Below are 47424 nucleotides of genomic sequence, written 5' to 3'. Positions count from 1 at the left end.
CTAGAGATAGGGTAGGCCTTCGGGACAGGGGAGACAGGTGGTGCATGGTTGTCGTCAGCTCGTGTCGTGAGATGTTGGGTTAAGTCCCGCAACGAGCGCAACCCTTGATTTTAGTTGCCAGCACTTCGGGTGGGCACTCTAGAATGACTGCCGGTGACAAACCGGAGGAAGGCGGGGATGACGTCAAATCATCATGCCCCTTATGACCTGGGCTACACACGTACTACAATGGCCGGTACAACGGGCCGCGAAGCCGCGAGGTGGAGCCAATCCTAAAAAGCCGGTCTCAGTTCGGATTGCAGGCTGCAACTCGCCTGCATGAAGTCGGAATTGCTAGTAATCGCGGATCAGCATGCCGCGGTGAATACGTTCCCGGGTCTTGTACACACCGCCCGTCACACCACGAGAGTTTACAACACCCGAAGTCGGTGAGGTAACCGCAAGGAGCCAGCCGCCGAAGGTGGGGTAGATGATTGGGGTGAAGTCGTAACAAGGTAGCCGTATCGGAAGGTGCGGCTGGATCACCTCCTTTCTATGGAGTACTTCGAACCTGTCACGGTTCGGTACAAGAAGCGCAAGCTTCACAATCACTTGCAGCGCTCGTTGCTCAGTTTTGAAGGAGTAAGAGGGGAAACCCGATTATTTCTTTCAATTCAATCCGTTTGGTGATGACGGCGGAGGGGATCCACGCGTTCCCATCCCGAACACGACCGTTAAGCCCTCCAGCGCCGATGGTACTTGGACCGCAGGGTCCTGGGAGAGTAGGACGTTGCCAAGCGACATAACCGCCCTTTTCGCAGAAATGCGAGAAGGGCTTTTTTAGAATTTATAAGTTTCGGGGCTCCCCACAAAGTATTTGGAATAATCGATTCCCCCGAAAGTGACGTGAGCCTCTGTAGAATAATCCTATTACTTTCGGGGGAGCCCCCAGCTTCGAAGCTGGGGGCTCCACTTTGTGGGGTTGTTTGGAACGGTCACCGGTAAAATCGGTCTGCAGACGGTTCCGCTGACAAGCCAAAATGGGTACGCTATGAAAGTACGGAAGCAGAAAGGGGTTTGCAGATGAACGGGCATCCGATCGAGCAATTCAAGCTGATCCGGAACGAAATTACGCGGTTTATGATGATGTACAAGTTCGCCTTGCAGGAATTGGAGACGAAGATCGATATTTTGCAGGAGGAATTTCACCTGCTGCACGAATACAATCCGATCGAGCATACGAAATCGCGGCTGAAATCGCCGGAGAGCATTATGAATAAAATGATGCGCAAGGGCTGCGATTTCTCGTTCCCGAGCATGAGGGAGCATATTAAGGATATAGCGGGTATCCGCATTACGTGTTCGTTTATCTCCGACATTTATCGGATTCGCGATATGTTGTGCAGCCAGAGCGACCTGACTTTGACCGACGAAAAAGATTATATCAGCCACCCGAAGCCGAACGGGTACCGAAGCCTTCATCTGCTTGTACAGGTGCCGGTGTTTATGTCCGACAGGCAGGAGACCGTATGCGTCGAAGTGCAGATTCGCACAATTGCGATGGACTTTTGGGCAAGCCTGGAGCACAAAATTTACTATAAGTACAAGCAGGCGGTGCCGGCGCATTTGCTCAAGGAGCTTAAGGAAGCTGCCGATTCGGCTACCGCTCTCGATCGCAAAATGGAGAGGCTGCATAAAGAAATCGAGCAAATCAAAGAGGAACAGTCGGCGGACGAATGGAATCTGTCGGATATTATCATCAATAACCAGCAGTTCAAGCTGCCTGCCGCCTTGCTGGATCTGATCGGCGACAGGAATAAGGTCGGGGCTGGAGAGTAAGGTTATAATAACGTAGGCGGATGTTAACCTAAAAAATGAGATCGTTGATGGAGGTGATCGCATGGCCGTTCATCCCGTTTCTTTTTTCTCGGGGGCGCTGTTTGCGAGAATGTCTTGCTTCGTTTATTTGCCCCCTTCGTATGAGCAGTCCGAGCGGGCGTATCCGGTCATTTATTTGCTTCACGGCATGTATGGCTGCGAGAGCAGCTGGCTGACGAAAGGCGGCGCGGAGCAAACGATCGAGCGGATGATCGCTGCGGGCGAGCTGCGCGAAAGTATTGTCGTTTTGCCGAGCGATGGCGGTTACGGTCACGGAACGTTTTATATCGACTGGTATGACGGTACCGGCAATTACGAGCAGTACATGATGTACGATCTGGTGCCGTACATCGACGCCAATTACCGGACGATGGCGGACAAATCGTACCGCTGCATCGGCGGATTGTCGATGGGCGGCTTCGGCGCCTTCATGCTGGCTCTGCGCCATCCGGATACGTTCGGTGCAGCGGTCAGCTTGTCCGGTGCGTTAGGCTCCGTTGGACAGCTGCCGTATACTGAGTTTACCCGATCCGGCTGGGCCCGGATGACCGGACCGCAGCAAGGCGACCATGCGAAAAAGTACGACTTGGCGCTATTGAGCCAAGCGCGTGCAAGCGTAGAGGGCCGGCCGGCGCTTTATTTCGATTGCGGCAAGGACGATTCATTGTTCCCGCTAAACATCGCGTTTAAACGGCATTTGGACGAGACGGGTTACGCTCACGAATTTGCCGAGTTCGAAGGCACGCATAATTGGGAATACTGGACGCAGCATTTAGCCGATGCGCTGCTTTTTTTCGAACGCGAGATGTCCGGAAAAGAAGGTACATAACAAGGTTAGTATGGAAAGCCGCGCCGCTGCGGCTTTTTCTTTTTTCCTGAAGTTCCACACAAAACGCTTCAACAAAACGCAAACGAACCGATTATATCCGTCGAATAAAAGCGAACAGCGCCCGCTATCAGGGCGCTTGTCGGCGTTATGAGGGAACCTGAGGTTTAGATCAACAACCGGTTGGCAAGCGCCAAGCCGGATTCGCGGATGCCTTCGGCGACAAGGCGGGCGATCTCGCGGGCGCCGGTCTCGTTGAAATGCGTATTGTCCTGCGTGCCGCTCGGGTAATTGGGACTCTCGCCGGGCTCCAGCCAGGTGAACAGCTTCTTCGAGGCTTCGTCACCGAGCGATTCAAGCAGGCTGCGGCTTTTTTGCCGCAGATCGATCACCGTCACGTTTTCCTCATCCGCGAGCTTCAACACCGCGGCGGGGTAAGCGCCGTGCGAATCTTTCAGCCGCCCGTCCTCGCCGAACAGTCTGCGCTCGACAGGAGTGAACAGCACAGGCGTCGCTCCCTTCGTCCGCGCGGCTTCGATATATTGCCGTAAATAGTGCGGATAAGTCTCGTTCGGAGACGTATAGCGGGCTTCGTCGTTTTTTTGGTCGTTATGCCCGAACTGGATGAACAAATAATCGCCCGGGGTTATCGCCTCCGCGATCGGAGCCAGCCTTCCTTCGCCGATGAAGCTTTTGGAGCTGCGTCCCCCGCGCGCCTCGTTGCGGACCTGGACACCGTCCTGGAACAGCTCCCCAATCATCTGCCCCCAACCAGCCATCGGCGCCGCACTCGCGCCATAGCTGGACACAGTGGAATCCCCAGCCAAATAAACCGTGGTCATGCTCGTTCTCCTCTCCGAAACTTCCATAACTTGTAACAATTCACTCGTATTCATGGATGAATATAACAATCGTGTGTTCAAAGTTCAATACTGTATTTTTGAATCGAACACGAAGAATGTTCGAAACAAACGGAACTGCTCTCTGGAGTGCTTCGGCAGACGTTATTCTTATTTTCGGCGATTGACGGCTCGGGGTGCAGCGATTATGATGTTACTAAGCAAATAAAAACATGTATGAGACAGGTGATTTTTCGATGATCCATGTGATATGGAACGAGAAGCAGGCCGTGCATAGATGGAACCAGGGCCGGGACGAATACACACCGTATTTATTTGAAATATTGAAGCAATCGGGTTTCGCTTATACCGTATGGTCGCCGGAGGCTTGGCTGAACAGCAGGCCGCAGGGCGTTTCGATCGTCGCCGGATTGGATCCAAGAGCGGATTGGTCGGGCATATTCGAGGACTACTGCCGAAGCGGCAACGCACTGCTGACGATCGGGGACACGCATTCGCTCGATGCCGCGCTTGGCGTCAAGCGGGTACGGTCGATAAAGGAAGGCTGGATCGATTGGAGCGGCTCGGCGCTTGCAGACGGATTGCGAAGCTCGTTCCATTTTTTCGGCGGAACGCTCGTCAAGGCGGAGGAAGGCGTAGAAACGGAAGGCGCCGTCACCCTAAGTAACGGTTCGCCAACGTCGCATCCGGCAGTGACGTTCAAAGCTTATCCCGGAGGAGCGGCGGCGCTGCTGTCCGTCGATCTTGCCCGTACGTTCTGCCTCATCCAGCAAGGAATCTCGGTCGTAAAGGACGGCGTACCGTCCCCGGACGGTTCCGGTCTTATAAACGATGATATATGGAAGGCGGACGACGGCAGCGTTCTGGACTGGGTACGGGACCGAAACGCCTTGGAGGCGGGCGGCATTCCGTTTTATATGCATCCGATCGTGGACGAATTCCGCCTGCTGTTCATCCGGCTGCTGCACCGTTTGAGTAAAACGGTTTCCCGGACGATGGCGCAGGTGTGGTTTTGGCCCGAGGGGCTCGAAGCGGTCGGGCATATTTCGCACGACACGGACGGCAATGCGCCGGAAGCGGCGGAGGTCATGCTCGACCGGCTGAAGGAAGCCGGGATCAAGTCGAGCTGGTGCATCATTATGCCGGGTTATCCGGAAGCCCTATACAAACGTATTGTTGCCGAAGGCCATGAAATGGCGCTTCATTACAACGCGCTGGAATCCGAAGGCTGTTACTGGGACGAGGAGCTGTTTAACGAGCAGCTTGCCGCGCTTCAGAGTCAAATGGCGGCGATCGGCGGGCCGGCGCATATAAAGACGAATAAAAACCATTATTTGCGCTGGGAAGGCGACGTACAGTTTTACAAATGGTGCGAGCGGGCCGGCATCGTCTTCGAGCAAAGCAAGGGCGGGACGAAGCAAGGCAATAAAGGCTTCCTCGCCGGTACTTGCCATCCGTATTTGCCGATGTCGGACAGCGCGGACCGCAACCGGATCATGAAGGTGTACAGCAATCCGACGCTAGCCTGGGACCCTCCGGTCCCGATTCGCTGCACAATGCCGGAAGCGAAGGTGCTGCTGGACCGCAGCAAAGAAGTGTACGGCGTCGCCCATTTCCTTTACCATCCGGCTACGATGGCGGCGCACGACAATGTGGGCAGCGGTTTTCTGGAATTGCTGCGGTACGGGGAGGAACAAGGCCTCGTCTGGTGGACGGCGCTCGAGCTGTATAACTGGCTGGAGCTGCGCAGAACGGTGCAGGCCACTGTCGAAGACGGGTATTTGCGCATTACCGCGGAACGCGTATGCAAAGGGCTGACCGTGCTGCTGCCGCCCGATGCCGCACTGCCGGAGGGCGGCGGAGCGGCCGTCATCCGAAGCGAACGGATGGTGAACCGCTGCGGTATGCCGCTTCGGCAGCTCATCCTGGACGTACCGCAGGGAGTAACGAGCATTCCGCTGCGCGAGGCGTCCGCCGCGGCCGTATAATACCGGGCCGGAGGCTTGAATAGGCAATCATCCATAACGGACCGTCTCTTCTTGAGGGAAGAGGCGGTTTATTTTTGTTTTGCGAAGCTCGGATTGTTCGGCACGCGAATGTTCCGGAATTGAATGCGTTTGCAGTTCGGAAATAACGCTCTGTGCAGCCTTTTTTAAGCTTCGTTAGGGCGAACAGAGGGCCGATAACCGTTCATTCGACAAAACCCGATCGATATTACGCGCGAAATACGAACTTTTGAACAAAATGGACACAATAATGTTCGCCTTTTTAAGTTGACACGGCTATGTTAACATTGATAAACTAAACATGCAGCAAATCAATCGGATCATACTTTGTGTTTTCTCGTATAACGCCGGGAATATGGCCCGGAAGTATCTACCCAAGAACCTTAAATTTTTGGACTACGAGCTAACCTGTTGGTGGAATGGGACGCCGTAAACGGCGGTCTGGCATTCCCCTTTTTCGCTTTCGCGAAAGCAGGTGCGTTTAGAGGAGCTTACGTCCATCGGGCAGGCGCGAACTTAGCGTTTTGCCGCTGGACTTTTTCTTTTGTTAGCGGCCGGGTTTGCCGGTTATCCTACAGGCGAAGGATGGTTGAATATGGCGGTGCAGGTAGGCGTTATTATGGGAAGCAATTCCGACTGGCCGACGATGAAGCATGCGTGCGACATTCTGGACGAGCTGGGCGTATCTTACGAGAAGAAGGTCGTATCGGCCCACCGGACTCCGGATCTGATGTTCGAATATGCAGCATCGGCGCACGGGCGCGGGCTTAAGGTCATTATCGCGGGAGCGGGCGGCGCTGCGCATTTGCCGGGCATGGTCGCTTCGAAGACCGAACTTCCGGTCATCGGCGTGCCGGTCAAGTCCTCGAACTTGAACGGACTCGATTCGCTGCTGTCGATCGTACAGATGCCGGGCGGTATTCCGGTCGCAACCGTAGCGATCGGCAACGCGGGCGCAACGAATGCGGGACTGCTGGCTGCGCAAATACTCGGCACGAGCGATCCCGAGCTGACGGAGAAGCTTCGCGACAGACGCGAGAAGCTGCGCGAGCACGTCATGCAGATGAGCGAAACGTTGGGGGCGGAACAGTGATGGTTCATCCGGACAAAACGATATTGCCCGGCAGCACGATCGGCGTGCTGGGCGGAGGCCAGCTCGGGCGGATGCTGGCGCTGGCGGGACGGGCGATGGGCTACCGGTTCACGACGCTCGATCCGACGCCGGATTCGCCGCTTGGGCAGGTCGCCGACGAGCAGATCGTCGCGGCGTACCACGATGCCGAGGCGGCGAGGAAGCTGGCTGCGGGATCGGACGTCATCACGTACGAGTTCGAGAACGTGGACGCGGCCGTTGCCGGCATGCTCATGAGCGAGTCGTATGTGCCTCAGGGCAGCGAGCTGCTGTATACGACGCAGCACCGGCTGCGTGAGAAGCGGGCGATCGAGGCGGCGGGCGTCAAGGTGGCGCCGTACCGGGAAATCCGCAGCGCGGAGGAGCTCGCCGAAGCGGTTCGCGAGTTCGGCATCCCGAGCGTGCTCAAGACGGCAACCGGCGGCTACGACGGCAAAGGACAATGGGTGATCCGCTCGGAGGGCGAGATTCAGGAAGCGTACGACACGCTGGCTCGCGCCAAGACGGAGCTCGTTCTCGAGAAGTTTATACCGTTTGAGAAAGAAATATCCGTGATCGCAGCGAGAAGCCCGCGGGGCGAAGTAAGGGCATTCCCGGTGGCGGAAAATGTGCACGTGGACAATATTTTGCATCTGTCGATCGTGCCGGCCCGGGCGCCGGCCGAGGTGCTGGCGGAAGCGGAGCGGATGGCGATTCGCATCGCCGAATCGATGCAGGCGATCGGGCTGCTGGCGGTGGAAATGTTTCTTACCCGGGACGGCGAGCTGTTCGTTAACGAGCTGGCGCCGCGGCCGCATAACTCCGGCCATTACACGATGGAAGCGTGCCGGACGTCCCAGTTCGAGCAGCATGTACGGGCGATCTGCAATTTGCCGCTTGGTCCGGTCGAGCTGCTCACCCCGGTCGTCATGGTTAACATTTTGGGCGAGCATGTAGCGCCCCTGCTGGAATGGATGGGCGAGGAAGCGGGGCTGCCCGAAGGCGTTGCCGCCAAGGTGCATCTGTACGGCAAGCACGAGGCGAAGACGAAGCGCAAGATGGGCCATGTCAATCTGCTGACGGACGATGTGGACAAAGCGATCCGCTGGACCGAAAGCTCCGCGATCTGGCAAGCTAACTAAGCGGAAGATTCACCTTACACACGATACGATAACGTTAACTATACAAACGGAGGTACGAACATGCTGCAGCGTTACAGCCGGCCCGAGATGGCCGCCATCTGGACCGAAGAAAATAAATTCAAAGCCTGGCTCGAGGTGGAAATTCTTTCCTGCGAAGCTTGGTCGGAGCTTGGCGTCATTCCTAAGGAAGACGTCAAGGCCATCCGCGACAATGCCAGCTTTAACATCGACCGCATTTACGAGATCGAGGAAGAAACCCGCCACGACGTCATCGCCTTCACGCGGGCCGTATCCGAAACGCTGGGCGGCGAGCGCAAATGGGTTCATTACGGACTGACCTCCACTGACGTCGTCGACACGGCGCTCGGCTATTTGCTGCGTCAGGCGAACGAGATTATCGAGAAAGATTTGCTCCGGTTCATCGATATTTTGCGGGAGAAAGCGATCCAGTACAAAAACACGCCGATGATGGGACGCACGCACGGCGTTCACGCCGAGCCGACTACGTTCGGCCTGAAAATGGCGCTGTGGCACGAAGAAATGAAACGGAATCTAGAACGTTTCCGCACAGCTGCGGACGGTGTGCAGTTCGGTAAAATTTCCGGCGCCGTCGGCACGTACGCGAACGCCGATCCGTTCCTGGAGCAGTACGTATGCGAGAAGCTCGGCACGAAGCCGGCTCCGATCTCGACGCAAACGCTGCAGCGCGACCGCCATGCCGATTACCTCAGCACGCTGGCGCTCATCGCGACTTCGCTCGACAAGTTCGCCACCGAAATTCGCGCCCTGCAAAAGAGCGAATTCCGCGAAGTCGAAGAGCCGTTCGCGAAAGGGCAAAAAGGCTCGTCGGCAATGCCGCACAAGCGCAACCCGATCGGCTGCGAGAGCATCTCCGGCCTTGCGCGCGTCATCCGCGGCCATATGATCTCAGCGTACGAGAACGTGCCGCTGTGGCACGAGCGCGACATTTCTCACTCGTCCGTGGAGCGCATCATCCTGCCGGACTCGACGATCCTGATCAACTACATGCTGAACCGTCTCGGCAACATTATCAAAAACTTGACCGTGTTCCCGAACAACATGCTGCGCAACATGAGAAGCACGTACGACGTGCCGTTCTCCGGCCGCGTCATGACGAAGCTGATCGACAAAGGCTTCAGCCGCGAGCAGGCGTATGATACGGTGCAGCCGAAGGCGATGCAAGCTTGGGAGGAGCAGCGCTCGTTCCGCGACATCGTCGAGAACGATCCGGTCATCCGCGAGCAGCTGTCGGCCGAGGAGATCGCCGATTGCTTCAATCCGAGCTGGCATTTGAAGCATGTGGATACGATTTTCGCCCGTCTTGGCTTGAACGAGTAGGTAAGCCATAACGGAACTAAAGTACGTTAATAGTTGAAAATACGCGGAGCAAGCGGGCGGTAACGGAACTGAGTTCCGTTATACGAGCGAGAAACGGCTTATAGGCTTGGAAAAAACGCGGATAGCGGAAAACCGTTCCTTTATCCAGGGGAAATATTCGGGAAATACATCATTAACGGAACGAATTTCTGCTAATCCGCCAGCCGAGATGAACGAACCTCCGCCAGCGTCCTTTCTTCCGCTTTCATACCATACAAACGGAATGATACTTACCCGAATCCATCCGAATAAATCGAAGGAGGTTTTTGCCTTGAGTGCAACGACGGCGATTTCAAGCGCTGCAGAGTATGTGAACGCACCGCTCTTTTATAAAGGGAAAGTGCGCGAAATGTACGATCTGGGGGAGCATTTTCTGATGGTCACGACCGACCGCATCTCCGCCTTCGACTACGTGCTGAGCCCGGCCGTGCCGGACAAAGGCAACGTGCTTAACCAATTGAGCGCGTTCTGGTTCAAGCAAACGGCGTCGTTGATGCCGAACCACGTCGTCCATACCGATCTGGAGAAGCTTCCGGCCGGCCTGATCAAGGACGCGGATGTGATGAAACACCGCTTCACGGTGTCGAAGAAGGCGCAGCGCATCGATATCGAGTGCGTCGTTCGTGGCTATATAACCGGGGGCGGGTGGAGACAATACCAGAAAACGGGCGAGATTAACGGCATTAAGCTTCCCGAAGGCATGCGCAAAAACGAGAAGTTCCCGCAGCCGCTGTTCACCCCGGCGGCGAAAAACGACGCCGGCCACGACGAGGATATTTCGTACGAGCGGATGGAAGAGCTGGTCGGCAAGGAGCTGGCCGCCGAGCTTCGCGAGAAAAGCTTCAGGCTGTATGAGTTCGCGCATCAGTTTTGCGCCGAACGCGGCATCATTTTAGCCGATACAAAGTTCGAGTTCGGACTCATTGATGGCAAGGTTATATTGATTGACGAAATTTTCACCCCGGATTCCTCGCGCTTCTGGGCGAAAGAAAACTATGCCTACGACATCGAAATCGATGGCATGGACAAGGAACCGGTACGCACGTACCTCTCCGGCACCGGCTGGGACAAAAACAGCGAGCCCGATCCGCTGCCGGCCGCGGTCGTGGAGGAAACGTCGCGCCGGTACCGCGACATTTTGCATCGTTTGACCGGCGGTTGAACGATTCCGATTACAGCTTGACCCGATAGAGACATCGATCTACCGATAATGAGGAGGAACTTCCCATGTTGAAAGCAACCGTCTACGTAACGATCAAGCAAAACGTACTCGACCCGCAAGGAAGCGCCGTGCAAGGCGCCCTGCACTCGATGGGCTTCGCGGAAGTGGGCAAAGTGCGCATCGGCAAATATATGGAGCTGGAGCTGGATACGAGCGACGCTGCAGAGGCGGAAGCCCGCGTCAAAGCGATGTGCGAAAAGCTGCTGGCCAATACGGTTATCGAGGATTACCGGTTCGAGCTTTCCTCCAAGTGAGCGAAGCGGGCTACGGCCTGCTATCCGATTTTTTAAGTTTTCGAACGGCGACGATAGGTTACAGAATATGAAGGAGGGCTTCGACCCATGAAATTTGCGGTTCTCGTGTTTCCCGGATCGAACTGCGACATCGACTGCTTCAAGGCGGTCGAGCAAACGATCGGCCAGCCGGTCGAATACGTATGGCATACCGCTACCGATCTGTCCCAATATGACGGCATTCTTGTCCCAGGCGGCTTCTCGTACGGCGACTACTTGCGCTGCGGCGCGATTTCCCGTTTTGCTCCGGTTATGAACGAGGTTGTAAAGGCGGCGGAGCAAGGGAAGTTCGTGCTCGGCATTTGCAACGGATTCCAAATTTTGCTCGAATCGGGACTGCTTCCGGGCGCCATGCTGCGCAACCGGTCGCTCAAGTTCCGCTGCCATCCGGCGACGCTGCGCGTGGACAACAATGAGAATCCGTTCACGACGCAATATGCGGCCGGAGAACTGATCAATATTCCGATCGCGCACGGCGAAGGCAACTACTACTGCGACGACGCGACACTCGCGGAGCTGAAGGCGAACAACCAGATCGTATTCCGTTATCACGGCGAAAATCCGAACGGCTCGGTGGACGATATCGCCGGCATCAGCAACAAGGCGGGCAATGTGGTCGGCATGATGCCGCACCCGGAGCGGGCTGTCGATCAGCTGCTCGGCTCGGAGGACGGCAAACGGATGTTTACGTCGATTTTGAACGCATGGAGGGAAAAACATGGCGCAGCAGCTCACGCTTAAGGAACCAACGGCGGAACAAATCGCGGAGCAAAAAATTTACAAGCAAATGGGCGTAACCGACAGCGAGTACGACCTCATCTGCGGATTTCTCGGACGGCAGCCGAATTATGTGGAAATCGGCGTATTCAGCGTTATGTGGTCGGAGCACTGCTCGTACAAAAACTCCAAGCCGATTCTGAAGCGATTCCCGATTACCGGACCGCGCGTCCTGATGGGACCGGGCGAAGGCGCTGGCATCGTCGACATCGGCGACAAGCAAGCGGTCGTGTTCAAAATCGAAAGCCACAACCACCCGTCCGCTATCGAGCCTTACCAAGGCGCGGCGACAGGCGTCGGCGGCATTATCCGCGACATTTTCTCGATGGGTGCGCGTCCGGTTGCGCTGCTCAACTCGCTCCGGTTCGGCTCGCTGACGAACGACCGGGTTAAATATTTGTTCGAACACGTCGTATCGGGCATCGCCGGCTACGGCAACTGTATCGGCATTCCGACGGTTGCGGGCGAAGTCATGTTCGACGAAAGCTACGAAGGCAATCCGCTCGTAAATGCGATGTGCGTAGGCCTCATCGATCACGATAAAATTCAGAAGGGCGTCGCGCAAGGCGTCGGCAACCCGGTCTTCTACGTAGGCCCGGCAACCGGCCGCGACGGCATTCACGGCGCGACATTCGCCTCCGAGGAGCTGACGGCAGAATCGGAAGCGAAGCGTCCTGCGGTACAAGTAGGCGATCCGTTCATGGAGAAGCTCGTACTCGAAGCGACTCTTGAGCTGATCAACTCCGGCATCGTCGTCGGCATTCAGGATATGGGCGCCGCAGGTCTTACGTGCTCCAGCTCCGAAATGGCGAGCAAGGCGGGCAACGGCATGGAGCTTTACCTCGACGAGGTACCGCAGCGCGAGGAAGGCATGACGCCTTACGAGATGATGCTGTCCGAGTCGCAAGAACGGATGCTGTTCGTTGTGAAGCCGGAGCACGAGGCGCAGGCGAAGGAGATTTTCGAGCGCTGGGGCCTGATCTGTGCAAAGGTCGGCAAAGTAACCGACGACGGCAACTTGAAGCTGTTCCACAAGGGCGAGATCGTGGGCGTGCTGCCGGTCAAGGCGCTTGTCGACGAGTGTCCGGTATACAACAAACCGTCCAAAGTTCCGGCTTATTACGAGCAGCAGGCATCGGTCGACACGACCCGTTATGCGGAAGTGACCGATTTGACGGACGCGCTGAAGCAAGTGCTCGCCTCCCCGACGGTTGCCAGCAAGGAATGGGTCTACAATCAATACGATCACATGGTACGGACGAGCACTTACGTACGTCCGGGCTCGGACGCTGCGGTAGTAGGCGTTGACGGCACGCGCAAGGCGCTGGCGATGACGACCGACTGCAACGGGCGTTATGTGTACCTCGATCCGGAAGTCGGCGGCGCGATTGCGGTTGCCGAAGCGGCGCGCAATATCGTCTGTACGGGCGCGGAGCCGCTGGCGATTACGGATAACCTCAACTTCGGCAATCCGGAGAAGCCGGAAATTTTCTGGCAGCTCGAAAAAGCGGCGGACGGCATGTCCGAAGCGTGCCGGAAGCTGAATGCGCCGGTTATCGGCGGCAACGTCAGCTTGTACAACGAGAATTCGAAGGGCGCGATTTACCCGACGCCGGTTATCGGCATGGTCGGACTCGTGCACGATCTGGATCATATTACGACGCAAGGCTTCAAGAAGGAAGGCGACGTCATCTTCCTGCTCGGTGAAACGAAAGCGGAGCTCGGCGGCAGCGAATTCCAGAAAGTGCTGCACGGCGTTACCGAAGGCCGTCCGCCGCAAATCGATCTCGACACCGAGAAGAAGCTGCTGGATAGCGTGCTCGGCGCGATTCAAAAAGGTCTCGTCGCTTCCGCGCACGACTTGTCGGAAGGCGGCATTGCGGCGGCTCTGGCCGAATCGTGCATCAGCGGCCGTCTCGGCGCCAGCGTAAACATCTCCACCGAGCTGCGTCCAGACTTCGCCCTGTTCAGCGAAAGCCAGTCCCGCATCCTGCTTAGCGCTTCGCCGGAACAAGCGGCCGAGCTCGAAGCGTGGCTCTCCCAAAACGGCGTACCGGCCGTAAACATCGGTACCGTGCAAGGCCAAACTTTAACAATCCAAGTTAACGCGAAACCAGCCATCCAGTCGCCTGTCACTCAGCTAGAAAAGGTTTGGAAGGATGCGATCCCATGCCTCATGAAGTAAAGCTTCCCGCGGTTAAGCTTTGGGGCGGGGACTTCTACAACGAAGGCGTTACCGGTGAAATCTTGTTCGATAAATTGAAGGAAGAATGCGGGGTGTTCGGGGTGTTCGGTCACCCCGAGGCTTCGCATCTCTGTTACTACGGGTTGCACGCGCTCCAGCATCGCGGCCAGGAGAGCGGCGGCATCTGCACGACCGACGGCAGCCAGTTCCATTATCACCGCGGCATGGGGCTCGTCAAGGAAGTGTTCGATAACGACAAGCTCGCTTCGCTCAAAGGCTCCATCGCCATTGCGCACGTTCGCTATTCGACTGCTGGAGAGAGCAAGCTGGCGAACGCCCAGCCGCTCGTGTTCAAATACCGCGAAGGCGATCTGGCCGTAGCGACGAACGGCAATATCGTCAACGCGCCGGAAATCCGCAAAGATTTGGAGCGGCAGGGCTCGATTTTCCAAACGTCCAGCGATACCGAGGTCGTTGCCCATCTGATCGCCCGCTCTAAGCATGACGACATCGTGGAGGCGGCGCGCGAAGCGCTCGTGAAGCTGAACGGGGCGTACGCGTTCCTGTTTATGACCAACGGCAAGCTGATCGCGGCGCGCGATCCGCACGGACTGCGCCCGTTCGTCCTCGGCAAGCTGGGCGATGCGTATGTATTCGCGTCCGAGACGTGCGCCTTCGACGCGGTCGGCGCCGAATATGTCCGCGATATCGAACCGGGCGAGCTGCTTATTTTGGACGGCAGCGGCTTGAAGGAAGATCGGTTTACCGAGAAGACGAAACGCGCGGTTTGCGCGATGGAATACATTTATTTTTCCCGCCCCGATAGCGATATCGATGCGGTCAACGTGCACAGCGCGCGCAAGCGCATGGGCAGGCGGCTCGCTATCGAGTCGTTCGTCGATGCGGACATCGTTACCGGCGTGCCGGATTCGAGCATATCGGCGGCGATCGGTTATGCCGAGCAGACGGGCATTCCGTATGAGCTTGGCTTAATCAAAAACCGCTACACGGGCCGGACGTTTATCCAGCCGAGCCAGGAGCTGCGCGAACAGGGCGTCAAGATGAAGCTGAGCGCCGTCCGCGGCGTCGTCGAAGGCAAACGCGTCGTCATGATCGACGATTCGATCGTGCGCGGCACGACCTCGCTTCGAATCGTCAACCTACTGCGCGAAGCGGGGGCGAAGGAAGTGCATGTGCGCATCAGTTCGCCGCCGTTCAAAAATCCTTGCTTCTACGGCATCGATACGCCGAGCCGCAAAGAGCTGATCGGCGCGCAAAAAACGATTGAGGAAATCCGCAAGGCGATTAACGCCGACTCGCTGCATTTTTTGTCCAAGGAAGGCCTGGTCGAATCGATCGGCCATCTGCATGGCGAAACGCAGGGCGGACATTGCACCGCCTGCTTCGACAACATGTATCCGACGCAGGTGCCGGATGAGGAAACGGCGGCTTGCGGCTGCGACTGAATCGACTGAAATACATCTCGCCGCCAATCGGCGGGATTCGGATCTATACGGGCGATTCGTGTAATCGCCCCCTACCATTTTTCAAGGAGTGAACGAGTTTGTCGGAAGCTTATAAGCAAGCGGGAGTGGACATCGCGGCGGGCAACGAAGCGGTCGTCCGGATGAAGAAGCATGTGCAGAAGACGTTTCGACCGGAGGTGCTCACCGAGCTCGGCGGTTTCGGCGCTTTGTTCGGATTGAATAAAGACAAATACGAGGAACCGGTGCTCGTGTCCGGAACGGACGGAGTCGGCACGAAGCTGAAGATCGCTTTCGCGATGGACAAGCACGATACGATCGGCATCGACGCGGTCGCCATGTGCGTCAACGATGTCGTCGTGCAAGGAGCAGAACCGCTCTTCTTCCTCGATTACTTGGCTTGCGACAAGGTCGTCCCGGAAAAAATCGAAGCGATCGTAAAAGGAATCGCCGACGGCTGCTTGCAGTCCGGCTGCTCCCTGATCGGCGGCGAAACGGCGGAAATGCCGGGCATGTACGGCGAAGGCGAGTACGATATCGCCGGATTTACGGTCGGTATCGTCGACAAGAAAAAAATAATCGACGGCCGCTCGATCGCCCCGGGCGATGCGGTCATCGGTCTTGCCTCCAGCGGCGTGCACTCGAACGGCTTCTCGCTCGTCCGCAAGCTGCTGCTTCAGGACAAAGGCTACAGCCTGCACGATGAAGTCGCCGAGCTCGGCGGCAAGCTGGGAGATACGCTGCTCGCGCCGACGAAGATCTATGTGAAGTCGATTTTGGCCATGCTGGAACAAGTGAATATTAAAGGAATGGCACATATTACGGGCGGCGGTTTCTTGGAAAATATTCCGCGCGTGCTGCCGCAAAACGTAAACGTTCAGATCGAATACGGCTCGTGGCCGATTTTGCCGATCTTCAAGCTGCTTCAGGAAGCCGGCTCCGTTTCCAATAACGATATGTTCCGCACGTTCAACATGGGGATCGGCATGGTGCTGGTCGTACCTGCCGAGCAAGCGGAGCATGCGCTTCGCCTCGCCGAAGAGAACGGGGAGCAGGCATACCTGCTTGGAACGGTTACCGAAGGCGAGCAGATCGTAACGTTTACCGGAGCGGATGTGTAATGAAGCCATTTCGCATTGCGGTGTTCGCCTCGGGAAGCGGCTCTAACTTCCAGGCGATCGTGGACGCGGTGCAAGCCGGGAAGCTCGATGTCGAAGTCGGGCTTCTCGTTTGCGATAAGCCTTCCGCCAAAGTCGTGGAGCGGGCGGAGGCGGCGGGCGTCGAAACGTTCGCGTTCCGGCCGAAGGAGTTTGTTTCGAAGGCGGCGTACGAAGCGGAGATCGTGGAACGTCTGGAGCGGAAGCAGATCGACCTCGTCGTGCTGGCCGGCTACATGCGGATCGTCTCCGATACGCTGCTGAAGCCGTACGAGGGACGGATCATCAATATTCACCCGTCGCTGCTTCCTTCGTTTCCGGGGCTCGACGCCATCGGCCAAGCTTTGGCGCATGGCGTGAAGATGACCGGTGTGACGGTCCACTTCGTCGACGGCGGCATGGATACGGGCCCGATTATCGCCCAGCGCGCCGTAGAAGTGGCGGAAGGCGATACGGCCGATTCGCTGGCGGCGAGCATACACCATGTCGAGCACGTGCTGTACCCGTACGTGATCGGCGCCATCGCGAGCGGGAAAGCGGCTCTTGGCGACGACGGCCGGCGCGTGCTATGGAGCTGAGCGAGGCAGCGGTTCGCAATCGCGCCATGTGTGCCGAATTTATAATTACGGAACAAATTTCCGTTATTGCGGAAGAAACGCCGGGTAAGCAGTAAATAGAGGAACGTATTTCCGCTATATAGGCGGATTCGACCGGATTTGCGATAAAATGCTGCCAATAACGGAACTGAGTTCCGCTATTGCTGGATAATCGCCGATAAGTGGGTAAATAACGGAACTTAGTTCCGTTACATGATAGAAGCTCGAAGGTAAGCCACGGCGGCGACACCGATCTGCGGTCGGACTGTCACTAGGAGGAACCCGGTTTGCCGAAATCTAATGAAGGAAGGTCCATCATGCCAAACGAAATTTCTTTGCGTTACGGGATGAACCCGCACCAGAAAGAAGCGAAGCTGTTCCTGGAAGGTGAGGGCGAGCTGCCGATCCGCGTGCTGAACGGCGATCCCGGCTTCATTAATCTGCTGGACGCGCTGAACGCGTTCCAGCTCGTGCGCGAGCTGCGCCAAGCGACAGGCCTGCCGGCCGCCGCTTCGTTCAAGCACGTGAGCCCGGCCGGAGCGGCCGTATACGCCCCTTTGAACGACACGCTGAAAAAGGCTTACTTCGTGGAAGGTCTGGAGCTGTCCGAGCTTGCGACCGCCTACGCCCGCGCCCGCGGCGCGGACCGGATGTCGTCGTTCGGCGATGCGGCGGCGCTCAGCGACGTCGTGGACGCATCGACGGCGAAGCTCTTGAAGCGCGAGGTGTCGGACTTGATCGTAGCTCCGGGCTATGACGAGGAAGCGCTGGACATTTTGAAGGCGAAGAAGGGCGGCAAGTTCCTCATTCTGCAAATCGATCCGGACTACGTTCCGGAGACGATCGAAACCCGCACGCTGTTCGGCCTGAAGATGCAGCAGGAGCGCAACAATGGCGTCATCGACGCCTCCGTATTCGATCATATCGTAACGAACAACAAGGAACTGACCGAAGGCGCAAAGCGCGACATGCTCGTCTCGCTGATCACGCTCAAATATACGCAATCGAACTCGATCTGCTACGCGCTTGACGGTCAAACGATCGGTATCGGCGCCGGCCAGCAGTCGCGCATTCACTGTACGCGGCTTGCCGGAGACAAGGCGGACCGCTGGTATCTGCGTCAGCATCCGACCGCACTTAGCATGAAGTTCCGCGAAGGGCTTACCCGTCCGGAGCAAAACAACGCGATCGACCTGTGGCTCGAAGACGAGCTGACGCCGGTCGAGCAGGCGAGCTGGGAAGCGTGCTTCGCGGAAGTGCCGAAGCGCCTGACCCCGGCCGAGAAGCGCGAATGGCTGAAAGGTTTGACCGGCGTTTCGTACGGTTCCGACGCGTTCCTCCCGTTCCGCGACAATATCGACCGTGCAAGCCGCAGCGGCGTACGTTACGTGATTCAAGCAGGCAGCTCGATGCGCGACGAGGAAGTCGTGCAAGCCGCGAACGACTATGGCATGGTTATGGCGTATTCCGGCGTTAGATTGTTCCATCATTAATGATTAAGGAGCTTAAAAGCTCCTGACGGCAAAGGAGACCTGCCCTAGTGACAGCAAAATGGAGCCAAACGGCGGAGCTGAACGTCAGCCGCCTTCAATCGAATCCGTATCCCGGCCGCGGCATCGTAATCGGGTTGACGCCGGACGGCACGCGGTATGCGCAGGTATACTGGATTATGGGACGCAGCGAGAACAGCCGCAACCGCGTTTTTATCGAAGAAGCGAACGGCTTCCTCCGTACGGAGGCGAAAGATCCGGCTAAGCTGACCGATCCTTCACTCGTGATCTATTACCCGGTTCGTCACATCGGCGCCGCTCATATCGTGACGAACGGCGATCAGACGGACACGATCTATGAAGCGCTGCAAAACGGCCGCACGTTCGAGCAGGCGCTCGCAACGCGGACGTGGGAGCCGGACCAGCCGAACTGCACGCCGCGCATTTCCGGTCTTGTCGATCTGTCCGACGAAACGTGCGCCTACAAGTTGTCGATTCTGAAGACGAATCAGAACGACGAGTCGCAGACAATGCGCCACTATTTCCATTACGAGCAAGCCATCGCAGGATTCGGTCACTTCATCTCGACCTATGCCGGCGACGGCAACCCGCTGCCTTCATTCCAGGGCGAGCCGCAGCTTATGCCCCTGTTCGACGACATCAAGCAAACAGCCGCTTTTTACTGGGATCGGCTGAATGCGGACAACCGCATCTCGCTGCTGGTCAAAACGATCGACAAAGTATCCGGCCAGGCGGAGATGCACGTAATAAACAAGCTGTAAACTATTTCACATTCCGGGAGGGCTGACGTTTGCGTATTTTGGTCATTGGCAAAGGCGGAAGAGAACACGCGATCATCTGGGCGCTGAAAAAAAGCGCCAGCATTGCACACATCTATTGCGCGCCGGGAAATGCAGGCATCGCCGAGCTGGCGGAGTGTGTGCCGATTAAGGAAAGCGAATTTCAGCAGATCGCCCAGTTCGCGCTCGACTATGCGATCGATCTGGTCGTCGTCGGTCCGGACGATCCGCTCGCGGACGGTATCGTTGACGTGCTGGAGGAGCGGGGCGTACCCGTCTTCGGACCGCGGAAAAACGCGGCGATTATCGAAGGCTCCAAAGTGTTCACGAAAGATTTGCTGAAAAAATACAACATTCCGACCGCAGCCTACGAATCGTTCGAGGACTATGACGCGGCTATCGCTTATGTTCGCCGTCAGGGCGCTCCGATCGTCATTAAAGCGGACGGTCTGGCCGCGGGCAAAGGCGTGATCGTCGCCCAGACGCTCGAAGAGGCGGAGCAGGCGCTGAAGGAAATTATGGTCGACAAGGTGTTCGGCAAATCGGGCAGTCAGGTCGTTATCGAGGAATTTTTACAAGGACAGGAAATGTCGATTTTGTCATTCGTCGACGGCGACGTCGTCCGTCCGATGGTCCCGTCCCAAGACCACAAGCAGGTGTTCGACGGCGACAAAGGACCGAATACGGGCGGAATGGGCACGTACAGCCCGCTGCCGCATATCGCACAGTCCGTTATCGACGAAGCGATCGAGACGATCATTAAGCCGACGGCCGAAGCGATGGTCAAGGAAGGCCGCCCGTTCCGCGGCGTCCTGTTCGCGGGACTGATGATCACGAAGGATGGACCGAAGACGATCGAATTCAACGCCCGCTTCGGCGATCCGGAGACGCAGGTCGTCCTGTCGCTGCTCGAAACCGATCTGATCGACATTTTCCTGGCCACGATCAACGGCCGTCTGAAAGACATGGATATTCGGTGGAGCGACGAATCGGCCGTGTGCGTCATTCTCGCCTCCGGGGGATATCCGGGCAGCTACCCGAAAGGCATTCCGATCCACGGCCTTGATGAGGTTCAAGAATCGGTTGTGTTCCACGCCGGAACGGCGCTGAAGGACGGCCAGGTCGTTACCGACGGCGGCCGCGTGCTCGGCGTGACCGCGAGAGGCGCCACCATCGAGGAAGCCCGGGCCAAGGCGTATGCCGACGCGGAGCGGATTCGCTTCGAAGGAATGCAGTACCGCAAAGATATCGCGCTAAAGGCTTTGCTTTAAGATCCATAAGCTATCATCCCGGACGTCCGCCCAATGGCGGGCGTTTTTGCTGTATGCCGTTTTTTTACGTTGACAATATATGGGGGGACATGCTCCAATAGGAGCAGTTCAAGTTCACTCCATTGTAGGCAGGGGTAAGGGAGATGGGAATAGGATGATTCAACAAACGATACCGGGAACCGATTTACATGCATCGACGATCTGCTTTGGGGCGGCCTCGATCGGCAGCTCGATTAACGAAAGCGACTCGTTCCGGCTCATGGATGCGTTTATCGACCAGGGAGGCAACTTTTTCGACACCGCTTTGAACTATGCGAACTGGAGCTGCCCGATCCCGTCGATCAGCGAGAAAACGATTGGCAAGTGGCTGCGTACGAGGCCGGACCGCGACCGGATCATTGTCGCGACGAAGGGGGCTTGTCCGAAGCCGGAGCGTTTCTTCCGGCTGTCCGCCGAGGAGATCGCCGCAGATCTGCAGGAAAGCTTGACGAATCTACAAACCGACTGCATCGGCTTGTACTGGCTGCATCGCGACGATCCGACCCGTCCCGTGGAGGAAATAGTGGAAACGCTTAACGAGCTGGTTCGGGCAGGGCATATCCGTTTTTTTGGCTGCTCGAACTGGACGCTGGAGCGTTTACAGGAGGCGAAACGTTACGCGGAATCGAAGGGCTTGCAGTCGTTCTGCGCCAATCAGATGATGTGGAGCTTATCGAGCATTGCCAAGGAGAACATTTCCGATGAGACGATCGTGCTCATGGATGAGGCGCTGGGGGCGTATCACGAGGCGGAGCAGCTCGCGGCTATTCCGTTCTCTTCACAGGCCGGCGGTTTCTTCAGCGGGCGTTACCGCCGCGAACAGCCCGCTCCTGAGCGCAAGCGGGAGTTTGTGAAGCAGCACTGGCACGAAACGAATTTCGGCCGGCTGGACCGTGTGCTGGAGCTTGCCGAGCAAACCGGCAAAACGCCGGCTGCGCTTGCGCTGGCCTACTTGATCGCGCATCCGTTCCCCGTCTTTCCGATTATCGGGGCGCGTAATGCCGAGCAGCTCATCGAAAGCTGCGACGCCGGAACGTTTCGCCTGGACGCGGAAGCGGTGCGTTTTCTGAAAGGGGAACGGCAGGAGTCGCCCAAGACGTGAGCTACTCAAACTCGTTGTTTTCGTATTTCTTCCAATGCTTGAGCGCAAACCAGACAGCGACAAGTGCTCCGAGCAGAAGCAGAAGCGACAGCCAGTGAGTCGTTACCAGCCAGACAAACCATTGCATCGCGGTATCACCTCGCGGATTGCGATTTATCGAATCATTTCCCCTAGGATGTCCAACATGGATGGTATGAATTCGGAATCCTATGATATACTAATACCAAATATAGGTACAACCGTAATAGGGAGGTTTTTTCATGGATATGGAACGACAGCAATCCTATACCGGTGAACACCAATCGACGTACAATGCGCCGTTTCACAAGCTGCTGCGCATGTTTACGCTGTCGATACTGGTCTCGTTCATCGGCTCGTTCATCGGCATGTTCATTCCGCCGGCGCTGTTTATTCCGCTAATTATTTTGGAGCTGGTCATGCTCGTAGCCGCCTTCTTCATCCGGCGCAAGGGCAAGGGGATCGGATACGGCTTCGTATACGCGTTTTGTTTAATCAGCGGGATCACCATATTTCCGAGCATTGCCTACTACACATCGGTCGGCGGCCCTTCGCTCGTAACAACGGCGTTTCTGATGACGGGCATCATTTTCAGCGGCTTGACGGCTTATGCGTACTACTCCAAGCGGGATTTCAGCTTTTTGGGTGGATTTTTGACCGTTGGCATTCTCGTATTGATCGGATTTAGTCTGATTGGACTGTTCACGGGCGGTCTTGGCGGGACACTGGGGCTTATTATCGCGGCCTTCGGCGTGCTTGTTTTCTCAGGCTTCATCCTGTACGATATATCCCAGTACAAGGACGGCTTGGCCGATGCAGACATCCCGCTCGCCGTGCTTAATCTGTATTTGAGCTTCATCAACCTGTTCCTTTATTTGCTTCGGCTGCTCGGGATTTTCTCATCCGACGACTGATGGCGATAGGCGTTGAAAGAACCCCTGTACGGCCTAATCGGCCGACGGGGGTTTTGTTTTTGTTCCTTTTTTCGAATCTTGGAGGTAGGGCCGGGGATCGACGGCGGCGCCGTTTTTAAAGATCCCGTAATGCAGATGCGGGCCTGTACTTCGGCCGGTGGAGCCCATTTTGCCGATTAACTCGCCTTTTTTCACGCGATCCCCCTTTGCCACTACCAGTTCGTTCAGGTGCATATATAACGTGCGCAGCCCATTCCCGTGATCGATCAGTACGGAATTGCCTTCGGATTTGTTCCAGCCCGAAGAGAGGACGACTCCATCGGCGGCAGCATAAATCGGGTCGTTCGTACGTCCGGCTATATCCAAGCCGCTGTGAAAGCTGGCCGTCTTCGTAAACGGATCGATTCGCACGCCGAAGTTCGAGGAAACGGTCCGCGAGTCAACCGGCCATATGCTCGGGGTAACCGTTAGTGTATGCTGCAGCTCCTGAGCCTGCTTGTTCGTCTCGGCGAGTGCGCCGGACAAGCTGTCGATCTCGGTGCCGAGCGCAGCGAATTGCTGGCCGGTGCTGGCGACTAGCTTGCGGATGTCGCCCCCGGTTACAGGACTGGAATCCCCGCCCATGCTGGAGCTGGTCGTATCGCTCCCCGCTGCCGAAGATGCCGGCACCGATTGGCCGCCCGTTATGCTGGCGGTTAGCGACTTCATTTCGTTTTCGAGCTTTTTTAGCTCGTCCATTTTGAATTGGATTTCATCGGCCTGCCGGGATAAACGAACCAGATCGTTTTGAAGCTGCCCGATCGTCGTATTTTTCTCATGCACGGTTTGCTCGAACCGGGATGTAATGCCGAGCAGCAATTGGCCGATGCAGAAGGTGATCGCCAGTGATGCCAGCAGGGCGGCGCCGAACGTCATAAGCGACAACGCCCAGCCCGACAGTTTAAATCGGACGACACGGCTGGCCGCGTCAGGGATGACCAGGAATGTAATCCGCTTCTGTAACCATTTCAACTTCATAGATACGCTCCGAATACAAATTTTGTACTGCTACATGCTGTATGTACTTAGCGACCAGATCGATCGTCCTGCGGTTCACCTAAGTACTGTGTGCTGCCAAATGGATGCAAAGCTTAAAAGCTCGTCACCTGCGGCGGCGGGCTTTTTGGCGTTCCGGCGGACAAACGGGGGCGCTGGTCCATAGACTATTCTGGCACCAAAAAGGACATAATAACCAGCATATTCGAAAAAGGAAGGAGCACACCGGATGCATCCCATTATCGGCGCTGCGATCGGCGGAGGTTTATCGGCCTTGATCGATCTTCTGCAATGGCTGCTTTAATCTGTAACCAAGCAATTATCTGAGGGCGGCTGTCCGACCGGAAAGTCATCCCCTCTATTCAATCGAATGTATATAGGCTCCTTGTGGGGCTTTTCTTTTTTTTCGTCGCCCGTCACTCTATGGTAAAATGAGGGAAACGGGCGAAGGACGGTGAGAGGCCGGGTGAAAATCGCGGTATGCGGGGGAACCGGGTTCATCGGAAGCAAACTGATCCGGTATTTGCAATCGTGCGGCGACGAGCTGATACTCGTATCCCGGAAGTCATCCGGCGGTACACTTGATCGGGTGCGGACCGTGAGCTGGGATCAGCTCATGGAGAAGAAGGGATCGTTCGAGGGATTGGACGGCATCGTCAACTTGACGGGGGAGACCATCAACCAGCGCTGGAGCGCGGCGGCAAAACGGCGCGTGCTCGAATCGCGGCTGGAGGCGGCAGCGCGTCTGGCCGAACTTACGGAAGCGCTGGACGAACCGCCGAAGGCGGTCGTGAACGGGTCCGCGGTGGGCGTCTACGCCCCGTCCGAGACGGCCGTATATGACGAGACGACAGGCCAGTTAAGCGCCGTCGATTTTTTGTCCGGTATCGTGCTGGAATGGGAGCGGGCGGCACAAAGCATAAGGTGTGGGCGTCTGGTGCTGCTTCGAACCGGTGTTGTGCTGGCGGGTGACGGCGGCGCGCTTCCGCTTATGGCGCTTCCGTTCAAGCTGGGCGCTGGAGGCAAGGTAGGCAGCGGACGGCAGTGGATGAGCTGGATTCATGCGGACGATATCGTGCGTCTGATCCGCCACTGTATCGAAAACGCGGAGGTGCAAGGGCCGGTCAATGCGACCGCGCCGAATCCGGTTACGAACGAGACGTTTGGGAGAGCGCTTGCCCAGACGCTCCGCAGACCTTTTCTAATCCCGGCACCGGCATTTGCGCTGCGTCTCGTGCTGGGAGAGATGGCGGATATGCTGCTGACCGGGCAAAACGCCGTGCCTGTCAAAGCGCTGGAGAGCGGCTTCGCATTCCGCTATCCGACCGTGGATAAAGCGCTGCAAGCTATTTATACCCGGAACTTGTCCTAAATTGGCGGTTTATGCACCTTGACACCCCGTGTAAGGTATTGTTAACTGGAGTAAGGTCTAGCGGAAATACAGGTTGCATACATTAACTGGAAGCCAGGTGAAGCAGATGAGTGGGAACAAACGGATTTTGGTGGGGGCGGGAACGGCTCCTTTAAGCGAGGGCGTGCTGGCCTCGACCCAGAAGGTCATACATGAAGCGCTCGAGCGTCTCGGCTACGGCGAAAGCTACTTCGAACTGTTGAAGGAGCCGCTGCGGCTGCTGACGGTTCGTATTCCGGTACGGATGGACGACGGCCAAGTGAAGGTGTTTACCGGATACCGCGCCCAGCATACGGATGCCGTAGGACCGACGAAGGGCGGCATTCGTTTTCACCCGAGCGTTACGGCGGAGGAAGTATCGGCGCTGTCGCTCTGGATGACGCTGAAATGCGGCATTTTCGATCTGCCGTACGGCGGGGGCAAAGGCGGTATCATCTGCGATCCGCGGACGATGTCGCTCGGCGAGGTGGAGCGTCTCGCGCGCGGTTATGTGCGGGCGATCAGCCAGATCGTCGGCCCGAACAAAGACATCCCGGCTCCCGATGTGTATACAAACGCTCAAATTATGGCCTGGATGCTCGACGAATACAGCCGTATCCGCGAGTACGATTCGCCCGGCTTCATTACGGGCAAGCCGCTTGTGATCGGCGGCTCGCAAGGACGCGACAAGGCGACCTCGCTCGGCGTGGCGATCGCGCTTCGCGAAACGGCGGCTCAGCAGGGCATGGCGCTCAAGGGGCTGAAGGTGTGCATCCAGGGTTTTGGCAACGTAGGCAGCCATTTGGCGGAAATTCTCGATCAATGGGGCGCGATCGTCGTCGGCATCAGCGACGTGCACGGCGGCATCTACGACGAGAAGGGGCTTGACGTTCAGTATTTGCTCGATCGCCGGGACTCGTTCGGCAGCGTAACGAACCTGTTCAGCAAACGGCTGACGACCGCCGAATTCCTCGCGCTTCCTTGCGATGTGCTCGTACCGGCTGCGCTGGAGAACCAGATCACGATGGACAATGTCGATTCGGTGCAAGCGAAGCTGGTCATCGAGGCGGCCAACGGTCCGACGTCGCTCGAAGCGTCAGACAAGCTGCACGAGCGCGGCGTGCTAGTGCTGCCGGACGTGCTTGCCAATGCCGGAGGCGTTACGGTGTCGTACTTCGAATGGGTGCAGAACAACCAGGGCTATTACTGGACGGAAGAGGAAGTCAATAGCCGTCTGGAAACGAAAATGGTCGATTCGGTGCAAAAGGTGCTCGGACTGGCGAAAAGCCGCGGAGTTACGCCGCGCCTTGCCGCTTACATGGTCGGCGTGCAAAAATATGCCGAGGCCAGCAGGCTGAGAGGCTGGGTTTAATAAATAAGTTTGTCGGTAGACAGTCATCGGGAGCATCGCATCAGCAGATTGCCTGCTTGCGATGCTCTTTTTGCGACAGCGGGGCAGGCTTCATCTGCGGCTGCACGGAGCGGAATCGAGGGGGCGGGGATATGGGAGAGATGCACGTTCCAACTTGGTATTACCAGCAGTACGATGCGGACTTTGCGCTTGACGTGCCGGCGGAAGGATTCGGGGGATGGAGGACGAGTGTGCTTCCGATGTCTCTGGATACAACGGCACTGATCGTTATGCATGCGTGGGATTGCGGTACAAGGGAGCAGTATGCCGGGTGGCATCGGGTTGTGGAATACATTCCGCGCTCGTACGACATATGCGATCGGGTGATGCCCGGGCTGCTTACCGCCGCCAGGTCGGCCGGAATGACGGTTTACCATGTGGTTCGGCCGGGGAGCGGCTATTTCCGCGACTATCCGGGCTATGAGCGAGCCGTGCGTCTGGCCGGTCCGGAGCAGCCGAAGACACGCCGGGTCGAGTATGACGAGACGTTCCGCCGGTTGTCGGCGTTTCGCGCGGCGTCCGTATTCCCGGGCGACCACAACCGCGCGGATATCGCCGCCGGCCAAAGCCGGATGGATTTTCCCGCTGCGGCCCGGCCTGCCAAGGATGAGGGCATCGCCGAATCTTCGGCGCAGCTCCATGCTTTGTGTAGAGCGGATGGGATTAACCATCTCGTCTACGCCGGATTCGCGATTAACGGTTGTCTGCAGACGTCGCCGGGAGGTATGGTCGATATGCAGCGCGAAGGCTATATGTGCTCGGCGATCCGCCAGGCGGTGACGGCGATCGAGAACAAGGAGACGGCCCGTGCGGAGACCGCCAAAGAAATTGCCCTGTGGCAGGTTGCACTGCTGTACGGCTTCGTTTACGATGCGGGCGATCTGGCGGCCGCGCTGAACGCCCATACCGGCCCTGCTGCGGCTCCATGACAAAACGGCCCGCCTCTCTGTGAGGCGGGCTTACTGCTTGTGTGGCGATCGGAACGATTACCAGTAAGGGTCTCGGCGTTTCGCTTTTTGGGGCTGGTGGATATAGATCGTAGAACGGGTCCGGGCCTTTCTCCGGGCCTTGCCTCTACGCCGCCGTCTCCGCCTGCGTCTGCGCGGGCGGCTCCACTTCTCTTCGTCTGCTTCGTCGTCCGCGGCTTTTTTGCCGGGCAGCATCGTCATCAGCAGTTTGATCATCGGCTGCATCTGCTGGATGTTGCTGACGATTTTCTGCACCTTGCCGACGGCGGACACAATGCCGTCAATGCCGCCCATCCGGTCGACGAACGACTTGATATCCTTCAGGTTGAAGTTGCTGAGCAGTCCGCCGGCGCCACCGCCACTACTGCCGCCACCCGCCGCCCCACCGCCGCCAAACAGCGAAGTGGAGGGAGCGCTGGGCAAATTTTGTCCGTATTGCGGGGGGATGTAGGAGTATTCCGCAGGAAATCCGCTTTGTCCGGCCCCGGGCTGTGCGCCGAATTCCCGGTAATCCGAAGCGTTCCGAGCATATGGATAGTGCGGACTCCGCTGGTTTTGTCCATCCCGCCGAGCTGGCCATTGATAGGGATTCACGAGGGCTCACATTCCTTCTTTTTGGGAATATACGATACTGTATGTGGTAGGCGAATGATTGGATTGGACGAATGCCCGGTATACCCGCGTCCAGTTCGGGGATTCGCCCTGCCAGGCTGCAAAATGGGCGCCGGCAAAAGCGGAAGGAAACCTTTTAGTCCTGTAATGCATAGAAATTTTAACGTTTCGCAATTGTAAAGGAAGGAATGCGGCTTCTTATGTCGAAACAGGTAAGTAAGTATGCTTAACGAAATAATCACCTGGCTTCCAGAAAAAGAAGTTACTTTATTTCGATAAGCATCCTAAGTCAGTGAAATAGGGGTTGAGTTTACGTGCAATTAAAGAAGTTAAACGATAAATCGATTGACCAGCTTTTCGAGGCGGTTTTGACGCTGAAATCGGTGGAAGAGTGTTATATTTTTTTCGACGATCTGTGCACGGTCAACGAAATTCAGTCTTTGTCCCAGCGGCTTGAAGTAGCCCGCATGCTCGGCAAAGGCAGCACCTACAACCAGATCGAGGCGGAAACGGGAGCCAGCACGGCGACGATCTCCCGCGTGAAGCGCTGTTTGAACTACGGCAACGACGGTTATAAAATGGCATTGGACCGGCTCGGGCGCTAGGCAGCGTCGTATTCTGGCCGCCCGGCGAGAGGCGGCTTACGGGAATCCTGCTCCTGCATGGGAGCGGGATTTTTGTGCTTGTCCACGCGGGCTTAATGGACCGAATTGACTTTCGGGAGCGGTTTCGATAGCATGAGAATGAATGTTGGCAGAAAGGGTGTCCCGGATGAGCAAAGCAGGCGTGCTGATCATTAGCCATGGCTCCCGCAGCGCGGAGTGGATTCGTCTGATCGACCGGGCTGTCGCCGCTGTCGCCGTTCCGCCGGCCTGGGACGGGCCGGTTCCTGTCGTCTCTTCGTTTCTGGAGCTTGTGGAGGGACGGCTGATTCAGGACGGGATTGATGCTCTGGAGGCGCAGGGAGTCACGGACATCGTTGTAGTGCCGCTGTTCGTCTCGTACGGGAGTACGCATGTGGACGAAATCCGCTACGCGTTGGGCGATTTACCGGAGCCGTCGTTCGACTCGGATCTGAAGCCGTTTCGTCTGCAGGGGGCCGTGCATATGTGCCCGCCGCTGGATGACGACCCTGTCGTGGCGGATATGGTGTACGATCATTTGTGCGGCGTAACCGGCAGTCCACAGCGGCAAAACGTAGTGCTTATCGGTCACGGCAGCGAGCTTCCGCAGTTTTATGCCAGATGGAAAAGCGGCATGGGACGCGTTGCCGAACGCCTTCAGCGGCTGGGCGGGTATGCCGGGGTACGAACGGCGCTGCTGCTCCCGGACGAAGCGCGAAACGTTGTCGCCCTATGGCAGGAGGAAGAACCGGATCGCGATATTGTGATCGCGCCGCTTTTTTTGAGCTCGGGCTATTTTACGAATACGGTCATTCCGCAGCGGCTGGCCGGACTTCGCTACCTATATAACGGCAAAGCGCTGCTGCCCCATCCGTCCGTCTCCCGGTGGATCGAGCGGCAGGCGGCGGAAAAGCTGAGGAACCTGGAGAAGATGGAGCAAAAGCCATACCGCAGAGAAACGATGCCAGATGGGGGAGTAGGGCGATGGCGAAACGCGCCAGATTGATCTACAATCCGACCTCAGGTCGGGAAGAGATGAAGCGGAGATTGCCGGAAATATTGCAGCGGCTGGAGCATGGGGGCTTCGAGACATCAACCCACGCGACGATTGGGGAGGGAGATGCCGCCCTAGCTGCCGCGGATGCGGTGGACCGGGGTTTCGACGCCATTATCGCGGCAGGCGGCGACGGCACGCTGTACGAAGTCATCAACGGCATGGCGGAGAAGCCGGACCGTCCTCCGCTCGGCATCCTGCCGCTCGGGACGACGAACGATTTTGCCCGGGCGCTTGGCATTCCGAAGCATTGGGAGTACGCAATCGACCTTATCTTGCAGAAGCATACGCGGTATATCGACGTTGGCAAAGTCAACCAGCGTTACTTCATTAATATTGCCGGCGGCGGCTCGATGACGGAGCTTACATACGAGGTGCCGAGTAAGCTCAAGACGGTGCTGGGGCAGCTGGCTTATTATATGAAAGGGCTGGAGAAACTGCCGAGGCTGCGGCCGACGGAGCTCGTTTTCCAGTCGGAGGAAATGCTCGTCCATGAGGAAGTGATGATGTTCCTCATCTGCAACAGCAACTCGGTAGGCGGCTTCGAGAGGCTGGCGCCGGATGCGAGTCTGAGCGACGGACTGCTCGATGTGTTTATTTTGCGCAAATGCAATTTGCCCGAATTTATCCGCATCGTCTCCTCGGCGCTGCGCGGCGAGCATATGAACGACCCGCATGTGATCCATTTCAAAACGCGGCATATTCAAGTGACGTCTCCGGATTACGTGCAGCTCAATTTGGACGGCGAATTCGGCGGTACGCTGCCGTGTACGATATCCGTGCTGCCGGATCATTTGCGTATTTTTGTGGACGAGTCGGGAACGTCGACTTATAAATAAAGAGCTTTTATGGATGGGATTTACCGTCTTAACCGACGACCAAGGCCTGTGGAATTTGGGGAGTGGTCGTTAACAAGGCTGTAAGTTAACCTCGTAAAGCTCCTAGGTAACGGAGTGTGTAATTCGTGGCAAACCGATACGGCCGCAGCGGCCGAACGAAACAAAAAGGCTCGTCTGGCGGCGCTTCCCGTGGAGGACGTACGGGCGGTATGGGCGGTACGACGGCAGCAGCGATTTCCGCGCCTGTAGCGCGGGAGGAGTTGGTAGTTGCCGATGTGGTCGGCATTGGGCATGAGGGCGAAGGGGTAGGCCGGGTTAACGGCTTTACCCTTTTTATTCGCGGCGCCTTGCCGGGCGAACGGGTGCGGGCAAGAGTGACCGGCCTCAAGAAGCAGTACGGCTTTGCCGAGCTGCTCGAGGTGCTGGAGCCGAGTCCGGATCGCGTGGAGCCGCCATGCCCGGTGTACGACGAATGCGGCGGCTGCCAGCTTCAGCATCTCGGCTACGAGGCGCAGCTGCGGCTGAAGCGGCAACTGGTGGCGGACAACATGGAGCGGATCGGGAAGCTCCGGGTAGCCGCAGGGACGCAAACCGGCGAAGGGGAAGCAGAAGGCGTAATCGTGCATCCGACCATCGGGATGCCGGACCCGTGGCGGTACCGCAACAAAGTGCAGGTACCGATAGGGGAGCAGGAGGGCGGCCTCGCCTTCGGGTTTTATGCGACGGGCAGCCACCGTATTGTGGACAGCGAACAATGTCTGATCCGCAGCGAAACGGCAGACGAGCTCGTTAGCCTCATTAAACAAATGGCCGCCGAAGCAGGCATTCCCGCCTACGATGCGGAGAAGCGGCAAAATGGCCTGCGGCATGTCATCATCAAAACCGGATTTCACACCGGCGAGACGATGGTCGTGCTCGTCACCGATAATGCACGGCTGCCGGGAGCGGAGCAGCTCGCGAAGCGCATCGCGGAAGCCGTCCCTGGCGTGAAGAGCATCTGCCATAACGTGAACGACGGCCCGCCCGGAACGGTTATGGGACCGCGAACGTCCGTGCTGTGGGGAAGCGACCGGATTTACGATACGATCGGCGATGTGCGGTTTGCCATCTCCGCGAATTCGTTTTACCAGGTGAATCCAGTTCAGACCGAAGCGCTGTACGGCAAAGCGCTGGAGTATGCCGGACTAACCGGCGGCGAAACGGTCATCGACGCCTATTGCGGCGTCGGCACGATCTCGCTTTTCCTCGCGCAGCGAGCGAAGCGCGTCTACGGCGTCGAGCTCGTCCCCGAAGCGATCGAGGACGCCCGCCGCAACGCGGAGCTGAACGGCATCGCGAACGCCACGTTCGAGGCGGGGCCGGCGGAGACCGTCATCCCGCGCTGGCGGGAGGAGGGCATCCGCGCCGACGTTATCGTCGTCGACCCGCCGCGCAAAGGCTGCGACGCCACCCTGCTCGAGACGATCGTCGCGATGCGTCCGCAGCGCGTCGTCTACGTCTCGTGCAACCCGTCGACGCTGGCCCGCGATCTGCGCGTGCTCGAGGACGGTGGCTTCCGCACCGTAGAGGTGCAGCCGGTGGATATGTTTCCTTGGACTGGGCATGTAGAGTGCTGTGTGTTGCTCGTGAGAACGAAGTGATGTAGAGCCACATTTACCAATTCGATAAACACAAGCGCTTTGTCGCTTGTGTTTTTATTTTTTTAGCGTACAAATTTTTTTTATAGCTCTTCATACGTGAAGATGGGTATTTATTACTACTCTGGAAGGAGGGAACAGGTCATATTTTGGCGAATATTTACATGAATGTCCCATTTGGAGGTGTCCAACGTGAAATTAAAGAGAGTCATTATAAAAAATTTTAGATCATATAAAGAGGAAATTCAAATTCCTTTTGATAATTTTACAACGTTTATAGGAAGAAATGATGTAGGTAAATCAACAATTTTAGAAGCCCTAGAAATATTCTTTAACAACAGCACTGTCAAGATTGAGCAATCTGATGCATGTGTCTACAGCACTACTAAAGAGGTTGTTATAGGTTGCATCTTTTCAGATTTGCCTAGTCAGGTTGTCTTGGATTCGCAGACCCCAACTGATTTTGCTCAGGAAAACTTGCTTAATCAAAATGGAGAGCTTGAAATCCATAAGGTGTACAATTGTAATTTGAAAACTCCTAAAGAAATGGTGTTTTCTTTCGCTTTTCACCCTTCATCGAATGAAACAAAAGATCTGATAAAGTTAAAAAATGCTGAACTCAAAAGCCGTGCACAAGCGCTTGGAATAGATCTAGGGAATATTGATCAGCGTTCTAACCCAACACTTCGTCAAGCAATTAGAAATCATGTGGGTAATTTGCAGTTAGAAGAACAGATGGTTCCCTTAAATGAAGAGAATGCTAAAGCTGTATGGGAAAGTATTGTGAAGTTCCTGCCACAATATGCACTATTTCAGGCTGATCGTCCGAGTAATGATGAAGATTCTGAAGTCCAGGATCCTATGAAATATGCAATAAGTGAGGCCATTAAGACAGTTGAAGCAGACCTACTGCGGATAAAAGAAACTGTACATAGTCAGGTGCTTGCCGTCGCATCAAGAACACTTGATAAGTTGAGACAAATGGATCCAGCTTTGGCGAATGAGCTAGCCCCTCGTTTTAAATCAGAACCGAAATGGGAAGGATTATTCAAATTGTCGTTGACAAGTGATGATCAGATACCCATAAATAAACGGGGGAGTGGTGTTCGAAGACTTATCTTACTAAACTTTTTTCGTGCTGAAGTCGAACGCAAGCAGCTAGGGTTAAGTTCTTCTGGGATCATATACGCCATTGAGGAACCTGAAACAGCTCAACACCCGAATAATCAAAAAATGTTGGTAGAGGCGCTGACTCAACTTTCGCAAACTGATAATTGTCAAGTCATTGTTACAACTCATGTACCTGGTCTTGCTGGATTACTTAATGTAGAACAACTACGATTCATAGAAGCTCTTACAGATGGAAATAGAAAAATCACATATGAAGATGTCGGTGTATATAAAAGGATTGCTGATCAATTAGGAGTTTTGCCGGATAGCCGGATTAAAGTATTTATTTGTGTTGAAGGGCCACACGATGTTCGGTTTTTAAATATTATTAGTAAAATTCTGCACAAAGTTAATCCACTTTTTCCGGATATTGAGAATGATCCTAGAATAGCGATGTTTCATTTGGGCGGCAGCACACTAAAGGATTGGGTATCATCAAATTATTTAAGTGGGCTTGGGATACCAGAGATCCACATTTATGATCGGGATGAGGGTACACAGCCAAAATATTTAGAACAATGTAATATTGTCAATCGTAGGCGTAATCGTTCGAAAGCTTTTATTACCGAAAAAAGAGAGATGGAGAATTACCTTCATCCTGCCGCTATAAAGGAAGTGTATGAATTAGATATTTCTTTCTCCGAAATGGACGATGTTCCTACTTTAATAGCAAGAGCCCTGCAAGATCGAGGTTCAGAGCAGCCATGGGAAGAACTTTCTGAAGAGAAAAGGAAAAAGAAAGTTTCAAGAGCAAAAGCCAGACTAAATACAGAAGTCGCTTCAAGGATGACCTATGAAAGGCTATGCGAGATGGATGCATGTAAGGAAGTTGAAACTTGGCTTGGGGCAATTAGTGTGCTTCTAACGCTCCAAGATGCCCACGACATGGCGGCACCTGCGGGAGAGTAAAGAGGTATAAGTGTACCATTTTTTTGTTCTAATTTTGGAGTTATATTTGAGCTTTTTTTGAACCGCTTTAAGAACACCGAATATCAGAACAAATTTTAAAGCCTGTGAAATTGTCATTTAAATGAGGGATAATTTATGGGGAAAAAGAAAACGTCAAAAAAGAAAAAAGAAGTCATAAAACCAATTAGAGCTTCTATCGAGCAATTAGAACAATCTCGTACTGGTGGACAAATTGCTCTTTCAGGTTTTAGCTATCAATTTTTGTATTCTTGCTACTTAATTTTGTCGGAATCTAATGAAAACACAACTTTTCACCTTGAAGGAATAGAGGATATCGATCACTACAAATGTGAGGTTTCTTCTAAAGGTAGCACTCATATTCAACTAAAATATTCCACCCAAAAGCAAGATGCGAGTTTCCTAAAAGATGTTTTGAAAAATTTTTTAGAAGCTTATTTGTTTGATGCCAGTCATAATTTTAAGCTAGTTTATGATTTTTCTATAGCTAAAGGAAACTTAAGTAAAATCTTTGACAACAGTTTAGATGAAAGTTCTACTAAGTACTGGAAAGGAATAGTCCAAGATATTAAAACTGAAAACTCCAATTGGAATTGGATGGGATATTCCTTTGATAGCTTTATAAAAAAACTTAGTTTTGAAAAACAAAATAAAAATGATCTCTCTGAAAAAATTGAGAAGTTGTTAATTGAAAAATACGATATTACAACTGGAAATATTGCTTTGTTTGCTAATGGTATAAAATTATGCTGCCTCGAGAAAATGGAACGAAGAGAAAGTATCAATCAACAACAATTAAATACAATAATTCAGAGCATTAAAGATGATATAAGTAAAGGCTCTGAGAATCGTGCTCATAGCTGGATTAAGAAGTTAGATTTTAATATTTCGAGCTGTGAAAATGATTTCAGCTACTATGAAGGAAAGAAGGCTACACCACAAGATATCGTAATGCAATTGCCTGTTAGACGCATAAATACAGAAAAGGAAATTGAAGAATCTATTCAAAATAATAGAGTTACAGTTATTAAAGCATCTAGCGGACAAGGTAAAACTACCATGGCTCTACAAGTTGCTTTTAATTTGTGTAGTGAGTATGCAATTTATCAGCTTGTGTGGTGTAATGATTCAAAAGAATTAGACAATATCGTCCAGTATTTTAAATCAAGAGTGAAACTAGGGGAAAAACCATTAATTGTTATTGACAATTTAGATTCACAAACAGGTGAGTGGAATAGATTAGCCCAACTTTTACAGGAAGAAGTTTCATATCACTACAAACTTCTGCTTACTACACGAGAAGATGATTGGTATAACTACAGTGGCAATTTAAGTAATGTAAGATCTTTGCAAATTGTTAAACTGGTACTTAACGAGCAAGAAGCAAAAAGTATTTTTGAGGTGCTGCAAAAATCCCAAAAACTTCATCAAGCTATAACAGACTGGAGAAGTTCCTGGACAAAAGTTTCCGATAAAAAACTTTTAATTGAATATGTGTATCTTCTTACACATGGTGAAATGATTTCGGAGAGGATTGCTCATCAAATCTCTCAAATTAACAAAACGGATTACGGAAGAATAAAATGCGAAATTCTTCGAAAAGTTTGCTTTGCAGATATTTGCGGAATAAAAGTTCCTGTTAGTAAGCTAGTCGGAAGTATACTAGAAACAACAAATCGCGATTATGGTGATCTATTAAAAAGTGTTGAAAATGAATTTTTAATCCGCGTTAATACAACAGAAAAATATGTAGAAGGATTACACCCCGTACGTTCCCAACACATTGTTGATAAGTTGCACGAATATGCAGAAATAAGTGATACAGCTCTTCAAGTAGTTAAAATAACAGATGTTACATACTTACCAAAGCTATTTTCAAACCTCCCTCACCTAATTACAAACAAGAAGAATTTTTACTCTAATATTATTGAGATTCTTTGGGATGCAAATAATATGTCACCATATGTATTGGCACTAAAAGGCTTGCTTTCTGGAGGTGTCACGCAATACTATGTGCAAAATCAATCCGCATTTGATGATGCTAATAACCATGGTGGACTTTACCTTTTGTCTACGGATCTAAATCCATTTACACAATTTGAAGAGTTTGAATTCTCAGTGCAAACCCTGAGCGAATTAATAAAAATAACTCCTGATAACGCAAACATTAAATATTTATGTGACCTTAGGGATTCCGTTCCGAAAATCGTATTGTCGGAAACAGATCTTTACTATTTTTGCGAGGAATTATTTACTAAGCTAAAAACTATAAATCTTAATGAACTTATTGATGACATTCCTTCTTATGCAAGTATTGCGTACTGGTTACTTAATATTGATCGGAAATTTAATCTATCAAAAAACATTTCATTGGAAGCTATATGGGCAGCTAAAGAGAACTACACAATCAACGATATATCTAGCATTATGTATACTTGCTTTTGCGGCGACAAGGAGACGTATACTTCATTTGTGAAAGACAATTTGCAGAAGATAATGACTTACCTGAAGAAGGTTACTACATCTTTGAACCTGTTTTTAAGTGAAGATGGGAATAAAATCCATGTTGAATATATACTTTTGCCGAGTGAAACTCGAAAAGGGAACGAGGAAAGCGTTTCTAGATTAATGGTAATCTGCAAAACCCTTCCTATATTTGAAGTATACTGTGCTGATGCAATCAAGCCTACACTTGATATTATTTCTGGATATAATATCCCTGATGATGCACATAAGGCTATGCCACTTCGAAACATAATAATAGTGTTTCATCAAGAATTCGCATCATTATGGGATAAAACAATAATGAGCAATTATGAGTGCGACAGTATATTGGAATGGCTAAATCGTTGGTTTACTGTTCGAAGGAATATTGCAACATTATCTGAAGAGTGTACAGCGAGTATCTGTAAACTACTTGAAGGTAAACCATTGGGTAATCTCGCAACTGAAATAGATAACCTACGAACAGAAATAAACAAAGAACTCATTAGAGAGTATAGTTACCCTCATCAAGACAGACCTTTTGAAGAAAAAGCTGTTCTCCCTAAGGGGTTCAGTAAAGTCAAAGCGGATTATTTTGGAGGTATACAAAATTTTTGTAATCAGCTAGTCAAATTCTTACTACGCGATCCAGAGCAAAGTAGGTTAGCTATGATCAATTTGACAATAGCACACAGTTCATTGCATAGCATGCAAAAATACTTTGGAGCCATTGTTGATGAGCATGGAATGTTATTACATGAACATAACGAATTATGTGTGATCGAAGAACGAAGTCTGCAGTTCCTTATCATTACATGTGAATACTTTAAAGAGCACATGCCCAGCAAATATTTCAATAAATATGCGATAAAGTCTTGGTATAGCAAAAAATATAACGATTTGATGATTGATTCTAAAACAGCACTGAATGGTTTGTCAGAGGACTTTTTGCTTACTTACCCAGTAAAATATTATAATGATGGCATATTAAAATTTTACCCTATAATTGTTGACAATCTAGATATAACAAATCCTGAAGTGCTTATGAATTTTTTATACCTATGCACCCCCATTGCTTCTATGGACTACAGTTATTTAGTTATAGCTAACAAAAATAAACAAAGCCAAATTATTCACAACGGATTCAGGGTTCCAATTCAGTTTTTGAAAGACCTTAAAGTTGCTGTTGACACAGAAGACGAAGAATTGATACAGAGTTTATCACCGCCATTTCCTGAAGAAATAGCAAAACAATTTTTAGACTGCTTTGAACAGAAATATGAATTATTCATTCCCGCTCGCTCTGAGTACGAAGGAGTGGACAGCATCTTAGAATTACTATGGGCATATTCTAGATCTAGAAAAGAATTGACTGCTGACTCCGATTCAAAATATCTGTCATCTATTGAGAGTGATTTAAAGGAAAAGATAATTAGCTTGCTAAAAAAAATCGAAAATCAAATGCCGTATAATGACTTTTGTGAGTTAACACAAATTTGTGATGATACATTTAAGGGCAGTACATTTGACGATAATAAGTTAAACGCATTCAATAAAAAATTAATCACAAGAGTTCTTGAGCAAGTTAACTAGAAGAGCTCATCGTATGAGACGAAGAGGTCAGGGGTTCATTGACCTAAGCTTCATATCCAATGCCGAACAACACTTACGTAGTTAGAGTTGTCTAAAAATTTGACAAAACACAACAAAGGGCTTAGGTATCCCATTATTATGTTTAACTCTATGTGTTGACTCTGTTTATTTCGACTCATGGAAGCGGTATGTTCCTTGATTTATAAGGGTGTAACCCCCCAATAAACCCGTGCTAAAAATCCAAGCCGTGATAAAATCGGGGAAGGGACGAATGGAGAACGGTGAAAACCGAGATCCATCAAGCCTTTCCCCTGTTTTTCTATCAAGATTATTCAGATTATATTAAAGTCGCGACAAAAAAAGTTGAAGAAAAATTGGGGAAATGGCTGTTTTGTAGCAGGATTTTATTTATACGGGCAACGGTGGAATACGGGTTGAAGTTCCACATAAATGAGGGAATTGGTAATTTGAAACAGCCTCTCCTATGTTATAATGAGTTATCAAGTGACAATGGAGGGATAATGATGATCTCCAAAAAAATGGATCCGCAAGCCGCGAGTGCGATAAAATCCATCCTTCAAAAACTCAACATAAATAACCCTCGTGTATTCATTGACCTTGAAAAGCAAACGGTGGAAGCTCAAGAAGACGACTATTCCGTTGATGATCTTTTGGAAGCGGCCGGTACTTTAACGCCTGAACGAGGGAAAGAGCTTCTTGAAGAAGTCAACAAATCACGTAGGGAATGGAATGCATGAGTAAAGGGTATCTCCTGGACACGAATATTGCGATTGCGATTCTTACTAATGAGAGTAACGTTAATTGGATATCCCACGATTAAATATAGATTCAAATTAAGCTTTCGTCTCCTATCATCTGGACGGCATAATGAGACGATAAAAGTGCAGCCCGGGAAAGTATCCATTGACCCCAGAGGCTGCTCTTTGTTCATTCATGGCAATGATAAGGATGACAAGATACTTGCTCTGTAGCCGAGAAGCCGCTATCAAAGCAAGGATATTGCAAGGGACCCGATACTCAAGTCCTATAGAGAGCGTTTGTTGATTTATAAGGGTTTTAAGTGAGTGGTTAGGGGAGTTGAGGACGAAATGGGGATGCGAGCGATTCGCGTCCCCATCGTTATTAGATGAGCCGGATAAGGAGCATTTAGTTCGTCATTTGGGTAGGAATCATAATTCCTTATATACGGACTGAATGGATAAAATTTAAAAAGATCAAAAACACAATAACAAGGAGGAGCACATGTCCTGGAGCAAATTGAAACAAAATCTGCATAGCTTTCTTTGTCCTGCGTTAGAGGGAAGGGTCGAATACAGTGCAACCAGCTACCGTTATGTACCTGATAAAGCGGGGATTTGTTATATTACAGTAGATAAAAAGAACGTACTCCAGATGAGTGATACAGCTAACTTCATCAGATGGTATCAGACGGAGCTGGAAATTAAGAATGATCCGGATATTCAAATCCCTATCAGCCATGAAGAGATTGAAGCAGTCAGAAAAGAGACCAAGGGGAACGTTCCCGAGGATCGTCTAAAAGTAATTGTGAGAAATAGAAAAATAACGGTGCACGCAAAGGAGCTTTTGGCGGCACAGTCAGCATTAAGTAAATCCAATTTTACCGTTGTGGCTGCTAAGTTTTTAACTATTTCTATAGAGGAAAGCTTGGAGAGCGATGATATCTTATTGAATATTTTGGCATTGGTGGACAGACGAATCGGAAAAAAGCGGATTCTAACCATATCCGAGAAGATGAAGGTAAAGCATCCGGCTGTGCAGTATTTTTATGAACTGCGGCGCAGCACGTTATGACAGGGCGAAACAGCCATTCTTCTAATAAAAAACAAATAGAATAATGGTCAACTGCTTATGTAAACTTCCGATAAAGTATGCTTAGGCTAAGATATGAATATAGCAGGAGGATTTATTTCATGGAGTTGAGGCGGCTAACAGACCGTGTTTTTTATACGATGTTCAGTAAAGAGTCCGATCGGCCAGTTCTTGGGTATATACAGGGGCAAAAGCGTTCTATAATGGTGGATTCGGGCAATTCTAAAAATCATGTTGAAATGTTTAACGAAGCTGTGCGCAAGGAAGGATTCCGAAAGCCGGACGTCATTGCGATTACGCATTGGCACTGGGATCATACTTTTGGGATGCATGCAGTGGAAGGAGTAACCGTAACCCACAAAAAAACGAATGACAAGTTAGCGGAAATCGCTAAGTGGGAATGGACAGATTCTGAAATGAAAAAGAGACTGGCAGAAGAGGTTGAGATTGAATTTGCAGATACTTGTATTCGTCAAGAGTATCCTTTGCTATCGGAAATACGAGTAGTGACATCCGATATCTCCTTCAGCGGCTCTATGGAAATCGATTTAGGAGGCCTTGTTGCCGAATTGCATCACGTAGCCTCGCCGCATAGTGACGATTCGGTTTGCATATTCGTACCTCAAGAAAGGGTATTATTTATTAGCGATGCGGTTGGGGTGGATTATTATAATAATTGCTACTTGGATAAAGATCAATTGCGTTCTTTACTTACGGCGATCGAAGGATTTGATTTTGATACTTGCGTAGTAGGACATGCCGAACCAGTCAGTAAACAAAAAAAGTTACCATCATGAATTCTCTTCTGGAACGTTAAGTCACGTTTTACTTGTAGAACCCTAGACTTTGTCGGCTAGGGTTCTACGTTTATATTGCGATTAAGTCTTCGGTGATGGCTCTGTAAAGGTGTACTGACCGTACCACTCGGCTAGCTCTGCCGAAGGTTGAATATGGAGTTCTTGCTTCAACAGTGCTTCATATTGCTTATATTGCAAGTGGAGGGCCCGCCAGTCTTTCAAAGCGGCAAACCCGTGCATAAGCAGCCTATTCGCTTCTTCATCCAATTCATTGCGCCGCACCAGCTTTTTGGCAATTTGAACGGCCTGATGAATCCGATTATTTTCGAACAGCCACTTTACCAGACGTTTGGCAAACGACTCGTACAAATCGCTGAGCCGCTCGCGCTCGGCAAGCGACCACCCGTAAGGTTTGTCTTCGAACAAATCGCCTGTATACATGCTCTCGGCGGCAAGCGCGGCCTCTTCATTGCTTTCATCAATGGTGGGGAAACCGGACAATCGCTCTTCGAATTGTATAAAATCGACCTGGATTTGCTCCAGGCTCATCTGATATTGTTCACGATCGGAGACAAGTATCGCCTTCATTCCGTGTGTAGACAACGTCTTACGCAGCTGGTATAGCGCAGTATTGAGATACAGCTCGGAATTTTTCCCTTCTCTGTCATGGAAGATATCTTCCAGAATACGGGTCTTGGCCGCACGATTCCCGCGACAGAGCAATAAATATGCGAACAACTCCTGACTTTTGCGGGACATCCATTTCAAGGAGTCTCCTTGCTCGCTGCTAATTTGCAATCCTCCCAAGCTTGCAACCGACAATCGTTTTGGACTGTCCACGATACTGGAACTGAGCTTTTCCGCTCGCCCTCTCACCGCTCTTGCAACGGTTTCTTCCAAACGCTTCATAGAAATAGGCTTTACAATATAGTCCAATGGATAAGCACCAAAAGCATCAAGCGCAAACTCCTTATGGGAAGTCACGAACACAATATCCAAATCGGCATGATTCTTCCGCAGTTCAAGGGCTAATGTCAACCCGCTGTCTTCCGCGATCTTGATATCGATAAAGGCAAGATCCACGTCATGCTGTGCGACAAACGCAACCGCCTCTGCACTGCTGCGTACCATCCCAACGACGACCACGCCCTCTATTCGCGACAGCAGCTGGCTGAGTGCCGTCAACATCGCCCGTTCGTCATCAATTAGCAATACTTTCATCGTTGTCCCTTTCCGAGCTTGCAGTGCCAAGCGTAAAGTAAAAAACAGTTTTCTGGCGCGGCACACTCTCCACCCAAATCTGTCCGCCGCTCATCCGTACGAATTGTTGGCAGACTTGCAGTCCCAGTCCGGTGCCTCTCTCTCCGGCAGTCCCTGTTGTGGATACGAGTCTCAGCGGATCGAACAATTCCCGCACCCGATCTTCTCCCATACCCACACCATGGTCGCAAACCGATACGATCACCTGCCCGGCCTTCGTTTCAGCGCTAACCAGAACGGTCCCGCCTCGCTCGGAAAATTTGACCGCATTCGTCATCAGATTCCGAACGATCAAATTGACCGCTTCTCTATCCGCGTATACTGCAATGCCGCTGTCGATTTCTATATGTATAGCGATTTGCTTCGCTTCGCTTTTAATCCGCAGTGTGTAGCAAACTTCCTCAACCACATCTACCAGTCTTAACCGCTGGGGCTGCAGCAGCATGCCTTCCTTTTGGCTGCGAAACCATTCCAGCAAATTTTCGATCATCCCGAACGTATTTTGAATTTGCCCGCTTAAGGCATCGATCACTTCCTGATGATTGCTTTTAAACATCGTTTTATCCGCTTCGAGCACTTCAATCAAGCTAGCCTGGACGGCTAACGGATTCCGGATATCATGGGAAACGATCGCAAACAAATGGTCTTTTAGCTGATTGAGCTTCACGATCTGCTCCATCTGCTTTTGCTTTTCTGTAATGTCGAACAATACGGATACGGTTCCTTGTCCAACCCTTTCCCGGGAAGCCAGCGGATACACTTTAACCGAATAAACTCGGGTTTCCCCGTTCACTCGTGCATCGATCTCCATATCGCACGCTTCCATTCGCTCGCAGGCGCGTTGCCATCCCGGCCACTTGGCCAACAATTTGCCGATTGGCTGCCCGGCAATCGGACCTGCTTCTGACCGCGCAAATAAGGGGTCAACATAAGCATTGCTATCGATAACGCTTCCTCTGTGATTGACAATGAGTATCCCTTCCTCCATCGTCTCCACCACAATATTTCTGGCAAGCGGCACGACCGAGAACATCCGGTAACGGATCACAACCCACAGCATGGTCATTCCCAGAAATCCGCAATACACCGAGATAGGGAGCAGCCACGGCGTGAAGCCGGAATAGAAGGACTTGGCCACTTCCGTCGCTGCGGGGATACAGCCGCACAGCACCAACCAGATGCCGGGCTTGCGAAGCTCGGGACGAACGCGCCGCAGATAAACGAACAAATAAAAAACGCAGACCGCAATCATCAGATAACAGATAATATTGAACGCGATCGAATAGACCGTTTTGCTTACTTCCAAATGTCCTTGGTCCAGCTCTATATTCCAGAACAGCAGATGGTGATACGGATTCGTCCATAGAAGCAAGGACCAAAGCGCGAAGACCGAAAGGATCTGCATCATCCGAAGCGGACGCAAGTATTCGTCTTTCCCGAACAGGGCCAGTACAAAGAAAATGACCGTAGGTACGACAAACAACAAGCTGGTTTGTTCCATATTTCGAAACAGCATTTTAGACGATAAACTTTCGCTGTTGATTTCCATAATGACACTTCCGGCGTAAATCACACGGCAAACCATCACCCAGGCAAAATATCGGATGCCCCGTTCCTGCCTATACAGAAAGGCGTAGTATAAAAACGCGACCATTAAAAAAATGGAAACCAGCATGACCACATTGGATAACGTTACACTCATAGCTGCGAAATTCTCCTTCAGCAATCTCCCCTCTACTACTGATCATATCCTATATGTAAAAATCTTTCACTATAACTGGCCGACATTGGTTCTTTCATAGTTCTTTTATAGTTCTTTCGCAGTTCTTTTATAGCCGTTTGTTATACTGGTTTTTGCCAAAAAGCTGGGATGATTTTGCATTGGGCTATAGGGAAGGAAGGGAGAACAAGATGAGAGAATCAACTTTAATCGTAAAAAAATTAATGCTTGGTCTACTAGCGGTTATCCTTATCGCAAGTCCGTTATTTATTCCGGGGAACGCTCGTGCCGCACCAGATGACCCCGTATTTGTTTCTGTTACTTCCGAAGATCCGACTTCATTTGCGTTGGATCAGGAGGGTCAGATTTGGGCATGGGGGGAGTATAGCAACCAATTTGGCCAATATGGTGACGGAACAACAGTACCTTCCGTACTCCCCAAACAAGTTCAAGTGATGAACGGCAGTACCCTGGTTAAATTTAAAAAAGTAAAGCCGGGGACTAATCACTCCGTTGCATTGGACGTAAACGGGAATATCTGGACGACTGGAGACGATGAACACGGACAATTAGGCAACGGGCCTTCAGGCAGTTCTCTTACATGGGGAAGAATATCTGTCCCAGGTAAAACCTTTATAGATATAGCAGTAAAAAGCGATGCTTCTTACGCTTTGGACAGCAATGGTTTCCTATGGGCATGGGGGGCTAATACAACATCAACGCCCCAAGTACCAACCCTACAGAATGTGGAGAAGGATGGAACTACTTATACATTCAAATCCATTTATGGGCATATTCAAATCATTATGGCGATTGATTCAGAGGATCAGTTATGGTACATCAATGAAACAGAATTTGATCCTAAAAGATATCCGCCGATAGCAGGCGTCGGTTACAAATCTGTTTCTATTGGCTCCGGATCAAGTGAAGGGGGGCCTTTTGGTTTGGTTCTCGATATATACGGTAACGTATGGGGCTTTGGAGCCAATGACAAAGGGCAACTTGGACACGGGCTTTCTCCAGATTTCAAATATAATCAAGTCCCGATTCCGATTAAGGACGGCAGCAATCCGATTAAATTTGCTCAAATTTCCGCAGGGTATACTCACTCGCTGGGGATAGATGTTAACGGGAAAATGTGGGTTTGGGGAGTAAATGACAAGGGACAACTGGGCGACGGTTCAACCACGAGTACGTCTTATGCAAAGACATATAGTGTCTCTTCTTTCGAGGGAGGTATTCTTCGTTTGATAGCCTTCACATTTTTGGAGGGGGGATTTGGCAAATCGTATGCCCTGGATCAAGATGGAAAGCTGTGGCACTGGGGAGACGGAATATTAAAGCCCGTAAAGCTCGGTTTGGCAGTAAGTGCGGCGAAGGAAATTACCGGCTTCAGCTTCACGGCGCCGTCTGCTGCTGGAACAATAAACGAAGCAGCCGGTACAATCACGGTTAATGTGCCTTACGGAACAGACGTTACTGCATTAACACCAACGATTACGCATACGGGGGCAAGTATTTCGCCGAACAGCGGCGTGGCGCGGAATTTTACCAACCCGGTGATGTACACGGTGAGCGCAGCGGATGGAAGCACGAAGAGCTACACGGTAACGGTGAATGTGGCCGCTAGCTCGACGAAGGAAATCACCGGCTTCAGCTTCGCTAGCCCGGCAGTGACGGGAACGGTGAACGAGGCGAGTCGTACGATAAGCGTCACGGTTCCCTATGGAACGGACGTCACGTCGCTGACGCCGACGATTGCGCACACGGGAGCGAGCATTTCGCCGAACAGCGGCGTGTCGCGCAATTTCACCAACCCGGTGATGTATACGGTGAGTGCGGCGGATGGAAGCACGAAGAGCTACGCCGTAACAGTGAATGTGGCAGCTAGCCCGATGAAGGAAATCACGGGATTCAGCTTCGTAAGCCCGGCAGTAACGGGAACAGTGAACGAGGCGAGTCGTACGATAAGCGTCACGGTTCCCTATGGAACGGACGTCACGTCGCTGACGCCAACAATTACGCATACGGGTGCGAGCATCTCGCCGAACAGTGGAGTGTCGCGGAATTTTACCAACCCGGTGATGTATACGGTGAGTGCGGCGGATGGAAGCACGAAGAGCTACACCGTAACGGTGAACGTGGCCGCAAGCCCGACGAAGGAAATCACCGGCTTCAGCTTCGCAAACCCGGCAGTGACGGGAACGGTGAACGAGGCGAGTCGTACGATAAGCGTCACGGTTCCCTATGGAACGGACGTCACGTCGCTGACGCCGACGATTGCGCACACGGGAGCGAGCATTTGGCCGAACAGCGGCGTGTCGCGCAATTTCACCAACCCGGTGATGTATACGGTGAGTGCGGCGGATGGAAGCACGAAGAGCTACACCGTAACAGTGAATGTGGCAGCTAGCCCGATGAAGGAAATCACGGGATTCAGCTTCGTAAGCCCGGCAGTGACGGGAACAGTGAACGAGGCGAGTCGTACGATAAGCGTCACGGTTCCCTATGGAACGGACGTCACGTCGCTGACGCCAACAATTACGCATACGGGTGCGAGCATCTCGCCGAACAGTGGAGTGTCGCGGAATTTTACCAACCCGGTGATGTATACGGTGAGTGCGGCGGATGGAAGCACGAAGAGCTACACCGTAACGGTGAACGTGGCCGCAAGCCCGACGAAGGAAATCACAGCATTCAGCTTTGCTACACCGGCTGTTGTCGGTACGGTGGACGAGGGAAGCGGTACGATTACTGTCAACGTACCGTATGGCACGAATGTCACGTCGCTGACGCCGACGATTACGCATACAGGAGCAAGTATTTCGCCGAACAGCGGAGTGGCGCGGGACTTCACCAATCCGGTGACCTACACGGTGACCGCAGCGGATAACTCTACGAAGAGTTACAGTGTAACCGTGAATGTGGCAGCGAACCCGGCGAAGGCGATCACAGCATTCAGCTTTGCTACACCGGCTGTTGTCGGTATGGTGAACGAGGGAAGCGGTACGATCACCGTAAACGTACCGTATGGCACGAATGTCACCTCGTTGACGCCGACAATTACGCATACAGGTGCTAGCATCTCGCCGAACAGTGGAGTTGCACGGGATTTCACCAATCCGGTGACGTATACGGTAACCGCAGCGGATAACTCCACGAAGAGTTACAGCGTAACGGTAAATGTGGCAGCAAACCCGGCGAAGGCGATCACGGCGTTCAGCTTCGCTACACCGGCTGCTACGGGTACGGTGGACGAGGGAAGCGGTACGATCACCGTAAACGTACCGTATGGCACGAATGTCACCTCGTTGACGCCGACCATTACGCATACAGGTGCTAGCGTCTCGCCAGGAAGCGGAGTGGCGAGGGACTTTACCAATCCGGTGACCTACACGGTGACCGCAGCGGATAACTCTACGAAGAGTTACAGTGTAACCGTGAATGTAGCAGCGAACCCGGCGAAGGCGATCACAGCATTCAGCTTTGCTACACCGGCTGTTGT

At 52.6% G+C, this 47424-nt stretch carries 36 protein-coding genes, 2 rRNA genes, 1 pseudogene and 1 riboswitch; of the genes and pseudogenes, 33 read left to right on the top strand and 6 right to left on the bottom strand.

Annotation, left to right across the window (positions count from 1 at the left end):
* The 4 genes from D7M11_RS15980 to D7M11_RS15965 form a co-directional block, all read left to right on the top strand.
* Positions 1-532: ribosomal RNA gene (locus D7M11_RS15980) — 16S ribosomal RNA — on the top strand; the annotation flags it as partial.
* 129 nt (positions 533-661) lie between these two features.
* A 5S ribosomal RNA gene (gene rrf, locus D7M11_RS15975) occupies positions 662-778 on the top strand.
* 284 nt (positions 779-1062) lie between these two features.
* Positions 1063-1818 (top strand): GTP pyrophosphokinase, encoded by a 756-nt coding sequence (locus D7M11_RS15970; protein ID WP_120748230.1) that lies wholly within the window; start codon positions 1063-1065, stop codon positions 1816-1818.
* Positions 1819-1879: 61 nt separating this feature from the next.
* Complete coding sequence (locus D7M11_RS15965; protein WP_120748229.1) at positions 1880-2686, top strand: alpha/beta hydrolase; 807 nt, start codon at positions 1880-1882, stop codon at positions 2684-2686.
* Between the two features lie 164 nt (positions 2687-2850).
* On the opposite strand, the gene D7M11_RS15960 is transcribed toward D7M11_RS15965, so the two are convergent.
* Positions 2851-3525, bottom strand: a complete 675-nt coding sequence (locus D7M11_RS15960) for a rhamnogalacturonan acetylesterase (protein WP_120748228.1) — start codon at positions 3523-3525, stop codon at positions 2851-2853.
* Between the two features lie 254 nt (positions 3526-3779).
* Here D7M11_RS15960 and D7M11_RS15955 point away from each other — a divergent pair, with 254 nt between their 5' ends.
* The 15 genes from D7M11_RS15955 (at position 3780) to D7M11_RS15885 (ending at position 21616) form a co-directional block, all read left to right on the top strand.
* Positions 3780-5531 carry a polysaccharide deacetylase family protein gene (locus D7M11_RS15955; RefSeq protein WP_120748227.1) on the top strand — a complete coding sequence of 584 codons (1752 nt, stop codon included), beginning with the start codon at positions 3780-3782 and terminating at the stop codon, positions 5529-5531.
* A gap of 335 nt (positions 5532-5866) precedes the next feature.
* A riboswitch (purine riboswitch) is annotated at positions 5867-5968 on the top strand.
* Between the two features lie 176 nt (positions 5969-6144).
* Positions 6145-6642 carry a 5-(carboxyamino)imidazole ribonucleotide mutase gene (gene purE / locus D7M11_RS15950; protein ID WP_120748226.1) on the top strand — a complete coding sequence of 166 codons (498 nt, stop codon included), beginning with the start codon at positions 6145-6147 and terminating at the stop codon, positions 6640-6642.
* Positions 6642-7802, top strand: a complete 1161-nt coding sequence (gene purK / locus D7M11_RS15945; protein WP_120748225.1) for a 5-(carboxyamino)imidazole ribonucleotide synthase — start codon at positions 6642-6644, stop codon at positions 7800-7802. The genes purE and purK overlap by 1 nt, the downstream gene beginning before the upstream one ends.
* 60 nt (positions 7803-7862) lie before the next feature.
* Positions 7863-9161 carry an adenylosuccinate lyase gene (gene purB, locus D7M11_RS15940; protein ID WP_120748224.1) on the top strand — a complete coding sequence of 433 codons (1299 nt, stop codon included), beginning with the start codon at positions 7863-7865 and terminating at the stop codon, positions 9159-9161.
* Between the two features lie 262 nt (positions 9162-9423).
* Positions 9424-10362 (top strand): phosphoribosylaminoimidazolesuccinocarboxamide synthase, encoded by a 939-nt coding sequence (locus tag D7M11_RS15935; RefSeq protein WP_120748248.1) that lies wholly within the window; start codon positions 9424-9426, stop codon positions 10360-10362.
* A 65-nt stretch (positions 10363-10427) separates the two neighbouring features.
* Entirely contained in the window at positions 10428-10676 is a 249-nt protein-coding gene (gene purS / locus D7M11_RS15930; RefSeq protein WP_120748223.1) for a phosphoribosylformylglycinamidine synthase subunit PurS, read from the top strand.
* An 87-nt stretch (positions 10677-10763) separates the two neighbouring features.
* Complete coding sequence (gene purQ / locus D7M11_RS15925) at positions 10764-11456, top strand: phosphoribosylformylglycinamidine synthase subunit PurQ (protein WP_120748222.1); 693 nt, start codon at positions 10764-10766, stop codon at positions 11454-11456.
* Entirely contained in the window at positions 11434-13677 is a 2244-nt protein-coding gene (gene purL / locus D7M11_RS15920; RefSeq protein WP_120748221.1) for a phosphoribosylformylglycinamidine synthase subunit PurL, read from the top strand. Before purQ ends, purL begins: the two co-directional genes overlap by 23 nt.
* Positions 13662-15143: an amidophosphoribosyltransferase gene (purF, locus tag D7M11_RS15915; protein WP_120748220.1), complete on the top strand. Its 1482-nt coding sequence runs from the start codon at positions 13662-13664 to the stop codon at positions 15141-15143. The genes purL and purF overlap by 16 nt, the downstream gene beginning before the upstream one ends.
* A 98-nt stretch (positions 15144-15241) precedes the next feature.
* Entirely contained in the window at positions 15242-16282 is a 1041-nt protein-coding gene (purM, locus tag D7M11_RS15910; protein ID WP_120748219.1) for a phosphoribosylformylglycinamidine cyclo-ligase, read from the top strand.
* Entirely contained in the window at positions 16282-16896 is a 615-nt protein-coding gene (gene purN, locus D7M11_RS15905) for a phosphoribosylglycinamide formyltransferase (RefSeq protein WP_120748218.1), read from the top strand. Before purM ends, purN begins: the two co-directional genes overlap by 1 nt.
* 335 nt (positions 16897-17231) lie before the next feature.
* Positions 17232-18407: a phosphoribosylaminoimidazolecarboxamide formyltransferase gene (locus tag D7M11_RS15900; RefSeq protein WP_120748217.1), complete on the top strand. Its 1176-nt coding sequence runs from the start codon at positions 17232-17234 to the stop codon at positions 18405-18407.
* 47 nt (positions 18408-18454) lie between these two features.
* A complete protein-coding gene (locus D7M11_RS15895) occupies positions 18455-19186 on the top strand; it encodes an IMP cyclohydrolase (RefSeq protein ID WP_120748216.1) in 732 nt (243 codons plus the stop codon).
* 29 nt (positions 19187-19215) lie between these two features.
* On the top strand, positions 19216-20475 hold the full coding sequence (purD, locus tag D7M11_RS15890) for a phosphoribosylamine--glycine ligase (RefSeq protein ID WP_120748215.1): 1260 nt from the start codon (positions 19216-19218) through the stop codon (positions 20473-20475).
* A 154-nt stretch (positions 20476-20629) separates the two neighbouring features.
* Entirely contained in the window at positions 20630-21616 is a 987-nt protein-coding gene (locus D7M11_RS15885; protein WP_158606646.1) for an aldo/keto reductase, read from the top strand.
* A 1-nt stretch (position 21617) separates the two neighbouring features.
* Here D7M11_RS15885 and D7M11_RS37750 read toward each other — a convergent pair whose 3' ends face one another.
* On the bottom strand, positions 21618-21743 hold the full coding sequence (locus tag D7M11_RS37750) for a hypothetical protein (protein WP_275671705.1): 126 nt from the start codon (positions 21741-21743) through the stop codon (positions 21618-21620).
* Between the two features lie 133 nt (positions 21744-21876).
* Between D7M11_RS37750 and D7M11_RS15880 the strand changes: the two genes are divergently transcribed.
* On the top strand, positions 21877-22548 hold the full coding sequence (locus D7M11_RS15880) for a Bax inhibitor-1/YccA family protein (RefSeq protein ID WP_240041134.1): 672 nt from the start codon (positions 21877-21879) through the stop codon (positions 22546-22548).
* Positions 22549-22581: 33 nt separating this feature from the next.
* Here the strand turns inward: D7M11_RS15880 and D7M11_RS15875 are convergent, their stop codons facing one another.
* Positions 22582-23565, bottom strand: coding sequence for a M23 family metallopeptidase (locus tag D7M11_RS15875; protein ID WP_120748213.1), 984 nt, complete (start codon positions 23563-23565; stop codon positions 22582-22584).
* Positions 23566-24049: 484 nt separating this feature from the next.
* Between D7M11_RS15875 and D7M11_RS15870 the strand changes: the two genes are divergently transcribed.
* The 3 genes from D7M11_RS15870 (at position 24050) to D7M11_RS15860 (ending at position 27313) form a co-directional block, all read left to right on the top strand.
* On the top strand, positions 24050-24955 hold the full coding sequence (locus tag D7M11_RS15870) for a TIGR01777 family oxidoreductase (RefSeq protein ID WP_120748212.1): 906 nt from the start codon (positions 24050-24052) through the stop codon (positions 24953-24955).
* A 106-nt stretch (positions 24956-25061) separates the two neighbouring features.
* The gene (locus D7M11_RS15865) at positions 25062-26345 is read left to right on the top strand and encodes a Glu/Leu/Phe/Val family dehydrogenase (protein WP_120748211.1); all 1284 of its coding nucleotides are present in this window, start codon (positions 25062-25064) and stop codon (positions 26343-26345) included.
* Between the two features lie 131 nt (positions 26346-26476).
* A complete protein-coding gene (locus D7M11_RS15860; protein WP_120748210.1) occupies positions 26477-27313 on the top strand; it encodes a hypothetical protein in 837 nt (278 codons plus the stop codon).
* 57 nt (positions 27314-27370) lie between these two features.
* On the opposite strand, the gene D7M11_RS15855 is transcribed toward D7M11_RS15860, so the two are convergent.
* Complete coding sequence (locus tag D7M11_RS15855) at positions 27371-27946, bottom strand: hypothetical protein (RefSeq protein ID WP_120748209.1); 576 nt, start codon at positions 27944-27946, stop codon at positions 27371-27373.
* A 332-nt stretch (positions 27947-28278) separates the two neighbouring features.
* Here D7M11_RS15855 and D7M11_RS15850 point away from each other — a divergent pair, with 332 nt between their 5' ends.
* From D7M11_RS15850 to D7M11_RS15810, 9 genes are all read left to right on the top strand, one after another.
* Entirely contained in the window at positions 28279-28569 is a 291-nt protein-coding gene (locus D7M11_RS15850) for a YerC/YecD family TrpR-related protein (RefSeq protein ID WP_120748208.1), read from the top strand.
* Between the two features lie 166 nt (positions 28570-28735).
* Positions 28736-29593, top strand: a complete 858-nt coding sequence (locus D7M11_RS15845) for a sirohydrochlorin chelatase (protein ID WP_120748207.1) — start codon at positions 28736-28738, stop codon at positions 29591-29593.
* Complete coding sequence (locus D7M11_RS15840; RefSeq protein ID WP_120748206.1) at positions 29572-30480, top strand: diacylglycerol kinase; 909 nt, start codon at positions 29572-29574, stop codon at positions 30478-30480. The genes D7M11_RS15845 and D7M11_RS15840 overlap by 22 nt, the downstream gene beginning before the upstream one ends.
* A 209-nt stretch (positions 30481-30689) precedes the next feature.
* Positions 30690-32120, top strand: a complete 1431-nt coding sequence (rlmD, locus tag D7M11_RS15835; protein ID WP_120748205.1) for a 23S rRNA (uracil(1939)-C(5))-methyltransferase RlmD — start codon at positions 30690-30692, stop codon at positions 32118-32120.
* Positions 32121-32309: 189 nt separating this feature from the next.
* On the top strand, positions 32310-34196 hold the full coding sequence (locus tag D7M11_RS15830; RefSeq protein WP_158606645.1) for an ATP-binding protein: 1887 nt from the start codon (positions 32310-32312) through the stop codon (positions 34194-34196).
* 135 nt (positions 34197-34331) lie between these two features.
* On the top strand, positions 34332-38291 hold the full coding sequence (locus D7M11_RS15825; RefSeq protein ID WP_120748203.1) for a P-loop NTPase: 3960 nt from the start codon (positions 34332-34334) through the stop codon (positions 38289-38291).
* A 281-nt stretch (positions 38292-38572) separates the two neighbouring features.
* Positions 38573-39049, top strand: coding sequence for a hypothetical protein (locus D7M11_RS37370; RefSeq protein WP_240041133.1), 477 nt, complete (start codon positions 38573-38575; stop codon positions 39047-39049).
* A gap of 505 nt (positions 39050-39554) precedes the next feature.
* Positions 39555-40124 (top strand): SF0329 family protein, encoded by a 570-nt coding sequence (locus D7M11_RS15815; protein WP_120748202.1) that lies wholly within the window; start codon positions 39555-39557, stop codon positions 40122-40124.
* A 119-nt stretch (positions 40125-40243) separates the two neighbouring features.
* Entirely contained in the window at positions 40244-40939 is a 696-nt protein-coding gene (locus tag D7M11_RS15810) for an MBL fold metallo-hydrolase (RefSeq protein WP_168928310.1), read from the top strand.
* Positions 40940-41020: 81 nt separating this feature from the next.
* On the opposite strand, the gene D7M11_RS15805 is transcribed toward D7M11_RS15810, so the two are convergent.
* Together D7M11_RS15805 and D7M11_RS15800 are read right to left on the bottom strand one after the other, a co-directional pair.
* On the bottom strand, positions 41021-42160 hold the full coding sequence (locus D7M11_RS15805; RefSeq protein WP_120748201.1) for a response regulator: 1140 nt from the start codon (positions 42158-42160) through the stop codon (positions 41021-41023).
* Positions 42141-43901 (bottom strand): sensor histidine kinase, encoded by a 1761-nt coding sequence (locus tag D7M11_RS15800; protein ID WP_120748200.1) that lies wholly within the window; start codon positions 43899-43901, stop codon positions 42141-42143. The genes D7M11_RS15805 and D7M11_RS15800 overlap by 20 nt, the downstream gene beginning before the upstream one ends.
* Positions 43902-44110: 209 nt before the next feature.
* Here D7M11_RS15800 and D7M11_RS37365 point away from each other — a divergent pair.
* A pseudogene (locus D7M11_RS37365) lies at positions 44111-47424 on the top strand (hypothetical protein); the annotation flags it as partial.

Origin of the sequence: Paenibacillus ginsengarvi (assembly GCF_003626695.1) — a bacterium.
Lineage (GTDB): Bacteria > Bacillota > Bacilli > Paenibacillales > NBRC-103111 > Paenibacillus_AB > Paenibacillus_AB ginsengarvi.
Note: the sequence above shows the minus strand (reverse complement) of the source record. Positions and strands in the feature narration are given on the sequence as shown.

Bases quoted from the DNA above. Each gene is read 5' to 3' on its own strand.
- D7M11_RS15970 (WP_120748230.1), top strand. From the start codon at position 1,063: ATGAACGGGCATCCGATCGAGCAATTCAAGCTGATCCGGAACGAAATT.
- D7M11_RS15965 (WP_120748229.1), top strand. From the start codon at position 1,880: ATGGCCGTTCATCCCGTTTCTTTTTTCTCGGGGGCGCTGTTTGCGAGA.
- D7M11_RS15960 (WP_120748228.1), bottom strand. From the start codon at position 3,525: ATGACCACGGTTTATTTGGCTGGGGATTCCACTGTGTCCAGCTATGGC.
- D7M11_RS15955 (WP_120748227.1), top strand. From the start codon at position 3,780: ATGATCCATGTGATATGGAACGAGAAGCAGGCCGTGCATAGATGGAAC.
- purE (WP_120748226.1), top strand. From the start codon at position 6,145: ATGGCGGTGCAGGTAGGCGTTATTATGGGAAGCAATTCCGACTGGCCG.
- purK (WP_120748225.1), top strand. From the start codon at position 6,642: ATGGTTCATCCGGACAAAACGATATTGCCCGGCAGCACGATCGGCGTG.
- purB (WP_120748224.1), top strand. From the start codon at position 7,863: ATGCTGCAGCGTTACAGCCGGCCCGAGATGGCCGCCATCTGGACCGAA.
- D7M11_RS15935 (WP_120748248.1), top strand. From the start codon at position 9,424: ATGATACTTACCCGAATCCATCCGAATAAATCGAAGGAGGTTTTTGCC.
- purS (WP_120748223.1), top strand. From the start codon at position 10,428: ATGTTGAAAGCAACCGTCTACGTAACGATCAAGCAAAACGTACTCGAC.
- purQ (WP_120748222.1), top strand. From the start codon at position 10,764: ATGAAATTTGCGGTTCTCGTGTTTCCCGGATCGAACTGCGACATCGAC.
- purL (WP_120748221.1), top strand. From the start codon at position 11,434: ATGGCGCAGCAGCTCACGCTTAAGGAACCAACGGCGGAACAAATCGCG.
- purF (WP_120748220.1), top strand. From the start codon at position 13,662: ATGCCTCATGAAGTAAAGCTTCCCGCGGTTAAGCTTTGGGGCGGGGAC.
- purN (WP_120748218.1), top strand. From the start codon at position 16,282: ATGAAGCCATTTCGCATTGCGGTGTTCGCCTCGGGAAGCGGCTCTAAC.
- D7M11_RS15900 (WP_120748217.1), top strand. From the start codon at position 17,232: ATGCCAAACGAAATTTCTTTGCGTTACGGGATGAACCCGCACCAGAAA.
- D7M11_RS15885 (WP_158606646.1), top strand. From the start codon at position 20,630: ATGATTCAACAAACGATACCGGGAACCGATTTACATGCATCGACGATC.
- D7M11_RS37750 (WP_275671705.1), bottom strand. From the start codon at position 21,743: ATGCAATGGTTTGTCTGGCTGGTAACGACTCACTGGCTGTCGCTTCTG.
- D7M11_RS15880 (WP_240041134.1), top strand. From the start codon at position 21,877: ATGGATATGGAACGACAGCAATCCTATACCGGTGAACACCAATCGACG.
- D7M11_RS15875 (WP_120748213.1), bottom strand. From the start codon at position 23,565: ATGAAGTTGAAATGGTTACAGAAGCGGATTACATTCCTGGTCATCCCT.
- D7M11_RS15865 (WP_120748211.1), top strand. From the start codon at position 25,062: ATGAGTGGGAACAAACGGATTTTGGTGGGGGCGGGAACGGCTCCTTTA.
- D7M11_RS15860 (WP_120748210.1), top strand. From the start codon at position 26,477: ATGGGAGAGATGCACGTTCCAACTTGGTATTACCAGCAGTACGATGCG.
- D7M11_RS15845 (WP_120748207.1), top strand. From the start codon at position 28,736: ATGAGCAAAGCAGGCGTGCTGATCATTAGCCATGGCTCCCGCAGCGCG.
- D7M11_RS15840 (WP_120748206.1), top strand. From the start codon at position 29,572: ATGGCGAAACGCGCCAGATTGATCTACAATCCGACCTCAGGTCGGGAA.
- rlmD (WP_120748205.1), top strand. From the start codon at position 30,690: ATGGGCGGTACGACGGCAGCAGCGATTTCCGCGCCTGTAGCGCGGGAG.
- D7M11_RS15825 (WP_120748203.1), top strand. From the start codon at position 34,332: ATGGGGAAAAAGAAAACGTCAAAAAAGAAAAAAGAAGTCATAAAACCA.
- D7M11_RS15815 (WP_120748202.1), top strand. From the start codon at position 39,555: ATGTCCTGGAGCAAATTGAAACAAAATCTGCATAGCTTTCTTTGTCCT.
- D7M11_RS15810 (WP_168928310.1), top strand. From the start codon at position 40,244: ATGGAGTTGAGGCGGCTAACAGACCGTGTTTTTTATACGATGTTCAGT.
- D7M11_RS15805 (WP_120748201.1), bottom strand. From the start codon at position 42,160: ATGAAAGTATTGCTAATTGATGACGAACGGGCGATGTTGACGGCACTC.
- D7M11_RS15800 (WP_120748200.1), bottom strand. From the start codon at position 43,901: ATGAGTGTAACGTTATCCAATGTGGTCATGCTGGTTTCCATTTTTTTA.